A 57,671-nucleotide genomic window follows, 5' to 3' on the forward strand; every position below is an offset into this window, starting at 1 on the left:
GCCGATACCTTGATCGAATCATCCATTTTTCCCGTCAGATCGAGTAAGGCACCCATGCGCGTCATGGCCAGGCTGTTTTCCTCGCTGTGGCGTTCGACGCCATGCGCGGCTTCGTCGATGGCATTGCGCGCAGCCCCCGTTTCTTGCTGGATGCCGGCAACGAGGGCCGTAATGTCGCGTGTCGCGACCGTGGTCTTTTCTGCCAGTTTGCGAACTTCGTCCGCCACGACCGCGAAACCGCGACCGGCTTCGCCCGCACGTGCGGCTTCGATCGCGGCGTTCAGGGCCAGGAGGCTGGTCTGGTCGGCCACCTCGCCGATCAGGCGCACGATGCCATCGACCTTGGCGGCACGCTCGGACAGGCCCGCGATGCGTTCGGCGCAGTGACGGATGTCGGTGACCAGCCGATCCAGGGTCTCGCTCAAGTGAGCGAAGGCACTGCGGTTTTCCTGCGATTGCTCGCCGGCGGCATGTGCCATTTGCTGCTCGTCCGCCAGTCGCGCCACCAACTGCTCGAACGACGCGCGGGTATTGGCCAGCGATGTGCCGAAGTGTGCCAGATTCCGGCAGATGCCAGCCAGTTGCCTGTTTTCCTGGCGCAGGGCGGCGAGCGTGTCGTCGCGCCTGGAGAGTTCTGTTTGCAGCGCTTCCTTGTCAAGCGTCAGTTGCCGCAGCTCTGCGCGTAGCTGTGTCAGTTCACGTTTTGCCGTTTCGAGTGCGCGGCGGGTTTTTCCGAAGAACATGGGAGGACCGATGCGTCCGGCGGGACGGGTTATTAAGATATATACAGTATACATCTTATTGGCGGGCCGGCAACGGCAGCGCAGGGGTGCAGGCTGAAAGAGAGGCATTGCCGTTGCCGCGAGCGGCATGGGGGCAAGGTCCGGACGGGGGCGGCTCGTCAGGGCGCGTGGCCGGGAGGGGGCGGGCATCGCCCGCTGCCCGCTGCGGGTCTCGATGACGATTCCGGGCGGGGCGCAGCAACTCCGGTTTGACAAACCGGGGGTGGGGGTGTGCTGAAAACGGCGAAGACACCCGGCCGCTTCTTTATTCCCGTGCCCGATGCGAAAGGGGGCTTTCCCCGGTCGATCGCGGCTTTGCTCTCGGTGCCCGTGGCGTGACGGGGACTGCAACAGAATTTTCTATCGATGGAATTCAATTCCACAATGTAAGATATATATTGAAATTAGATTCTACAATGTGATATTTTGCAGTCAAGAGGCGATGCAGGTCGTCATTTTCCGAAGAGGAATGGGTCATGCGAGTGAGCTGCGAGCAGTTGAAGACGGAATTCAAACGCGTTCTGCTGGGGCGTGGCCTGAGCGAGGCAAAGGCGGATGAGTGCGCCAGGCTGTTTGCCGAAACGACCTTGACCGGTGTGTACAGTCATGGCGTCAATCGCTTTCCGCGCTTCGTCCAGCAACTGGACCAGGGCGATATCGATCCGGCGGCCGAGCCGGAACGCCTGCTGGCGCTAGGGGCGCTCGAGCAGTGGGATGCCCGGCGCGGCATCGGCAATCTGACCGCGCAGGCCATGATGGCACGCGCGATGGAACTGGCCGATGCGCACGGCATCGGGTTGATTGCGCTGCGCAATGCCAACCACTGGATGCGTGGCGGCGGTTATGGCTACCAGGCGGCCGAGCGTGGCTATATCGGCATCTGCTGGTCCAATTCGATCGCGGTCATGCCGCCGTGGGGAGCGAAAGAATGCCGAATCGGCACGAACCCGCTGATCGTGGCGGTGCCGGGCGATCCTGTCACCATGGTCGACATGTCGATGTCGATGTTTTCCTACGGAATGCTCGAAGTCAATCGCTTGAATGGCCGACAGCTGCCGGTGGATGGAGGCTTCGACGATGACGGATGCCCGACGCGCGAGCCGGCGGTGATCGAAAAGAATCGCCGCATAATGCCAATGGGATACTGGAAAGGATCCGGCCTTTCCATTGTGCTCGATATGATCGCGACCCTGCTGTCGGGGGGGCTGTCGGTGGCTGAAATCACCGAGACGCAGAGCGACGAAACCCGTGTCTCGCAGGTGTTCATCGCGATTTCGGTCGACAAGCTGATCGATGAAGGCACGATGTCGGAAAAACTTCAGACCATCAGGGATTACGTGCTGAGTGCGCAGCGCGCGGACCCCGACGTGGCAATCCGGATTCCCGGTCATGAGTTTCCGCAGCTCAAGGCGCAGAACATCGCGCAGGGCATCCCTGTCGACGATAGCGTCTGGGCGCGCATTCTCGCCTTGTGATCGAACGGCTACGGCTTTGATCGCGTGCGTTTGGCGCGCTGTCACGACCGGCAACCGGAATCAGGAGATCCCTCATGTCGTACTGGCTTGGGCTTGACTGCGGCGGCACTCTGATCAAGGCCGGCATCTATGATGCAGACGGGCGGGAATATGCCATCGCACGCGAACCATTGACCGTCGAAAGTCCGAGGCCCGGTTGGCAGGAACGCGATATGGAACGCCTGTGGCAAGCGGCCGTCCGTGTGATTCGCTCGGCGCTGGCGGCAAGCCGTCTTCCGGCCTCTTCCATCGCCGGTGTCGGCATCTCGGCCCAGGGCAAGGGGCTGTACTTGCTGGATAGGCAAGGCCAACCCCTGGGGCGCGGCATCCTGTCGTCCGACCAGCGCGCACTGGATCAGGTGCGTGCATGGCAGCAGGCAGGGCTGCCCGAACGTGTCTATCCCGCGACCTTGCAGACACTGTGGACCGGGCATCCGGTCAGCCTGCTCGCCTGGATCAAGGCGAACGACGCCGAGCGCTACGCGGCCATCGGTTCGGTGCTGATGGCGCATGATTTTCTGCGGTTCCGCTTGTGCGGCGAGCTCGCTTGCGAGATCAGCAATATTTCCGAGTCGAATCTGTTCGATATGCACGAGTCGCGCTACGACCCGGCCCTGGCGGAGTGCTTCGGGATCGCCGATATCGTCGAGCGCCTGCCGCCTGTCGTCGGTTCGGCCGAGGTCGCCGGCGCCATCACGGCCGAGGCCGCGGCCACCACCGGGCTGCTCGCCTCGACCCCGGTGGTCGGCGGGCTGTTCGATGTCGTTGCCACCGCCTTGTGCTCGGGTGTCGTCGACGACACCCGACTCAACGCGGTCATGGGAACCTGGTCGGTGACTTCGGGCGTGAGCTCTTTCATTCGACGTCACCCCACCGCGAATTTTGTGCACGGCCGCCATGCCCAGGCGGGCGAGTACATCATCCATGAGGCGAGCCCGACGTCGGCCATCAATCTGGAGTGGGTGTTGCGCACCGCCGGCGGTGGCGCGGCTGTCGATTACGATGCGATGAACCACGCCATTGCCCAGCTGCCGCCCGCCTCAAGCTCCCTGTTGTTCCTCCCGTTTCTGTACGGCAGCAATGCCGGACTCGGCATGCACGGCTGCCTGTTCGACATGCAGGCCGCACACGGACGCGCTCATGTGCTGCAGGCTGTTTACGAAGGGGTGGTTTTTAGCCATCTCACGCATCTGCGCCGCATGCAGCAGTGCTTCGATCGCGTCGAGGCGCTGCGTGTGACCGGGGGACCTTCGCACTCCGATGTCTGGATGCAGATGCTGGCCGATGCCAGTGGCTTGCCAGTCGAAGTGCCGGAGGTGGAAGAGACGGGGTGTCTCGGTGCGGCATTGGCGGCGGCCGTCGGCGGCGGCGTTTTCTCCTGCTTCACCGAGGCGGTTGCCGCCCTGCGCATGCCCCTGCGCGTCCTGGTTCCGCAGGCTCGTGACCAGTGCGCCTATGAGCGCAAGTATCAGCGATATCAGCATCTTATAGATTGCCTGCGCCATTTTCATGACACCGAGCCGCTCGCCCTTTCTTCAGGAGTTCCCCATGACCAGACCTCTGCTTCAACTCGCCCTCGACCAACTTGATCCGGACGCGGCACTTCAGTCGCTGGCGGGGTTGGCGCCGCATGTGGATATCATCGAAGCCGGAACCCTGTTGTGCTGCTCGGCCGGCATGGGGGCGGTGCGCCGGATCCGCGAACGCTATCCCGAGCACATCATGGTCGTCGATCTCAAGACGGCCGATGCCGGAACCGAGATGGCGCGCATGGCTTTCGGTGCCGGCGCCGACTGGATGACGGTCATCTGCGCCGCGCCGCTGGCGACGCTGGAGGCCGCCCAGCGCGTGGCGCATGAGCATGGCGGCGAGATTCAGGTCGAACTGTTCGGCCATTGGACGCTGGAGCAGGCCCGCGAGTGGCGCGCGCTGGGGGTGCGGCAGGCGATTTACCATCGTGGGCGGGACGCGGCGGCGAAGGGGCTGGGATGGGGCGCGCAGGATTTGAAGCTGCTGCGTGCCCTGGCCGATGCGGGGATCGAACCCTCCGTGACCGGCGGGCTGACTCCGGCCGATCTGCCCTTGTTTGTCGGCATTCCGGTGCGTGCCTTCATCGCCGGCCGGGCATTGTACGGTGCGCCCGACCCCGTTGCCGCGGCCCAGGCTTTCCACGATGCGATCGACCGCGGATGGGAGGGCTGAACATGCGTCGCCATCCTCTTGGAATTTATGAAAAGGCGCTGCCGGCGAATCTGGGGTGGGGCGAGCGGCTGGCCGTAGCGCGTGCCTGCGGCTTCGATTTTGTCGAGATGTCGATCGATGAAAGCGATTCCCGGCTGGCGCGGCTCGACTGGAGCGTGGGCGAACGGCGCGAGCTCGCCCAGGAGATTCGCGACAGTGGCGTGCGGATTCCTTCGCTGTGCCTGTCCGCTCATCGCCGGTTTCCCTTCGGAAGCCGCGACCCCGCCATCCGCGAAGAGGCGCGCCGCATCTTGCGCGAGGCGATACGCCTCGCGCAAGATCTCGGCATTCGCACCATCCAGCTGGCCGGTTACGATGTCTACTACGAGCCGCACGATGCCGCCACCGTGGCGCTGTTTGCCGAAGGGCTGGAATGGGCGGTCGATCTCGCGGCAGGCGCCCAGGTCATGCTGGCCGTTGAAATCATGGATACCGATTTTCTTAATTCAATCCGCAAATGGAAGGCCTGGGAGGCTCGCATCCGCTCCCCGTGGTTTACCGTCTACCCCGACGTCGGCAATCTGACCGCCTGGGGCAATGATGTGGCCGGCGAACTTGCGCTCGGGCTCGACCGCATTGCCGCCATCCATCTGAAAGATGCCTTGCCAGTGACCGCCGGGCAGCCAGGGCAGTTCCGCGATGTGCCTTTCGGCAGCGGGTGCGTCGACTTTGTCGGTGTGTTTTCCACCCTGGCGCGTATCGGCTATCGCGGCGCCTTCCTGATCGAGATGTGGACCGAGAAGGCGGAGGAGCCCCTGCTTGAAATCATAAACGCAAGACGCTGGATTGAAGCGCGAATGGCGGAAGGAGGTTTCGATGCTTGAATCTCTGAAAGAGGCCGTGCTGGCGGCCAATCTGGATTTGCCGCGCCACGGACTCGTGACTTTTACCTGGGGCAATGTCAGCGCCATCGACCGCGAGCAGGGACGGGTGGTTATCAAACCATCGGGCATCAAGTATGAAGAGATGAAGGTCGCGGACATGGTGGTGCTGGATATGGATGGACGGGTGGTCGAAGGCGACAAGCGCCCGTCGTCGGACACCCCGACACATCTGGCCCTGTACCGCTGGACGCCATCGATCGGCGGTATCGTTCATACCCACTCGCGACACGCTACGATTTGGGCGCAGGCCCGGCGCGATATGCCGGCCCTGGGCACGACGCACGCCGATTACTTTCACGGCGCGATTCCTTGCACGCGTGCTTTGCGCCGAGCCGAAATCGCCGGCGAGTATGAGCGGGAGACTGGGCAGGTGATCATCGAGACCTTCACCGAGCGCGGTCTTGCCCCGATGGCGGTGCCGGCCGTACTCGTGCATTCGCACGGGCCTTTCACCTGGGGACGGGACGCGCACGAGGCGGTACACAATGCGGTGGTTCTGGAGGAGGTCGGCTATATGGCGCTGTTTGGCGGTCAACTGGGACCCCTGAGCGACATGGCCCAGGAGCTGCTGGACAAGCACTATCTGCGCAAGCACGGGGCAGGCGCCTATTACGGTCAGCCGGGCGCCTGAGCGACGCCGCTGCCGCCGGCCGGTCTCGGGGGAGGGCGACGGGAGCGGAGCGGTTTACTGCGGCAACGGAGTGCTGCCACCTAGTTCTTTGGAAATGCAGTCGGCGGCATGCAGCAGCGGCGGGATCAGCGAGCTCTCTCCCACGGAGTGCAGGCGCGGCGTCGGCAATGACGATGAGATCGCGTACTGGACGCGCTGGTGGATGTCGAAGACCGGTGCCGCGATGCAGGAGACGCCGAGTTCGTTTTCTTCACGGTCGAAAGCCAGGCCGCGCGCGCGGATGTCGGCAAGCTCGCGGCGCATCGACGCGATGTCGATGATGGTCGTATCGGTCAGCCGCTCGATGCGTGCGCTGGCCCAGTAGCGTTCAAGGTAGGTGTCGGGGCTGAAGGCGAGAAACAGCTTGCCCATGGCTGTGCAGTGCAGCGGGCGCTGCTGCCCGATATAAGCGTGCGTGCGCATGATGTCGCGCGTGGGCTCGAGCTTGTAGACCAGAATGACGTGGTCGTTTTCCAGGTTGCCCATATTGACCGTTTCCCCCGTCTCCCAGTTCAGGGTTTCGAGAAAGGGGGCTGCCATCTGCACGATATTCAGGGACGACAGCGCCTTTTGCCCGATGGCCACCAGTTTTGCCGTCAGCCGGTAGCTGCCGGGAGTCACGGCATGGGTGACGTAACCGAGTGCCGACAGCCCCTGCAGTATGCGGTGGGTGGTGCTTTTGTTCAGCTCCACGAGTTCGCTGAGCCGGGCGAGGGAGCAGCCGTTGGGGTAATCGCTGAGAATCTCGAGCAACAGAAAACCGCGGGCAAGGCTCTGGTTTCCGTAGGGAATGGATTTTTCGGTCATCGCAGTATACGTTGCACATTGTGAATCGGTGGCGCCAAGTAGAAACGATACCACAAGGCGGTATTTTCGGTCTGGCGAAATGGCGCGCCGTCGCTGTGGCGAGGCTGCTTACAAAGCCGTCAAGCGTGATATACTGCCGGTTTTCGTATCCGCCGGAGCGCTGCGTTCGTCCCGGCGGAATTGAGCGGATGATCGCCATCGGGCGTATCCGGCCGCGCATCACATGTGGGTGTCGCCGCGTCGGCAACCGGCCCCGTCTGCGTCGTCCCGCACAGCTTACTAAACTCGCACATGTTTTAAGGATTTGACATGCAAGTACAGGTGGAAACGTTGAGCACCCTCGAGCGCCGCATGGATATCGCGCTGCCCATGGCTGTTATTGATGCCCAAGTGGCCGAGCGTCTCAAGCGCGCCGCCCGCAGTGCCAAGATCCAGGGCTTCCGCCCGGGCAAGGCTCCGCTCAAGATTGTCGAAATGAGCTATGGCCCGCAGATTCGCGAAGAAGTCCTTGGCGAGCAGGTTCAGCAGGGCTTCCATCAGGCCGTTGTCGAACAGAAACTGCGCGTGGCGGGTTTCCCGCGTTTCGAACCGTCGACCGATGAAGCCGACAAGGAAAACTTCAAATTTGCCGCGATCTTTGAAGTGTACCCCGAAGTCAAGGTCGGCGATCTGACTGGCAAGGACATCGAAAAGCCGGTGGCTGAAGTCACCGAAGCCGAAATCGACAAGACCGTCGACATCCTGCGCCAACAACGCACCCGCTATACCCGCGTCGAGCGCGCCGCCGCCACGGGCGATCGCGTGATCATCGATTTCAAGGGCAGCATCGACGGCGTGCCGTTCGAAGGCGGCTCTTCGGAAAACTTCCCGTTCGTACTGGGCCAGGGGCAGATGTTGCCCGACTTCGAGACCGGTGTGACCGGTCTGGCCGAAGGCGAGACCAAGAATATCGAAGTGAGCTTCCCTGCCGACTACCACGGCAAGGACGTAGCCGGCAAAACCGCCGTCTTCGAAATCACGGTCAAGAATGTGGCCGAAGCCGAACTGCCGGCCGTCGATGCCGAATTCGCCAAGCAACTGGGCGTGGCTGACGGCGATGTCGACGCGATGCGCGCCGAGATCAAAAAGAATGTCGAACGCGAAGTGAAGCGTCGTCTGCAGGCCCGCGTGAAGGAAAACGTGATGCAAGCCCTGCTCGACGCGACCGAGATCGAACTGCCGAAGGCACTGGTGCAGCAGGAAATCGGGCGCCTGATGGATCAGGCCCGTCGCGATCTGGAAGGCCGTGGCATGAAAAACGTCAAGGACATGCCGTTCCCGCCGGAACTGTTCCAGCAACAGGCTGAACGCCGAGTTTCGCTGGGGCTGATCCTGGCCGAAGTGGTCGATGCCAACAAGCTGGAAGCCAAGCCGGAACAGGTGCGCGCGCTGGTCGACGAGTTTGCCGACAGCTACGAGGACGCGGAAGAAGTGGTGAGCTGGTATTATGCGAGCCCGGACCGCCTCGAAGGCCCGACTTCCATGGTTCTTGAAAACAATGTGGTTGAATTTGTGCTGACTCGTGCCAATGTACTGGAAGCGGCGGTGCCTTTCGAACAACTGATGGGCAAGAACGCCTGATAACCCATAACCGGAGTGGCCGATGAAATCGATGATGGAACCTCAAGCACTGGGCCTCGTGCCCATGGTCGTAGAGCAGAGCGGCCGTGGCGAGCGCGCGTATGATATCTACTCGCGTCTTCTCAAGGAACGCATCGTGTTCTTGGTGGGGCCCGTGACGGATGAGTCGGCCAATCTGGTTGTGGCGCAGTTGCTGTTTCTCGAATCGGAGAACCCGGACAAGGACATCTTCTTCTACATCAACTCGCCCGGCGGCTCGATTACCGCGGGCATGTCGATCTACGATACGATGAACTTCATCAAGCCGGATGTTTCGACCTTGTGCATAGGCCAGGCCGCCAGCATGGGCGCCTTCCTGCTTTCCGCCGGCCAGCAGGGCAAGCGTTTTGCCTTGCCCCACAGCCGGGTGATGATTCACCAGCCTTTGATCGGCGGCTTGTCCGGCCAGGCGACCGATATCGAAATCCACGCCCGCGAATTGCTGAAGATCAAGGACCTGATGAACGAACTGATGGCCAAGCATACCGGCAAGAGCACGGAACAATTGCGGCAGGATACCGAGCGCGACAATTTCATGTCGTCGCAGCAGGCCATGGAGTACGGCCTGATTGACAAGGTTCTGTCGTCGCGCAACGATACTCAGGCTTAATCCGTACGGACCTTCATTGATGGCTGATAAAAATAGCAACGAGAAACTTCTGTACTGCTCCTTCTGCGGCAAAAGCCAGCATGAGGTGCAGCGCCTGATCGCAGGTCCGCAGGTCTTTATCTGCAACGAATGCGTCGAGCTGTGCAACGATATCATTCGCGAAGAGCTCGATGCGCCCAAGCCGGTGGACGCCGCCGCGGGCGGCGATGCCGCGCTGCCTTCGCCGCAGGCGATCCGGGGCGATCTCGATCAGTACATCATCGGGCAGGATCTGGCCAAGAAGACGCTCTCTGTTGCCGTCTACAACCATTACAAACGGTTGTATTCGCCGCAGGACAAGGATGGCGTGGAACTGGCCAAGAGCAACATCCTGCTGATCGGACCGACCGGTTCGGGCAAGACCCTGCTCGCACAGTCGCTCGCGCGGCTGCTGGACGTGCCCTTCGTCATTGCCGATGCGACTACGCTAACCGAAGCGGGGTATGTGGGCGAAGATGTCGAGCACATCATCCAGAAACTGCTGCAGAAATGCGACTACGACGTCGAGAAGGCGCAGCGCGGCATCGTGTACATCGACGAAATCGACAAGATCTCGCGCAAGTCGGAGAATCCTTCGATCACCCGCGACGTGTCGGGCGAAGGCGTGCAGCAGGCGCTGCTCAAGCTGATCGAAGGGACGGTGGCTTCGATTCCGCCGCAGGGCGGGCGCAAGCATCCGAACCAGGAGTTCATCCAGGTCGATACGACCAATATCCTGTTCATTTGCGGCGGCGCTTTCGACGGTCTCGGCCGCATCATACGCCAGCGCTCCGAAAAGGGCGGCATCGGCTTTGGGGCGGAAGTCGCATCCAAGGACGATTCGCGCAGTATTTCCGCCCTCTTCAAGGAAGTCGAGCCGGAGGACCTGATCAAGTTCGGCCTGATTCCGGAACTGATCGGACGTCTGCCCGTCGTCGCGACGCTGGAAGAGCTGGACGAGGAGGCGCTGGTCACGATTCTGACCCAGCCGCGCAACGCCCTGGTCAAGCAATACCAGAAACTGTTCCAGATGGAACAGGTCGAGCTCGAAGTCCGGCCGTCCGCCCTGCGTGTCATCGCCAAGCAGGCGCTGGCGCGCAAGACCGGTGCCCGCGGTCTGCGTTCTATCCTGGAGCGCGCATTGCTGGATACGATGTACGAACTGCCGTCCATGAACGATGTCGAGAAGGTGGTGGTCGACGAGAAAGTGATAGAGAAGGGCGATAAGCCGCTGTTTCTGTATCGTGAATCGGACGACGAGGCGCAGTCAGCCTGACGGCGTCGCGCCGCATACGCGCTGCGGCACTCTCCGAAACCGCCCGCAAGGGCGGTTTTTGTTTTCGCTCCCGGCAAACTGTTTTAGTATGGGGTTGTTGAATTTTCCGGCGTCCGCCCCATCTCAGTTGCATGTAATTTTGTAAGCAAGGCTAGGTGATATGCCGCAATCAGCTGAACTCAAAGAAGACACCGTATTGCCGTTACTGCCGCTGCGCGACGTGGTGGTGTTTCCGCATATGGTCATTCCCCTGTTTGTCGGGCGTAGCAAGTCCATTCGCGCGCTGGAAGCGGCCATGGACGAAGGCAAACAGATCCTCCTGGTGGCGCAACGCTCCGCATCGAAGGATGAACCGGAGGCCGACGATCTCTACGGCGTGGGCACCATCGCCGCCGTTCTTCAAATGCTCAAACTACCCGACGGGACCGTCAAGGTTCTGGTCGAGGGGCGCCAACGCGCCGTGATCGAATCGGTCACCGAGGAGAACGAGTGTTTCCTCGGGCGCATCAAGCCGGTCGAATCCGATGCCGAGGACTCGACCGAGACCGAGGCCATGCGTCGCGCCCTGCTTGCCCAGTTTGAGCAGTACGTCAAACTGAACAAAAAGATCCCGCCCGAGATTCTGACCTCGCTGGCCGGTATCGAGAAGGCCGGCCGTATGGCCGACACCATCGTCGCCCATCTGCCGCTCAAGCTCGAGCAGAAGCAGGAGATGCTGGAGCGGTTCGATATCAAGGCCCGTCTCGATCATTTGCTGGGCCAGCTGGAAAGCGAAATCGACATCCTGCAGGTGGAAAAGCGCATCCGCGGCCGCGTCAAACGGCAGATGGAGAAGAGTCAGCGCGAGTACTACCTGAACGAACAGGTCAAGGCGATCCAGAAAGAGCTGGGCGAGATGGACGAGGCCAGCGATCTGGACGAGCTGGAGAAAAAAATCCGCGCGGCGGGCATGAGCAAGGAAGGGCGCGAAAAAGCGCTGTCCGAGCTGAAGAAACTGTCGATGATGTCGCCGATGTCGGCCGAGGCGACCGTCGTGCGCAACTATATCGATACGTTGCTGGAACTGCCCTGGAAGAAGAAGACCAAGATCAACAAGGATGTGGCCGATGCCGAGGCCGTGCTCGAAGAAGATCATTACGGTCTGGAGAAGGTCAAGGAACGCATTCTCGAGTATCTCTCGGTGCAACAGCGCGTCGAAAAGCTCAAGGCGCCCATCCTGTGCCTGGTCGGGCCGCCGGGGGTGGGCAAGACCTCGCTCGGACAGTCGCTGGCGCGCGCGACCAACCGCAAGTTCGTACGCATGGCGCTTGGCGGCGTGCGGGACGAATCCGAGATTCGCGGCCATCGCCGCACCTATATCGGCTCGATGCCGGGCAAGGTGCTGCAAAACATGAGCAAGGTCGGCGTCAAGAACCCGCTGTTCCTGCTCGACGAGGTCGACAAGATGGGGGCCGATTTCCGTGGCGACCCTTCGTCGGCCCTGCTCGAGGTGCTCGACCCCGAGCAGAACCACGCTTTCGTCGATCACTACGCCGAGGTCGAGTTCGACTTGTCCGACGTCATGTTCGTTGCGACGGCCAATTCGCTGAATATCCCGCCGGCCCTGCTCGACCGGATGGAGATTATCCGCTTGTCGGGGTATACCGAGGACGAGAAAGTCAATATCGCCCTGAAGTATCTGGTGCCCAAACAAGTCAAGGCCAATGGAGTGCGCGATGGCGAACTGGCGATCCAGGAGTCGGCGCTGCGCGATATTGTCCGCTACTACACCCGCGAGGCGGGCGTTCGCAGTCTTGACCGCGAAGTTGCGCGCATCTGCCGCAAGGTGGTGACGGCGCAGTCGCTGAAGTCGGCCAAAGCCGGCAAGGTGACGGTCAGCGCCCGTAACCTCGAGAAATACCTCGGGGTGCGCCGCTTCGACTATGGGGTGGCGGAAGAAGAAAACCGAGTGGGGCAGGTGACCGGTTTGGCCTGGACCGAAGTGGGCGGCGAGTTGCTGACCATCGAGGCGGTGGCGCTGCCGGGCAAGGGCACGATCGTGCGTACCGGCCAGCTGGGCGAGGTGATGCAGGAATCGATCACGGCGGCCATGAGCGTGGTGCGCAGCCGCGCCAGGCAGCTGGGCATTCGCCAGGACTTCTACGAGAAGCACGACATGCACGTGCATGTTCCCGAAGGGGCGACGCCTAAGGACGGGCCGAGCGCCGGGACCGGGATGACGACGGCCATCGTGTCGGCCTTTACCGGCATTCCGGTGCGCGCGGACGTGGCGATGACGGGCGAGATCACCCTGCGTGGGGAGGTGCTGCCGATCGGCGGTCTGAAGGAGAAGCTGCTGGCGGCGCAGCGCGGCGGGATCCGCCATGTGCTGATCCCGAAGGGCAACGAAAAAGACCTGGCCGAGATCCCGGCCAACGTCCGCAACAAGCTCGAAATCCACCCGGTCAAGTGGATAGACGAGGTATTGGCCCTGGCGCTCGAATCGCAGCCTCTGCCGCTCGATGATGACGGCAAGCCCGACGACACGCTTCCTGCGGCAGAAACGGGCTCCGGTGTGTCCGTAATGACGCATTAAAAACAGATATTTAGCAAAACGGGTGAAAACCTTTGCACAAAAGGCTTCCTGTGGCGCGTCCGAAATGGCAGAATGGCCCGGAAAGCCGCTTGACACAAGGATTTGCGCCTTGCTATAAAGCAAACGGTTTTTATCTAAACTAAGCTGACCGAAGAACGACGAAAGGGGACTTTACGTGAACAAGTCGGAATTGATTGATGCTATCGCCGCGGAAGCCGATATCTCCAAGGCAACCGCCGCCAAGGCGCTCGATGGCCTGATTTCCGCTGTAACCACCTCGCTGCAAAACGGTGACCCCGTGACGCTGGTGGGTTTTGGTACCTTCTATGTGGGTGAGCGCGCCGAGCGTAGCGGCCGCAACCCGAAAACCGGCGAAACCATCAAAATCGCTGCGGCCCGTTCCCCGAAGTTCCGTGCTGGCAAGGCACTGAAAGAAGCGCTATAATCTGCAGTCTCGCTGTTAGGTAGAAGCGAGGCGCAGGGGCGTTTAGCTCAGTTGGTAGAGCGTCTGCCTTACAAGCAGAATGTCGGCGGTTCGACTCCGTCAACGCCCACCAAAGTCTGGAGTGGTAGTTCAGTTGGTTAGAATACCGGCCTGTCACGCCGGGGGTCGCGGGTTCGAGTCCCGTCCGCTCCGCCAGAACACACAAAAAGGTGAACCCGCGTTCACCTTTTTTTTTAGCCGGGGTGGCATTCGCCATTACGCCATGTACGAGTTTGTCGAGAAAAATAACGTAGCCATCAAGATCATTCTGGGCGCGGTGGCTCTCACCTTCGTCGGTTTCGGCGTGGGCAGCTACAGCAGTGCGGTTGACGATCCCTTCCTGGTCAAGGTTGGCAGTGTCAAGATCACCCGCCAGGATCTGGATCGCGCGATGGAAGGCCAGCCCAACGACGCCGCTTCGCGGCAACTTGCGCTGGATGGTCTGGTCCGCAACGAGCTGCTGCTCGCCGATGCGCGCGACAACGGCTTTGGCGTGACGACGACCCAGCTGCAGCGCGCGATCATGGCGGTTCCCGAATTCCAGGATAACGGCAAGTTCAGCCAGGACCTGTATCTCCAGTTTCTCAAGGACCGCGAGATGAGCGCGTCCCGCTTCGAGACCCGGCTGTCGCGCGATCTGCTGCTGCAAGCGCAGGTCAGTCCTTTCACGGCCAGCCAGATCGTGTCGCATACCGTCGTTGCGCGTATGGCGGCCTTGCTCGGCGAAGGGCGCGAGGTGCGGGCGCTGGTGCTGACCCCGCAGTCGCAGGCGTCTCGCGTCAAGACGGATGATGCCACGCTGACCGCCTACTACAATGCAAACCGCGCGCGCTACAAGACCCCGGATTCGGTACGGCTGGACTATGTGCAGCTGTCGCAGGACGGTCTGGCGCAGTCGCTGCAGGTCAGCGATGCCGAGGTGGAAAAATTCTATCAGCAGCATCAGGCGTCGTTCTCGCCCGAGAAGCGTACGATTTCGCATATCCTGCTGACCGTAGCCAAGGGCGCTTCGGCGCAGGACAAGGCGCGGGTCAAGGCACAGGCGGAGGCGTTGTCCAAGGAAGCACGCCAGCATCCCGAGCGCTTCGCCGAACTCGCGCGCAGCCGCTCGCAGGATCCGGGCAGTGCGGGGCAGGGGGGGAGTCTGGGCGAGTTTGATCACGACACGCTGAGCACCAATCTGGTCAAGCCCTTCGCCGACGCGGCGTGGGCACTCAAGGCCGGCCAGATCAGCGGCCCGGTCGAGACCCAGTTCGGCTACCATATCATCCGCGTCGACTCGGTCACGGTGCCCGATTTTGCTACGGTCAAGGACAAGGTCGTGCAGGCGCTGAAGCAGCAGAAAGCCGCCGCGACCTTCCGTGCCGCATCTGACAAGTTGTCCGAGGTGTCCTATCAGCAGGGCGACTCGCTCAAAGCGGCGCAGGACGCGCTCAAGCTCGATGTTCAACATACGGGGTGGGTCAGCCGCGGCAAGCCGGGCAGCGATCCGGTATCCTCCAACCCGAAGGTGATCGCAGCGGCGTTCAGCGATGACGTGCTGAAGAAGAAGCACAATAGCGACGTGATCGACCTCGGCCACAATACCCTGGTGGTTGTGCGCGTTGCAGAGCATCAAGCCGAGCGGCAGCAAACGTTCGCCGACGTTCGCGATGCGATTCGCGCCGAACTGGTGGCACGCGATGGCTCGCGTCTATCCGAGCAGAGTGGACTGGCGCTGCTGGCCAAGTTCAAAGCCGGGAACGACATCGAGTCGCAAGCGTGGAGTCAGCCGCACGTCGTGTCACGCACGCAGCAAAGCGGTTTGCCTGTCGCCGATATGCGGGCGATTTTCTCCGTGCCGGGTAGCGACAAACTGCCGCGCTTTGCCGGGGTCAAACACGACAACGGCGACTATGTGATCTATCGCGTCGACAAGCTGCTGCCGGCTCCGGCGATTTCGGCCGAACAGCAGACCCAGCTGGCAAGCATGATCTCGCAGGTGTATTCCAATGCTCAGGCCGGCAGCTATCTGTCGGGCTTGCGCAAGCGTTATACCTTGTCGGTCGGCAAGCAGATGGCCGAGCAGCAGTAACCCGTCTCGCTTCCCCGCAGGCCCGCCGCGACTTTGCTCGCTGCGGGCTTTTCTGTACCTCCCGGTTTTGAGTATTTATCAATAATTGGCTATTCTTAAGTCATAAGTTATTCTATCTATTCCGCTCGGGTCGTATCGCGTCAGATCGGATCGTGCGCTTCCCGGGTGGATTTGTACGTGCCATAAGACGGGGCAGATCTGCATGAACAGCATGGCGCATCGATTCAATGCCCACGTGCTCGGCGAAGGCGTCCGGACGGTGGTGTTCGGTCACGGTTTCGGCACGGATCAGACGAGCTGGGACGCGCAGGTGCGCTCGCTGGTCGAACAGGGCTACCGTGTCGTGCTCTTCGATTTTGCCGGCGCCACGCCGGGCACCCTGGCAGCCTATCAGCCTGCGCGCCACGCAAGCCTATACGGCTTCGCCGAAGATCTGGTGCTCCTGCTGCGCGAGCTGGGTGTCAGCAAGGCGAGCTACGTCGGTCACTCGCTTGGCGCGGCCATCGGTATTCTGGCCTGCCATGGAGAACCGGGTCTGTTCGACTCGCTGCAGCTGCTCGCCGCATCGGCACGCTATATCGATGACCCCGCACAGCACTATGTCGGCGGTTTTTCACCGCAGGAGGTCGACAGTCTGCTCGATACCATGCACGGCGATTATGTCGCTTGGGCCAATGGATTCGGGCCGCTCGCCGCAGGCCGGCACGAGAAGCCGACGCTGGCGATCGACTTCACCCGTCGCTTGCTTTCCTTGCGTCCCGATGTGGCATGTGCCGTCTTCGCGGCGGCAATGCGTTCCGATCTCCGTGCCGAGGTGGAGGCGATCCGGGTACCGCTGCAGGTGTTGCAGACCGAGTCGGATGTGGCTGTGCCGCTCGCGGCGGCGAACTGGCTGGCAGAGCACGGGCGGGCCCGCGACTTTCGCGTGATCGCGACCCGGGGGCATTTTCCGCAATTGGCGGCACCGCGGGCCATCAATGCCGCTTTGCTGGACTTTCTCCATGTCCATACCCATTGCTGATCAGGACCATGAAGCCGAACTGCTGCGCGCTCTGCTGCAGGCTGATGGGGTCTGTTATTGGCGCGACGCCGATGATGGCGTCAGAATTCCCGTCGCGTGTGCGCCGATATCGTTGATCGATTGCGGTTTTCTGCTAGCTTTGCCGGAAGAACCCATCCTGCTCGAATATGGCGCGCCGGCCTTGCAGCGCCTGCCGTTCATGCTGCGCGCAGGGCTCGAAGCCGCGTCGCTCGCATTGCTGACGCTGACCTGCGAGCCGGGAGGAGGTTGCTTTGCCTTCTGGCGCGATGCGGCGGCGGTGCCCGGCCAGGTCGGGGGGCTGGCCGAGTTCGCACGTCAGGCCTTCAACCATCGCCTCGCCTATCTGAGCGCGGCCGATTCGGCGCTGGAATCGCATCTGCAGATGCGGGGCCTGCTCGGTGCCTTGCCGTTGGGGGTGGTGATTGTACCCAATAACGGTACGCGCGGCTTTGCCAACAAAGCGGCGGCGGCCTGGCTCGGTGTCGATGTCGGCGATGTCGGGGCCGCGGCCTTGTCCGCCGCACTCACGCGCTTTGCCGGTCTGGCGCTCAACCCCGAAGCGCTTGGCGCGACCCTGGCCTCCCTGCAATCCTCTGCCCCTTCGCACACCGCATGCGGCGGGATCTGGCGCTTTGCTTCTGCACCGCATGCGCTGCGTGTCACCGCCGCACCGATTGTTGGCGATTCGCTGCTCGGCTGGGTGTGGCTGCTCGACGACGTCAGTGCCGAAGAGTCGGCCCGCGACCGTTTGCGCGAGAGTGCCGAGAAGTTTCGCCTGTTCTATCGCAGTTTGCAGGATGCGGTCGTTTTTTTCGATATGGAAGGAGGGCTGGTCGAATGGAACGATGCCTACCGGCATTTGCTGGGCTTTGACGATGCGGCACTGGCGACGATGCGGGTTGATCAGATCACGCCAGCGGCCTGGAGCGAAAAACTGGCGCCGGTTCTTGCCGTGCAACTGGCGGCTGACGGACATTCCGCGCGTTACGAGAAAGAGGTTCTGGCCGCGGATGGACGATGCATCCCCGTCGAGGCGAGAACTTTTTTGCGCAAAGATGCCACCGGACTTGCGATAGGCATGTGGGAGGTCGTGCGCGACATTACGGAGCAGAAACAAGCTGAGGCGCAGTTGATTCTGGCGGCGCAGGTGTTTGACCGCAGCGGAGACGGCGTCGTGCTGGCAAGCCCTGGCTTGACGATACAGACGGTGAATGAAGCCTTTGTGGCGATGACGGGTTATGCGCGCGTGGAGTTGATCGGGCAGGGCTTGAGTCTGTTGCGCTCGGAGAGGCATGACGAAGCGTTCTATGGCGGCTTGAGGACGCAGCTGCACGCTCATGGCGCGTGGCAGGGCGAAATATGGAGCCGCAAGAAAAATGGCGATCTGCTATTCAAATGGCTGTCGCTGGCGGCGGTCAAGGGCGACGACGGTGCCGTCAGTCATTACATTGCCATGTACCGCGATGCGGCTATTGTCAGTCAGTCGCACCAGCGGATCGAGTATCTGGCGACGCACGACGAATTGACGGCCTTGCCGAACCGAACCGTATTCAACGACCGCTTCGGCCTGGCGCTGGAGGGGGCTGCGCGCGATGGGCAGCGCCTCGCGCTGTTGCTGCTTGATCTGGACGATTTCAAAACCGTCAACGATACCATGGGGCACGCTGTCGGCGATGCCTTGCTGGTCGAGGCGGCATCGCGGCTGCAGCGTGCCTTGCCGCCGGGGGGCACGGTTGCGCGCAGCGGCGGCGACGAGTTCCTGGTGCTGCTGACCGATACTTCGATCGGGGCGGCCGATGCGGTGTGCGAGCGCATAGGGCAGGCCTTGGCCGAACCGTATCTGATCGCGACTATCGAAGCTTTTGTGCCGGCCAGTATCGGCGCCTGCCTGTTTCCTGATGACGGCCGCGACGCTGCGACCTTGCTGCGCAAAGTCGATATCGCCTTGCACCATGCCAAACGGCAGGGAAAAAACAGCCACCGATTCTTCGCGGCGGCGATGGCCGAACACATGAGCCGACAGTTGCGGATAGAGAGCGGTTTGCGCCAGGCCTTGCCGCGCGGCGAGTTGTTTTTGCATTATCAGCCGCAGATAGACCTGGATGACGGGCGGCTTGCCGGATGCGAAGCCTTGTTGCGCTGGCAGGATGGTGCTGACGTCGTGTCGCCCTTGCTATTCATCCCCATCGCCGAGCAGAGCGGCCAGATCGTCGAAATCACCGAGTGGGTGCTCGCGGCGGTGTGCCGCCAGATCGCGGAATGGGATGCGACAGGAGTGATGTTGCCCTATGTCAGTGTCAATATGTCGGCGCGTCATTTTCGTCATCCCGAGCGGATATCGTGCTTGCGCAGCATCGTGGCCGCCGCGGGTTTGACGCCGGCGCGAATTTGTCTGGAAATTACCGAAGGCGTGCTGATGGATGCCGCCCATTGCGAGCCTTTGCTGCTGGCCCTGAAAGCGGATGGGTTTCAACTCAGTGTCGACGATTTTGGGACCGGTTTCTCTTCGTTGTCTTATCTCAAACGTTTTCCCATCGACGAACTGAAAGTGGATCGCAGTTTCGTCACCGGCATCACCGAGAATGCCGGCGACCGTACCATTGTCTTGGCGATCTTGTCAATGGCGCACAGTATGGGGATGCGGGTGGTCGCGGAAGGCGTGGAGACGCGAGAACAATTGCGTTTCTTGCGGGAGTCGGGGTGCGACTGCGTGCAGGGCTATCTGTTCGAGCGTCCGCTGGCGGCCGACGAATTTCGCGCCCGGGTCCGGGGCGGACGGGGCGCGTATGACGTGCAATCGTGATCGCTAGCGCGCCCGGGGGCGCGACGACCTGGGATCAGGCAGCGAAATTGCCGGCCACGAAGTCCCAGTTGACGAGCTTCCAGAACGCTTCCATATAGTTGGGGCGACTGTTGCGGAAGTCGATATAGTAAGCGTGCTCCCATACATCACAGGTCAGCAGCGGCTTTTTGTCGGTGCTCAGCGGGGTGGCGGCGTTGCTGGTCGAAACCAGCTCGAGCGAGCCGTCGGCGGCTTTTACCAGCCATGCCCAGCCGGAACCGAAGGTGCCGACGGCGGTCTGGGTGAAGGCCTTCTTGAATTCCTCGAACGAGCCCCATTTAGCGTCGATGGCCGCAGCCAGCGCGCCGGTCGGTGCATTGCCGCCGTTCGGGGACAGGCCGAACCAGTAGAAGGTGTGGTTCCAGATCTGGGCGGCGTTATTGAAAATACCGCCGGAAGCCTTGCGTACGATCTCTTCCAGGCTTGCGTTTTCGAATTCGGTGCCCTTGATCAGGTTGTTCAGGTTGGTGACGTAGGTCTGGTGATGTTTGCCGTAATGGTACTCGAGGGTTTCCTTGGAAATGTGCGGGGCAAGTGCGTCCAGGGCATACGGCAGTTGCGGCAGTTTGTGTTCCATCAGGCTCTCCTAGGTAAAAAATAAACCAAACGGTTGGTATTCATGACAAGTGTACTGCAAACCCTGCACCGAGGCCAGACCCGGATCGAGGCCGCCGACCGGCGACAGGGGCAAACTCTGCTAGAATGTGTGCTTGTTGCTGACAGCACACCCCCCACTACTTTAGTTGCCACATGACTGATTCCATCGATACTTTTGATCAACAGACGCAGTCCATACGCACCCCTCCGCAATCGGTCGAGGCTGAGCAGTCGGTGCTCGGCGGCCTGTTGCTGGACAACCAGGCCTGGGACAAGATCGCCGATGTCGTCAGCGAAAGCGACTTCTACCGGCACGATCACCGGCTGATATATCGCCACGTTTCCAAACTGGTCGAACTCGCGCGACCGGCCGATGTGGTGACGGTGGCGGAGAGCCTGGACAAGAGCGCCGAGCTGGCTGACGTCGGCGGCCTTGCCTATCTGGCCACGCTCGCCCAGAACACTCCCTCGGCCGCCAATATCCGCCGCTACGCCGAAATCGTGCGCGAGCGCTCGATCATGCGTCAGCTGGCCCAGGTCGGCGCCGAAATCACCGAGTCCGCCTACAGTCCCCAGGGGCGGGACGCCGCCCAGCTGCTGGACGAGGCCGAGGGCAAGGTGTTCCAGATTGCCGAGAGCACGGCCAAGTCCAAGCAGGGCTTTCTGGAAATGCCCAATCTGCTCAAGGAAGTCGTCGAACGCATCGACATGCTCTATAGCCGCGACAACCCCGATGAAGTCACCGGTATCGCCACCGGCTTCGTCGATCTCGATTCGCGAACCTCGGGCTTGCAGCCTGGCGATCTGGTGATCGTGGCCGGCCGCCCCTCCATGGGCAAAACCGCCTTCTCGATGAATATCGCCGAACATGTCGCGGTTGAAATCAATAAACCGGTCGCGGTGTTCTCCATGGAAATGGGCGGGACGCAACTGGTCATGCGTATGCTGGGTTCAGTCGGCCGCCTCGATCAGCATATATTGCGTACCGGCCGCCTCGGCGACGACGACTGGCAGAAGCTGACCTTCGCTATCGGAAAGCTGTCCGAGGCTCCTATGTATATCGACGAGACGCCTGCGCTGACCTCGCTCGAAGTGCGCGCGCGCGCGCGCCGGCTTGCGCGTCAGCATGGCGGCCAGCTAGGCCTGATCGTCATCGACTACTTGCAGCTGATGTCCGGCTCCGGTCGCAGCAGCGATAACCGCGCGGCCGAACTCGGCGAAATATCGCGGTCGCTGAAGGGCTTGGCCAAAGAGCTGCAAGTGCCGGTCATCGCGTTGTCCCAGTTGTCGCGTAGCGTCGAACAGCGGCCGAACAAACGTCCCATGATGTCGGACTTGCGTGAATCCGGTGCCATCGAGCAGGATGCCGACATCATTATTTTCATGTATCGCGACGACTATTACAACCCGGATTCGCCGGAAAAAGGCCTGGCCGAAGCGATTATCGGCAAGCATCGCAACGGGCCGACCGGCACCGTGCGCCTGGCCTTTGTCGGGCACTATGCGAAATTCGAAAACGCCGCCCTGCACGGCGCCACCGGCTGGGCCGACAGCGACGGCTGATTCCACGGAGAACGACACGCCATGAGTTTCTATCGCCATCATGTGTTTATCTGCACCAATCAGCGCGCCGCCGGCGACAGCTGTTGCAATAATCACGGCGCCAGCGATCTGCTGGCCTATATGAAAGACAAGGTCAAGGCGCTCGGACTGGCCGGCGAGGGCCAGGTCCGGGTGAACAAGGCCGGCTGCCTTGGCCGTTGCGACGACGGTCCGCTGCTGGTGATCTATCCGCAGGAGACCTGGTATACGTTTATCGATGAGCAGGATATCGACGAAATCGTCGAGAAGCACCTGCTTGCCGGCGAGATCGTGGAAAGGCTCAAGTTATGATGCCAAAAGGCGCCACGCTCGAACGCATCGCAGGGCCGGCCGGTGCACTGGAGGCTATCGTTATCGAGGCGCAGGTACCGCTGCGCGGCGTGGCGGTGGTCTGCCATCCGAATCCCACGCAGGGCGGCAGCAATACCAACAAGGTCGTGCAGACCATTGCCAAGGCCCTGTCACGGCAGGGCTATGTCTGTTACTGCCCGAATCTGCGTGGAGTCGGCGCCAGCGAGGGAGAACATGACTACGGCCGTGGCGAAGTGGACGATGTGCGTGCGGTCGCCGCGCATGCCGCCGATCGGCACGGGGCGTTGCCCCTGTTGCTGGCGGGATTTTCGTTCGGCGGCTTTGTCGCGGCGCGCGCTCGCGAGAGCCTGGGCTGCGAGCGTGTGCTGCTCGTCGGTGTCGCCGTCGGTAAATATGAACTGCCTACGCCAGCCGTGCCCGAAGACAGCGTGGTGATCCACGGCGAAGACGACGAAGTCATCCCGCTGGCAGCCGTGATGGACTGGGCGCGACCGCAGAACCTGCCGGTGCTGGTTTTTCCCGCGACCGGCCATTTTTTCCACGGCAAGCTGCTGCGCCTGGGCCTGGTGATCGCGCGCGCGTTCAAATGAAACGGCGCGTATGCCGCCGTCAAGCGAGCAGGGTGAGCGCGTCGTGCGGGGTGACGTTGGCCTGGGCGCGCATGGCCAGGGCCGACTGATTGGCGATCTGGCTCCGGGCGAGCGCGGCGCTCTGGCGCGCGTAATCGACGTCGCTGATGCGGCTGTTCGCGGCCTGGGTGTTGATCGACGCCGACTGCAGGCCGGATAGTGTCGAATGGAAAGCATCGATGGCGGCGCCGAGCGAACTGTTGACCGTGTTCAGTGTCGACAGATCTTCGCCGATCTGGCTTTGCGCCTGAAAGGCGGCGGCCTGGCTGCTCACGTCGATGACCCCCCGGGCGGCAAGGCTGTCATCGTAGCCATTGAGCGAGTTGCCCAGATCGGGGCCGTTGACGCTGATCTGGCTCGCAGGCTTGCCGTCGGGGCCGGCCTGGATCAGGGTGGCCTTGCCTCCGAGCAGAGGGATGCCGTTGTAGTTGCTGCCCTGTACGATGGCCGAATTGGCCTGGGTGAGCGCATCGACCTGGTGCTGTAGCGCTTGCCTGTCGCTGGCGGACAAGGCGCCATCGCCGGCCTTGACGGCGAGATTCTGGATCTGTTGCGTGTTGTACTGAATCTGGGTGACCGCGTCGGCGGCGGTTTGCGTCATTGCGATGCCATCGTTGACGTTTTCCAGCGCCTGCTCGTCGCCGCGGCTTTGGGCGCTCAGCGATTGCGAAATCGCCTGGCTGGCGCTGTCGGTTGCCGTCGTATTGCCACTGGCCAACTCGGCCAGTAGCCGCTCCCGCGTTTTCTGGCTCGCATCGAGTTGGGAGGTCGAGGGGTAGGATGGGGTGTTGCTGCCGATGTTGAGCGCCATGACGTGTCTCCGTGCCGACGATTTCTGCGTTGACTTCAGTATAACAAATTCACGGGCGCAGACGGTTTCGTCCGCGCCCGTTCTTGCTCAGCCCTTGAAAGGGGGCGGCGCACCCGGGGAGAGCGTCAGGACTTCGTATCCGGTGTCGGTAACGACAAGCATGTGTTCCCATTGAGCCGACAGGCTACGGTCTTTGGTGACTACGGTCCAGCCGTCTGACTGGACGCGCAGATGGCGCTTGCCTTGATTGAGCATGGGCTCGATGGTGAAGATCATGCCGGCTTCAAGCTTGAGACCGGTGCCGGGGCGGCCGTAATGCAGCACCTGCGGCTCTTCGTGAAAATTCTTGCCGATGCCGTGGCCGCAAAACTCCTGAACCACGCTATAGCCGCTGCTTTCAGCATGTCGTTGAATCGCGTAGCCGATATCGCCGAGATGGGCGCCGGCTTTCACTTTGGCGATGCCGAGCCACATGCACTCGTGGGTGATCTTGCACAGGCGCCGCGCGTGGGCGCTGACCTCACCGACGCAGAACATGCGGCTCGAATCGCCGTGATAGCCATCTTTGATGACGGTGACGTCGATGTTCATGATGTCGCCGTTCTTGAGCGGTTTGTCGTTCGGAATGCCGTGGCAGATCACATTGTTCAGCGACGTGCAGATGGACTTGGGGTAGGGCGTCATGCCGTCCGGCGCATAGTTCAGCGGTGCCGGAATCGTGTGCTGGACGTCGACCATATAACGGTGGCAGAGACGGTCGATTTCTTCGGTTGTGACGCCGGGCTGGACGAAAGGCGTGATGTAATCGAGCAGCTCGCCGGCGAGGCGGCCGGCGATGCGCATCTTTTCGATATCGTCGGCGGTCTTGATCAGAGTGGTCATACGGAAAATCTTTGCGGGTGGTCAATGCAACAGTTTAGCATCAAAAAAAAGCGGGCACCCGAAGGTGCCCGAAATCCTGACTCGATTGACTGCTTACTACGGGGTGCTGCGCTAAATCAGAAAGCGACCTTCAGGCCGGCGCCGAAGGCGGTCAGCGTGGTGTGCGTGGCCAGCGAGGCTGCCGTCGAGGTCGAACTGTTGTAGGCGGTGGTGTACAGGGCGTCCTGGCCGAAGTCGGCGTTTTGCAGATTGCCGTTGGTCAGCTTGGTGTAGTAGGCCAGCAGTTGGGTGCGCTTGGACAGGTTGTAGGTGCCGCCGAGAACCCATTGCTTGGCGCTGTAGTCGCTCGGGCTGCCGTAGGTCGGGTTGTTCAGGTTGCCGAGCTTGTTGTACGACAGCTTGACGCTGCCGGCGCCGATGTCCTGGGCGACGGCGACGGTCCAGTCGTTCTGGGTCATGCTGGTGGCCGAGGCCTGGCCATAGCTGGCGTGTTCGAACTGGGCGCCGAGATAGGTGCCGAAGGCGAACTTGTAAGCGGCCGCCAACTTGGTGTAGTTGGTCTTGGCGCCGGCGACGTTCTGGGCAATCTTCTCGCCGCTGGTGGCGGAGGTGATCGTGTTGGTGGTGTCGCCTTGATGGTCGTAGCCGAGAGCGACGATCAGGCCGCCGTTGGTGTAGCTGCCGGCAACGGAAACGCGCTGCGCGTTGGTGCCGCTGGTGCGGGCTTCATCGGCGCCCCAGGACACGCCGCCTTGCAGGCCGTTCCAGGTCGGGGAGGTATAGTGCACCGAGTTCTTCAGGCGCGCATCGCCACGGGTCACGACGCCGTTGGAAACATTGGTATCGGCGGTGGTGTCGGCCATTACGTTGGTGCCGACGGCGGTGGTCGTCAGGCGCTTGTAGACCGAGTCGTACAGACCCATCTGCACGGTACCGAAGCTGTTGCTGGTCAGGCCGACGAAGGTGTTGCGGGTCGCGAAGGTCGCGCTCTCGCCCTTGTCGTTGGTTCCACCCTGTTCGAAGTTCTTCAGGCTGCTTTCAACCTGCCAGATCGATTGCAGGCCGTTGCCGAGGTCTTCGCTGCCCTTGAAGCCGATGCGCGAGTTGTAGTCGGAAACGCGGGTGCGCGAAGAAAGGCTGGTGCTGGCGCTGGCGCCATCGGCCTTGACCGATTCGAGGCCGGCGCTGAGGAAACCGTAGAGGGTGACGTCTGCCATGGCGAGCGGGGCGGCGAAGCTGGTGGCCAGCGCAACCGCGATAATTTTCTTATTCATCAAAAACTCCAGATTTCGTGTCGTTATCATGATGCTTCCGCTTCCCGGAGCAAGCGGCGCATTGCCGACTTTCCCGATGGCGGGCGACTTTTGCCCGCACATGTTAAGAAAGTGTGACAGACGCACGTTACCGAGTGCAGGCCGCGCGGCGCATGACAAAAATCAAACGGATTCTGGCGTTTTTATGAATTAAAAGGGCGAAACGCTTTTATTTCGAACCGGGGGCGATCGCCCCCGGGCTTCATGCCAAACAGCTCATGCGCTTAGAACAGCACCTTCATGCCGAGGCCGAAGGCGGACAGGCGATTGCCGGCGGCCAGCGTCGGACTGCTGGTGCCGCTGCCGGTGGTGTACAAGGGGGTGTTGGCGAAGTCGACGTTGGCCAGCGCCTTGTTGTTGATGCGTGCGTAGTAGCTGAATACCGAAGTCCGCTTCGACAGGTTGTAGCTGGCGCCGAGGACCCATTCTGTCGACTTGTAATCGTCCGGACTGGCGGTATTGCTCAGGCTGCCGAGGCGGCTGTACGACGCCTTGAGGGTGGCGGCGCCGATGTCCTGGGTCGCGGCCAGGGTCCAGCCGGTTTGCGACATGGCACTGCTGCCTGCGACATCGTAGCTGCCGCGTTCGACCCCGGCGCCCAGGTAGGTGCCGCTCGCGAATTTGTATGAGGCGACCAGCTTGCTGAAGTTTACGCTGCCACCTGCATCGCCGACCACGGCGTTGGCGCCGTTGTAGTAGCCGAGGTAGCCGCCGGTGTTGGCGCTATGGTCCCAGCCGGCCGCAATCTGAAAGCCTTGCCAGTTGTACTGGCCGGCCAGCGACAGACGGTTGCGCTTGGGAGTGTTGGTTTCGTCCACGCCATACGAGATGCCGCCCTGGAAGCCGGCCAGCAGCGGCGAGGTGTAGTGCACCGAATTGGACAGTCGCGCTTCGCCGCGGCTGAAGATGGCGGCGACATTCTTGCTGCTGCCATCGATGTCGGCTGCGGTATCGCCCATCACGTTGACGCCGCCGTTGGTCAGGCGCTTGTAGGCGGAGTCGTACAGGCCGATCTGCACGGTGCCGAGCTTGGCGCTGTCCAGGCCGACGAAGGTATTGCGGGTGGCAAAGGTCGCCGACTGGTTGGCATCGTTGACGCCGCCCTGTTCGAAGTATTTCAGGCTGCTTTCGATCTGCCAGATCGACTTCAGGCCGTTGCCGAGGTCCTCGCTGCCCTTGAATCCGATGCGCGAGTTGTTGTCGGCGACGCGGGTGCGCGAAGGCAGGGTGGCCGTGCCGCCGGTGGCTTGCACGGACTCGAGCGATGCGCTCATCACGCCGTAGATCGTGACATCGGCCAGCGCGAGTGGGGCCGCGCAGGAAGAGGCGAGAGCGAGAGCGATGATCTTCTTTTTCATTGTAATCTCCAAAGATGCGATATTCCGGTCTACTGGTAGACTGGCCTGACCACTCTACCACTAAAACGTTATCGCATGACTGGCCGGCTGTGAGCCAGATCAAGTTTCGCGCCCGCGTCTGCCGAAAAGTGTGCGAATGCTGGCAAAACCGGCGGATGCCGCTGTGTAAATGACAGTGAAGGATGAAGGGGTGTGGCCTTCTGGCAACAGGGATGCGCCGTGGGCATGGGCGCCGGAAATAAAAAAAGCACCCCGGAGGGTGCTTCTGGATACTGCCGGAACGGGGTTCCGAATCAGAACGAGACCTTCAGGCCTGCGCCGAAAGCGGTCAGGGTGTTGTGCACGCCTACCGAAGCGGAGCTCGAACCGGTGGTGCTGTACACGCCTTCCGTACCAAAGTTGGCATTTTGCAGGTTGCCGTTGGTCAGCTTGGTGTAGTAAGCCAGCAATTGGGTGCGCTTGGACAGGTTGTAGGTGCCGCCGAGAACCCATTGCTTGGCATCGAAGTCGCTCGGGCTGGTGCCTGCCGCGGAGTTGCTCAGATTGCCGAGTTTGTTGTACGACAGCTTGATGGTGGCTGCGCCGATATCCTGGGTGACAGCGACAGTCCAGTCGTTCTGGGTCATGTCGGAACCCGAAGCTTGGCCATAGGTCGCGCGTTCGAACTGGGCGCCGAGATAGGTGCCGAATGCGAACTTGTAGCCTGCAGCCAGCTTGGTGTAGGCGGTGTGGACGCCGCTGACGCCGGAGCCAATCGCTTCGCCGGTGGTCGACGATACGTTGGTGGTGTCGCCTTGACGGTCGTAGCCGAGGCCGACGATCAGGCCGCCGTTGGTGTAGTTACCAGCCAAGGAATAGCGTTGTGCATTGCGGCCATTGGTGCGGGTTTCATCGGCGCCCCAGGATGCACCGGCTTGGAAGCCGTTCCAGGTCGGGGTGGTGTAGTGTACCGAGTTCTTCAGGCGCGCATCGCCGCGGGTCACGACGGCAGCCTTGTCGTTGGTGTCGGCCGTGGTGTCGTTCATGACGTTGGTGCCGACATTGGTCAGGCGTTTGTAGGCGGAGTCGTAGTAGCCGAGCTGAACGGTACCGAAGCTGTCGCTGGTCAGGCCGACGAAGGTGTTACGGGTTGCGAAGGTAGCGGTCTCGCCCTTGTCGTTGCTGCCGCCGTTTTCGAAGTTCTTCAGGCTGCTTTCGATCTGCCAGATCGACTTCAGGCCGTTGCCGAGGTCTTCGTTGCCCTTGAAGCCGATGCGCGAGTTGTAATCGGAAATGCGGGTGCGGCTCGATACTTCGTTGGCTGCGGTGCCGTTGCCGGTCGCCTTGACCGATTCGATACCGGAGCTGAGGAAACCGTAAATGGTGACATCGGCCATGGCCACGGTGGATGCGAATGCGGAGGCCAGTGCGGCGGCCAGGATCGTCTTGTTCATCTAGAGCTCCAAAGTCTTCGTGATTTGTGTGTAGTCAAGTGCTTCCCCAAGCCGAAGTCTGGGTGCCCGACAATTATTAACAACTAACATTGCTGTATTGTTACAACGTCACTGTAGTTAATATTTCGGGGTTTTAACAACACAAAAACACGATTTTCTCAGGCCTTGCTGTCATAAATGACACAGTTTACTAAAAAAAATGTCTCTTTTTTACCAAAATGTGACACGCGAAAACGGTGCAAAGCAGGAGTGGAGCGGGGCGCCAGGCGCTGGCAGGCGCATGCGGCCGCCGGGCGTCGTCCCGGAGGGCGCATGTCTTGTCGACGTTTCCGGCGTCAGGCCAGAAACTGGTTCGGGTAGACTTCGTCGATCAGCGTGCGGCAGTCGACGACGCGCAGGTCGTTGTCCTGAGCGAAGTCGAGCAGGAACTGGAAGGCGCGCGGGTCGATTTTTTCAAGCTTCTTGTCGATGGCGACGCAGCGGATGCCGTCCAGCATCATCGGCCGCACATAAGCGTGGTAGGCCAGTTTCTGCGCGGTAAAGGAGGCGAGTACGCCTGACAGCCGTTCCGCCCAGTCGCTGGGTCGGAAAGTCCGCCCCTCGGAGGTGAGGCCCTGAATTACGATTTCATATGGATTGCAGATCATGGTGGCTGAACCGGCTGTTTGCTCTTTTATGTATAGGTAGTACATCTTGCCGGAGGAAGTCCGGCGGCCGGCTTGCGCGGCCAGCAGCCGTACAAGCCAGCGGATTTTAACTCATTATCAGATGCGCTTGAATGGTGGCAGCGAAGCCAGCAACTTTTTTCCATAACTTTGCCGTGTCAGACGGTTGTCCAGAATGGTGACCCGGCCATAGTCGCGTTCGGTCCGAATCAGTCTGCCGACCGCTTGCACGAGTTTGATCGACGCTTCCGGTACCGTGATCTCGACGAAGGGGTTGCCGCCGCGTTTTTCTATCCAGCGCGACAGGGTGCGGCCGACCGGATCGTCTGGCATGGCGAACGGCAGCTTGGCGATGATCACATGCACGCAGCTTTCTCCCGGCAGGTCGAGCCCTTCCGAAAACGAGTCGAGCCCGAAAATGACACTGGCCTTGCCGTCGCGCAGCCGTGCGTGATGGTTGTCGAGCAATGCGCTTTTCGGCGATTCGCCCTGTACGTTCAGGCATTCCCTGAGCTCGGCCGGCAGCCCTGCTGCGACGTCCTGCATCTGTTTGCGCGACGAGAACAGCACCAGCGTGCCGACCGCTTCGCTTGCGTCTATCAGGCGCGGCAGCCAGTCTACGATCTCGCGGGTGTGCGCGGCCGGGTCTTTGGGGCTCGCCAGCAGCGGTGGCAGGTAGAGTTCGCCCTGGCTTTGAAAATCGAACGGCGAGTCGAGCGCAACGCAGTTCACATGCGGCAACCATACCAGGCCGGTTTGCGACAGCAGCAGATCGAAGGCGCCGAGCGAGCGCAGGGTCGCCGATGTCAGCACGGCCCCGGCGGCACGATGCCAGAGCGTGGCGGCCAGGCTCGCAGCGGCGCTGACCGGGGAGGCGCAAAATAGATAATCGCCCTTGCCTTCGGTTTTGCGCTGCACCCATTTGGCGATGGGGGGTGCTTTTTCTTCCGCGACTTTTTCGAACAGATCCCAGACCGCCATCAACTGTTCGCTGCGGCCGATCAGCAAGCCGAGATCGCCGGCCACTTTGTCGAACAGCAGCGCCTCGCTGCCCTTTTCCTTGCGCGCTTCTCCGACTGCGTCGGATAGTGCGGACAGGTGCTTGAATACCATGCGCGCAGCCAGCGCCATGTTGGCTGCCGGCGTGGCCAGCCGCTCCGGCAGCAGCCCGTCATCGAGCAACCAGACCGGCTCCAGCGTGTCGCTGCTCGCCGCCAGGGCTTCTTCGCCTTGCAGCAGCCATAACCATTCGCTGAGGGTTTCCATCGCCGCGGCGGCCGCGTCGCAGGCGTCGACAACGATGCTGCTTTTGCCGGTCAGCGTGTCGACGCGCTGTGCCGTCGCTGCGACCTTGTCCAGCCACGACATGGCCTGCGCGAGCGAGTGCTCGGCGGCAAACTGATTGATGGCTTTCTTGGCAAGGTGATGCGCTTCGTCGATACAGTAGAAACTGTTCTCCGGCGCAGGCAGGATCACGCCGCCGCCCATCGAGATGTCGGCCAGCATCAGATCGTGGTTGGCGACGACGACGTCGACGGTTTCCAGTGTTTCGCGCGCGAGGAAGAACGGACATTCAGGACGGTTGGGGCAGCCGGCTTTCAGGCAGCCGTGCCGGTCGTTGGTCACCCGCGACCACACGCCGTCATCGATGTTTTCTTTCCAGGTGTCGCGATCGCCGTTCCAGCCGCGCTGGTGGAAGGCGTCGGCGAGCTCGCGCAGGGCCTCGACTTCACCCGGTTGCGGCTTGCGGTCCCATAGCGCGAGCGAGGGGTCGGCGCCGAGCAGGTCGCCCTGGGCCACGTCGGCGGTCAACTGGTAGAGGCGGTACGGGCACAGGTAGCGACCGCGGCCCTTGGCCAGGGCGAAAGTCAGCGGCAGGCCGCTGTTCTCGACCATGAAGGGCAGGTCGCGGTTGACCAACTGTTCTTGCAACGCGATCGTGGCGCTGCTGACAACCAGCTTCATATTGCGCGATTGCGCCATGACGCCGCCTGCCAGCAAATAGGCGAGGCTCTTGCCGACTCCGGTCGGCCCCTCGATCACGGCGATGCTTTCGCCCTCGCGGCCTTCGGCCGCGGCGAGTTCGGGTGTCTTCATGCGCGAAAACGCCTGGGCGACCTCGGCCAGCATGCGCCGTTGTGCGGCACGCGGGCGGAACCCGGGAAGATTGTCCGCCAGGGTGCGGTAGTGGTCGCGGATCGCGTCTTTTTCAAAATCGGTCAACATTCCGCGATTTTAACAGATACCGGCGGCGTGACGGCATTCAAGCTGTACCCGCCGCACTGGTCGCGGTCGCAGGGGGCTGTTAGCATGGCATTGGCATTGTTAATTTAGAGAGGATAGGCCCATCATGCTGCGATGTCGTGCGCTGCTGGTCAGCGAGGATGAGCCCGGGCGGATCGCCTGGCTGTCCGGTCTCAATGGCGCCGCCGCGCAGCTCGACAACCCGTGGAATCTCGGCTTCGATGCCGCCGAGGATGCGCCCGCCGCCATCGAGGCCTTGCAGGGGGATGGCGATATTCAGCTGGTGCTGATCGACAGCCGCCTCGACCGGGCCGGCAGGGATGGCGGCGGGCTGGCCTCGGCGCTGCGGGCCTTGCGCCCTGAGTTGTCGCTATACAGTCTGCTCGCGCATGGCGATCTGCCGTCGAGCGAACCGCTCGCGCAGGAGGCCCTGGACGGTTACTTCGAAGTCGACGATGCCGATTATCGCGGCTGGTTCCGCATTCTCTCGGCCGAACTGGCGGAAAAAGCGGCGACCCCTTTCTACGATAGGCTCAAGCAGTACGTCGCCATGGCCAAGGATTCCTGGCACACGCCAGGCCACTCCGGCGGCGACTCGCTCAAGGGGAGCCCCTGGGTCGGCGATTTTTATGATTTTGTCGGCGAGAATCTGCTGCGCGCCGATCTGTCGGTTTCGGTGGCCATGCTCGACTCGCTGCTGCATCCGACCGGCGTGATCGCGGAAGCGCAAAAGCTCGCCGCCAAGGCCTTCGGCGCCCGGCGCACCTATTTCGCCACCAATGGCACCTCGACCTCGAACAAGGTCATTTTCCAGACACTGCTGGCGCCGGGGGATACGGTCCTGCTGGATCGCAACTGCCATAAGTCCGTCCACCACGGGGTGATTCTGAGCGGCGCACGCCCGGTCTACCTCGATGCCTCGGTCAATTCGCGCTACGGCATTTTCGGTCCGGTGCCCAAGGCCACTCTCTTTGCCGCCATCGAGGCGCATGCCGGCGCACGCGCGCTGATTCTGACGTCCTGCACTTACGACGGGCTGCGCTACGACCTCGCTCCTATTGTCTCTGCCGCGCATGCTGCGGGCATCAAGGTCATCGTCGACGAAGCCTGGTACGGCTTCGCCCGTTTTCACCCGGCATTCCGTCCGACTGCGCTGGAAGCCGGAGCCGATTACGTGACCCAGAGTACGCACAAGGTTCTGTCCGCGTTTTCCCAGGCCAGCATGATTCATGTCAACGATCCCGCTTTCGACGAACACCTGTTTCGGGAAAACTTCAATATGCACGCCTCGACCAGTCCGCAGTACGCGCTTATCGCGAGTCTGGATGTGGCGCGCAAGCAGGCGGTGATGGAAGGGTTTCGTCTGCTCGCGCGTACGCTGCGGCTCGCGGACGAGATGCGTGCGCGCATCAATTCCACCGGGGTGTTTCGCGTGCTCGAGCTAGACGATCTGATTCCGGACGAGGTGCGCGGCGATGGCATCCTTTTGGATTCGACCAAGCTGACAGTCGATATCGCGGCTTCGGGCTTTAGTGCCGACGAGTTGCAGCACCAGTTGTTCGACCGGTTCAATATCCAGATAGAGAAAACCACCTTCAGTACCTTGACCCTGCTGTTCACGATAGGCAGCACGCCCGGCAAGATGCTGCGACTGTACGATGCGATGGCGCGACTCGCGCGCGAAGCCCGTCCTGCGCGTGCGGGTCTGCGCCTTCCGGAGCTGCCGCGCTTCACCCGGCTGGCCTGCCTGCCGCGCGACGCCTTCTACGAGGGCGGCGAGCTGCTGCCCTTGCTCGATGATGAAGGACGGCCGAATGCCGCGCTGCTGGAGCGGGTGTGCTGCGATCAGATCGTGCCTTATCCGCCCGGTATTCCGGTGCTGGTTCCCGGTCAGCAGATCGATATGAGCATCGTGCTCTATCTCGCGCGCTTGCTGCGCACGCAGAAGTCGATGGAAATACATGGATTGGCCGAAGTCGACGGTGAATTTCACGTGCGCGTGCTGCGCGCAGATGAGATGGAGAGGCTGCCTGGGGTCGAATAAGTCGCGTAAATCGGCCTGTTTTTGCGGAATGCCTTGTCAGCGAGTCGGATTTCCGATAAATATAAGTCTTGTCGCATTTATGTAAATCATGGCGGGTATCCGACATGTGGCGACATGAGACTTGAGACCAGCGTGTAGTAGCGCCATCGCGCATGCACTGTGCGCGGTGGCCCTTTTTTTTCGGACGGACGACCATGACGGATGTGAAGCATTACCTGAAATTCAGCGACCTCACTCACGATGACTACCAACATCTGTTCGAACGTGCCCGGGTTCTGAAGCGACGACATATCCGCCGCGAGTTATACCGCCCCCTGGTCGGACGGGTCATGTCGATGATTTTCGAGAAAAACTCCACGCGGACCAGGGTGTCGTTTGAAGCCGGCATGTCGCAACTCGGTGGGCATGCCATGTTCCTCGACAGCAAGTCGTCCCAACTCGGGCGCGGCGAGCCGATCGAGGATACGGCGCGGGTGCTGTCGCGCATGAGCGATATCATCATGATCCGCACCTTTGAACAGAGCCTGGTCGAACGACTGGCGGCCTACTCGCGCGTGCCCGTGATCAATGGTCTGACCAACGAATACCACCCCTGTCAGATCCTGGCGGATATTTTCACCTTCATCGAGCAACGCGGCCCCATTCAGGGCAAGACGGTTGCCTGGATAGGCGACGGTAACAATATGAGCCGGACCTGGCTGGAAGCGGCGCGTGTGCTCGGCTTCTCGCTCAAGGTCGCCTCGCCGGCCGGTTTCGAATTGCCGGAGGCAGAGCGCTGCGATGCGCCCATGCTGACGGCGGGCAATGATCCACGCGCAGCGGTCGCCGGTGCGCATCTGGTGACCACCGATGTGTTCACCAGCATGGGCTACGAGGCCGAGGCGGCCGAGCGGCTGAAGGCGTTTGCCGGCTACCAGGTCGATGAGGCGCTGATGTCGCATGCGGCAGCGGATGCCTTGTTCATGCACTGCCTGCCCGCCCATCGCGGCGAGGAAGTCAGTGCCGGCGTGATCGACGGGCCGCAGAGCGTGGTATGGGACGAGGCGGAAAACCGCATGCATGTCCAGAAGGCCCTGATCGAGTTCTTGCTGCTCGGCCGGGTCAACGATTAAGGGCGTCGCGCGGGGCGCGGCGTCGATAACTCATTATTTGTAGGGAAAAAACGATGTCTGATATCAAGAAAGTGGTTCTGGCTTACTCCGGCGGTCTCGATACCTCGGTCATTCTCAAGTGGCTGCAGGATACGTATCAATGCGAAGTCGTGACCTTCACCGCCGATATCGGCCAGGGCGAAGAAGTCGAGCCCGCACGCAAGAAAGCGATCGCATTGGGCATCAAGCCGGAAAACATTTTTATCGATGATCTGCGCGAAGAATTTGTCCGCGATTTCGTATTTCCGATGTTCCGTGCCAATGCCATCTACGAAGGCGAATACTTGCTGGGCACCTCCATCGCCCGCCCGCTGATCTCCAAGCGTCAGATCGAGATCGCCAACCTGGTCGGCGCCGATACCGTCTCGCATGGCGCGACCGGCAAGGGCAACGATCAGGTTCGCTTCGAACTCGGCTACTATGCGCTCAAGCCCGATATCAAAGTCATCGCTCCGTGGCGCGAATGGGATCTGCTGTCGCGCGAGAAATTGCTCGCTTATGCGGAAAAGCACGGCATCGATATCTCGAAAAAGAAAAACGGCGGCAGCCCATACTCGATGGACGCCAATCTGCTGCATATCTCCTATGAAGGCACCGTGCTGGAAAACCCGGCCAACGAGCCGGAAGACGATATGTGGCTATGGACCACCAGCCCGGAAAATGCGCCGGATGCGCCTGAATACGTGGAAGTGGAATACGAGAAGGGCGATATCGTCGCCATCAACGGTGCGCGACTGTCTCCGGCGCAGGTGCTGACCGAGCTCAACCGCCTCGGCGGCAAGCATGGCATCGGCCGTCTCGACATCGTCGAAAACCGCTATGTGGGCATGAAGTCGCGCGGCTGCTACGAAACGCCGGGGGGCACCATCATGCTCAAGGCGCACCGCGCGATCGAGTCGATCACGCTTGACCGCGAAGTCGCCCATCTGAAGGACGAGCTGATGGCGAAATACGCGACCATGATTTACACCGGCTACTGGTGGGCGCCTGAACGCCGCATGATGCAACAGATGATCGATGCCTCCCAAGCCACGGTCAACGGCTGGGTCCGCCTGAAGTTGTACAAGGGCGGTGTCTATGTCGTGGGTCGCGATTCGAAATCGGACTCGCTGTTCGATCCGAATATCGCCACCTTCGACGAGGACGGCGGCGCATACAATCATGCCGACGCCGCCGGCTTCATCCGTCTGAACGCCTTGCGCTTGCGCATTGCTTCGCGGCTGAAAGGCTGAACGCGCCGCCTCCGGTTTCGGTCGCGCCGCATCGTGCGGGCGGGGCAGCCATGCAGGCTGTCCCGCCCGTTTTCGTCAGCGGGCGTCGAGCTTTTCGGCCGCCTCCGCGATGACGGCGTGCCAATCGCCCGGGCACGGCTGGCGCAACAGGGTGGCGTGCGGGTACCACGGGCTGTCGGGACGTTCGCCTAGCCAGCGCCATTCGGCGGCCCACGGCAGCAGAATCAAGGCCGGGCGGTCCAGAGCGCCTGCCAGGTGGGCGAGCGACGTGTCTACGCTCAGGATCATATCCATATTCATTACAATGGCTGCCGAGTCGAGAAAATCGCCGATATCGGCGCCAGGGAAGGAAATTTGCGGGCTGCATTCGAGAAACGCCAGGTCGTCCGGGTGCATGTCTTTCTGTATCACGACCAGATCCGCGAATTCCAGCAGCGGAGCGAACTGCGCGAGAGCCATCGAGCGATTGCGATCATTCTCGTGCCTGGAGCTGCCGCGACAGGCGATCCCCAGCTTCAAGCGGCCCGTCGGGCGGGGGAGGCGGGCTTCCCACTTGCGCGTCTTGTCGGACGGGATGCGGAGGATGCAAGGTGTCGGAATCGTCTCCAGGCGGGTGCCAAACAGCATGGGGAGGCTCATCAGCGGGATCTGGAAGTCCGCTTCGACATTTGCGCTGCCCCGCGCGACGATGCGGCAGTCGAATTGCCCGTCAAATAAAGAGAAGAGCTCCGGCTGGACCTCGAATTCAACCTGTGCGCCGCGTGCCACGAGCATGGGAATATAGCGGGCAAACTGCAGTGTGTCGCCAAAACCCTGCTCGGACCAGACCCGTATCGTCTTGTCCCGGGCGTCGGCCAGTCGTTCCAGTCGCGCAAGCCCGGTGTGGCGCAGCGTGTCTGCATTTTGCCTTTTCCAGCGGTATTCGTAATACGGCCAGCCACTTTCGTAATCGCCGAGGGCCATCATCGCCAGTGCGCTATTCCAGTAGCTGGAATAGTCGTCGCGTCTCAAGTCTATCGCCTTGGCATAGGCCTCCAGTGCATCGCGAGGCCGATTCAGCGCGCACAGGGCATTGCCCTTGTTCGACCATGCTTCGGCATACGCGGGGTCCAACTGCAAGGTTTGCTCGTAATCGGCAAGCGCGTCTTCGCCATGACCGAGTTCGTAATGCGCGACTCCGCGGTTCATCCAGCATTCCGGGCTGTGCGGGTTGACCGCGATGGCGCGGCTTTGCTGCGTCAGCGATTCTTCGAAGCGGCCGGCTTTTCGCAGTGAATTGCCCAGGTTGGTCAAGGCTTCGAACGAGTCGGGCCGCAACGATAGCGCCCGCGTCAGGTACTCGATCGATTCGCTGGCCTGTCCGGCAAGGGCGCACGCAAGGCCCAGATCGTGCAGGGCTTCGAAAAAGTGCGCGTTTTTGTCGACGGCCCGGCGCAGCGTGACGATCGCCTCGGGGAATTTGCCGAGGCCCAGGTGGGCGGTGCCGAGGAAATACAGTGCGCCGGGCGAGCAGTCGGGCTGACGGCAGGCCTGCGTCAAATGGTGAAGCGCCGATTCCTTATCGCCGGCCTGGCCTGCGATGTGGGCCATCAATTCATTGGCCCGGGTGTTTCTGGGGTTGGCGGACAGTACTTTCTTTAGCACGATTTCGGCAAACTGCGGCTGCTGGCTGCCCAGGTATTGCGCGGCAATGTCCAGTGACAGCTTCTCTTCCTGTTTCCCCACGATGTTTTTCCATGTCGCTGCGTTCATGTCCTGTCTCTCCTCCCGTTTCGTCGCATCCAGTGCGACGGCAGCCCGCCCTGGCCGGCGTCAGCCAGGACGGATGCGGGAGCGAAACCTGCCCGGTAATGCGTCTGTTGATTTTCCTGCGCATGTTACCGCAAGTGCTGCCCGTTGGCAGCGGCCTTGTCTGGCCCGGTTCTTGCTGTTCCGGCTTCGGGCCATCGGCGGCGGGACGGCCTATTTTTTATCGTTAGCCGGGAGATGGCACTGTCGACGGGTCGATAGATGCTATTATCAATCACTAGTCTCATTGGTAACGTCGCATGCGCTCGTATCGGTTTGTCCTTGCTCTCGTCGGCATGATGCTGGCCCCTTCCTTTGCTCTTGCCGAGTCGGCCGATACGCTGCTTGATTCGCGACAGACGCTCGAGGTCAGAGCCGATGGCGGGTACAGCAAAGACGTTCGCGAAAGCTATCGTGTCAACGATGCGGGCGGCATCAAGGTTTTCAGCCAGTATCCGCTGAGTTTCAGCCCGCAGCACGAAACGCTGACGATCGTGGAGGCCTATACCCGCACGCCGGATGGGCGCCGTATCGATGTGACGCCGGACAAGATTCTGTTGCAGCAGTCGGCCGAAAGCGCCGATGCGCCCCTGTTCGACGATCGCATGGTCAAGAATGTGGTGTTCCCCGCGCTCGAAGCCGGCGCCACGGTCACGATTCATTACCGGCGCGATGTGCGCCAGGCCATCCTGCCGGGGGTGTTCTGGTTGTACGACTCCTTCCCGCGCAACGAGGAAGTCCGCTCCGCCGATATCACGATACGCGCGCCGGCCAGCTTGCCGCTGTACGCCGAAGCGATCGAGCTTGAAGGCGGCGAAGAAGCGTCGGGCACGCCCGGCGTTCGGCAGTGGCACTGGCACCTCGGGCGGCAGAAGGCCGAAGTGATCGAGCGCGGCGCGGTCGATGCAGACGACGTCAGCCCGCGCCTGGCGGTGACGTCGCTGCCTTCATACGACGAGCTCGGACGCCGCTACAGCCAGCGCGCGACTCCGCAAGCGCGCGTGACCCCGTATATCGCGTCGCTCGCGCAGGAAATTACGGCGGGCAGCCGCAATCGGCGCGAAGCCGCCGCCAGGCTGTATCGCTGGGTGCAGCTGCATGTGCGTTATGTCGCGATCTATCTGGGGGATGGCGGCGTGGTGCCGCACGAGGCAGAAACGATTGCGCGCGTCCGTTATGGCGACTGCAAGGATCATGTCACCTTGTATCAGGCGCTGCTCGCGGCGGTCGGAATCGACAGTCGGCCGGTGCTGGTCAATGCCGAGTATGCATGGTGGGTGCCGCAGGTCGCGCTACCGCTCGGAATATTCAATCACGCGATCAATTATCTGCCCGAGTTCGACATCTATGCCGACTCCACGGCGCTGAACCTGCCGTTTGGCGTCCTGACCGATGCCGAGCAGGGCAAGTCGGCGCTGGTGATCGCCAATGATGGCGGTCTGTCCAGCTTGCAGCGTCTGCCGGTGGCTACGCCGCAGAGCGATCAGGTCCGGGTGCTGACCCATCTGCAGCTGCAGGCAGACGGTAGCCTGACGGGCAGGAGCGAGGTCGAAGAGAGCGGCGTATACGAATATTTTGCCCGGCAGGTTTTTGCCAGCCTCTCCGATGGCGAAGAGCCGCAAGCCGCGGCGACCGGTTTGCGTGGCAAGGGGCTGATCGGCAACGGAGACTTGCGCGAGGATCTGCGGTCGGGGCATCCCTATCGTTTCCTCACCCGCTTCGAACTTCCCGATTTCATCGATCCGACGGCCCCATCCGCATTGATCGCGACGTCCGGGCTGGAGAGCGGGTCCGGTCTTTCCAGCTTTGCCCGCGATGCCACTTTGCTGAACGTGCGCAAATTTCCCATGCCCTTGCTCAACGGCACGCGCGAGGAGGTCGTCTTTCTGCATCTGCGCCCATCCACCCGCATCGGCAACCTGCCGCGTGATGTCGACGTGACCTCGCGCATTGGACGCTATCATGCCCATTACCGGCTGGATGGCGATACCGTGGTCGCCGAGCGCAAGCTGACCATTGCCCGAAATACCGTGATCGTGCCGGCGTCCGATTATGGCGAACTGCGCTTGCTCGGACGCGCTGTCGCGCGCGATTTGCGCACTCAGATCCTGCTGCCGTAACGGGGAGCCGGGAGTGCCGTTTCTTTTTCGTTGATGGAGCCGCCATGAAGTTCGCCATGTCCGAGGAGCAGTTCACGTCGATCTCGATGGGGGTGTGTCTGACCATCCTGATCGTATTCATGGGCTTCATCATCTGGGATCTCGGGCGTAAATCGAAGGCGGGCCGTTTTGGCACCGCCATCCTGTTCCTGGTGCTGGGTTTCGGCGTGAGCGGTTTCGTGTTCAAGAACGTTCTGGTCGAAATCATGGAGCACGGCCGCTAGGCAACGCGTCTTCAACGTTCCAGCCACGACAAGCGCGCACGCACGGATCGGTGCTCGCGCGCCGTCAATCCGGCGCGTCCGGCCAGTTCGTCTTCCAGCTGTGCGAGCCGTCGTCCGAGCACGGCATGGCGGCGCGCCTGCGCCGGAAAATCAAACGCCATTCCGAGCGAGCTGCAAATCATCATGGCGAGACACAAGGCGGCCAGCGTGTCGAGCGACACCCTGTGCGCGCCGACGATGGCCGCGATGCCGAACAGCGCCGGACAGATCAGCAGCCAGCGCATCATTGCGTCCGCCCCGTGTGCGCAACGGGTCGCGTGGCCTCTGCGTTCGGCGATCTCCTGAATGAGTGCGAGGTGGTCTGGCATGGTATGGACCCGGGTGGACTGTCTGGAATCTGACTGCTCATTCCCCGGACGGTTCCTTGCCGGCCGCGGCGCGTCCTGCTTTCGGAAAACTCCAGCATGGCCGCCCGATTATTCGTGGCCTGGTGCTCAAGGATTCCGATCGCGCCTCGTTGCGCGAAAGGGCGCGGGAGGTCGGGTTCGTGCCCGAAGCGCAACGGCTGCCGTCGGGTGCGGTGCAGCCCCGGGTTCGAACCGTCTCGCGCGATTGTTCTATCTGCCGAGGCATCCGCGCCCGGTGGAGAGGCGGGGCTGTTTCTCGGGTGGGTCGAGGGTGGGCACGGACGATGCCGTCACGACGCAGAGGATCTTTCAAGGGTCTCGCGCTGGCGTAGTGCGGGGAACAGGCGTGCCCACAGGGCCAGGATCAGCAGGGTTCCCAGTCCGCCGAGAACGATGGCCGGCACCGTTCCGAACCAGGCGGCGGTGACGCCGGATTCGAATTCGCCGAGCTGGTTCGATGTTCCGATGAATATCGAGTTTACGGCACTGACCCGTCCGCGCATCGCGTCCGGCGTTTCCAGTTGCACTAGCGAGGAGCGAACCACGACGCTGATCATATCGGTGGCCCCCAGCATTGCCAGGCACAGCAATGACGTCGGCATCCAATGCGACAGCCCGAATCCTATCGTGGCCAGCCCGAAGCCTGCCACCGCGATGAACAGCGTCCGTCCCACGCGTCGTCGCAGAGGGCGGCGCGCGAGATAGACGGACATGGCGAGGGCACCGGCGGCGGGCGCCGAGCGCAGCAGCCCCAGCCCCCAAGGGCCGGTGAGGAGGATGTCGCGCGCGACGATGGGGAGCAGGGCGGTGGCGCCGCCGAGCAGAACAGAAAACAGATCGAGCGAGATGGCGCCGAGGATGACGGGTTGCCGCCTGACAAAGGCGACGCCGCCGAACAGGGTGGCCAGGGACGCGGGCTCGCGCTTTGCCGCGGCGGCCGTGACCACCACCCCGGCGATCAAGCGACTGGCAGTGAAAAACAGCACGGCGCTGCTGCCGTAGGCTGCGGCCGGTCCCAGCAGATAGACCAGTCCTCCGAGCGCGGGTCCGACAATGGTTGCGGTCTGACGGGCGCTCGCGTTTGTGGCCAGCGCGGCAGGCAAGGATGCGGTGCCGACCAGCGCGGGGAGCAGGGACTGCATGGCGGGCGGCTCGAAGGCCCGTGCGGCGCCCAGCAGCGCGGCGCAGGCGAAGATGGAGGCCACATGAAGGTTGTAGCGACTGCCCAACGCGAGGGCGGCGACCAGAAGCGCGCAACTAGCCTGCGCGTAGAATGCGATGCGGCGGCGATCATGGCGGTCGACGATGTAGCCGACCGGAAGCGTCAGCGACAGCTGCGGCAGGAATTGCGCGAGCCCGACCAGACCGAGGCTCATGGCGCTGTGTGTCAGATCGTAGACATGCCAGCCGAGGGCGACGACCAAAATCTGATAGGCCGTGCTGGACGCGACCTGGGCCATCCAGAACCGGCGGAACGATGTGTTGTGGCGAAGAGACGAAGACAAGGGGCGTTCCGGGGCTCAGATGGGAGCGGTGCGCTGCTGGAGAAAGCGGCTCAGTGCGTCGTCATCCAGGGCGTCGGCAAAATCGGAACGGCGGCGTTCGCCATCCTGTACAAAATCGATGCCGAAGCGGTCGAGCCCGCATATGCCGCTGTCGGCGGCAAGCGCGGCCAGTCGTTCGGCCTCGGCATCCGCCTCCAGCACCGGCAGGGACTCCAGGACATCATGCTCGATCCAGCCCATGCGGCCGAAACCGGCGACCAGGCGGATACGCCGGGGCTCGAGGCGGTAGAAGGCGAAGTCCCCGAGTTCCAGATAGAGGGCAGCATGCGGCAGGTAGCGCAGGTAGCGGTCCCGGGTGGCGCTGTCGATATCTATACGGGTAACATCACCAATCATGGTCAGGCGTGCCGCATTTTCGGCATGCAGCGCATCCGGATCGGCCAGGGCGAGACTGGCGCGCGGATCGCTGTCGAGATTGCGGGTATGCTCGGCTAGCTGGCTGATCAAAAAAAGCGGGCGGTGCCGTGAGTCGGTCGCGAAGGGCAGGGTGCTCGCAAAAGGGTAGCCGGGAAGCGCGACGGAGTGCGTCGCCAGTGTTCCTGCACTGCAGCGGTGCAGCAGATTGAGTGCGAGGCCGGTGGGTATTTTCATCGTGGCTGCCGGGTCGGTGCGAATGGACTTTATTGTACTTGAATGGAGAACCGATGCGGGAAAAGCTGTGCCACGGAGCGTGGCAGGACCTCGACATTCCGCGCCGCGAGGCGCTGAAGCGTTTGTTGACACGAGTCTGGCCCGGCGACGAGGCACCGGATCTCCCCTGGTTCGATGCGTGCCTGGAACCGTACTCGGTCTGGATTGCGCAGAATGGCATCGCGCTTGCGCACGCCGCCATTCTGCACAAGACCGTGCGGGTCGGCGGCGAGTCCTTTCTGGCCTGCGGCCTGAGCTGCGTTGCCACCGACCCCGATTTCCGCGGTAGGGGACTCGGGCGCCGCGTGCTGGCCGATGCGACCTGGACGCTGCTGGAAGGGCGGGCGGATTTCGCGGTATTCACCTGCGACCGCGAGCTGTTGCCGTTTTACGCCGAGAGCGGCTGGCGCGAGGCCGACGCTCTGGTTCTGCGCGCGGGAGAAGGCGCCGCCGCACTGAGCAGCGAACACATGCCGGACAAGGCTGTCCTGCTGCGGCTGATGTCGCCGCGCGCGCGCGCGGCGGCGGCGCATTTCTCCCATGGCGTGCTGACCCTGGGCCTGCCCGACGGTCAGTTCTGGTAGGGACGGAGCCGCCACACCAGCGCCTCGTAAGGCCCGAGCCGCAGCAGGGGGGGCGGCGCGGTGCCGCCAAACAGCGTTTCATGCCGCCAGCCGCGCGGGATGGCATCGTCCGTCAATCGGTAGTCGACGCTGCTGCCGTAAAAATTGCAGACCACGAGCAAGCGCTCGTCAGCGAGTTCACGCGTATAGGCCCAGATCCGGGCGTGGTCCGGGCTCAGGCAGCGGTAACGGCCGTCGCGCACCACCGCCAGCGATTTGCGCAAGGCAATCAGTTCGCGGTAGCGGTGGACGACCGAGTCCGGGTCGCGACGCGCGGCCTCGACATTGACTTCGTGCCAGTCCGGCGCCAGCGAGATCCAGGGCTCGCCCGTCGAGAAGCCGCCGTTGAGGCTGTCGTTCCACGGCATGGGGGTGCGTCCGTTGTCGCGTGATTTTTGGCGGATCGCCGCCATGATGTCATCGCGGGCGACGCCCGCCGCGACTTTTTCGCGATAGATATTCAGGGTTTCCACGTCGCGATAGCTGTCTATGTCGGCAAAGCCCGGATTGCGCATGCCTATCTCTTCGCCCTGATAAATGTAGGGCGTGCCCTGCAGCAAGTGCAAGGCCGTCGCCAGCATCTTGGCCGCTGCCACCCGTTGAGCGCCGTCGTCGCCGAAGCGCGAAACCACGCGCGGCTGATCGTGGTTGCACCAGAACAGGGCGTTCCAGCCCCCTCCGTCATGCATGCCGGTTTGCCATTCGGACAGAATGCGTTTGAGCTCGATAAAGTCGAAGGGCGCGGCCTGCCATTTGTCGCCGCCGGGGTAGTCGACCTTGAGATGATGAAAGCTGAAGGTCATCGTCAATTCACGGCGCTCTGGGTTCGAGTAGCGTACGCACTCGTCGATCCGGGTCGAGGACATCTCTCCCACGGTCAATAACTCCCGGCCGGCGAACACCTCGCGGTGCATGGCCTGCAGATAGTCGTGCACGGCCGGACCATCGGTGTAGCGGCTGCGTCCGTCCCCGTCGTCGTCGGCGAAGGTGGGGTCCTTCGAAATCAGGTTGATGACGTCGAGCCGGAAACCGGCGATGCCTTTGTCGGCCCAGAAGCGCATCATTTCAAAGATGGCGGCGCGCAGGCGCGGATTCCTCCAATTCAGGTCGGCCTGCGTTTTATCGAACAAGTGCAGATAGTATTGTCCGGTCGCTTCGTGGAAATGCCAGGCCGACCCGCCGAATTTGGATTGCCAGCCATTGGGCTGGTCGCGCCACAGGTAATAATCGCGGTAAGGATTGTCGCGAGATTCGCAGGCGGCCTTGAACCACGCATGGTCGGTCGATGTGTGATTGACCACGATGTCCATCACGATCCCGATGCCGCGATCGCGTGCGGCGGCGATCAGCCGTTCGAGATCGCCCATGCTGCCGTAGGCCGGGTCGATCGCATAATAGTCGCTGATGTCGTAGCCGTTGTCGCGCTGGGGCGAAGCGTAGACCGGCGTCAGCCACAGGTAGTCGACCCCGAGCCAGCTCAGGTAATCGAGCTTGGTCAGTATGCCGGCGATATCGCCTGTCGCGTGACCTGCATGGCTGCAAAAGCTTTTCGGATAGATCTGGTATACAACGGCGTGTTTGTAGTCGATTGCGTTCATGGTGGTGCCGGATTCCGGGAAAGAGACCTTCCGCCGCCGAGGGCGGAAGGCCGGGTTTGCGTCGCGCTTGACGGTTCAGACCGCCACGAGCTTTTTGCTGGCGCTCCGGCGCGAGAGCACGAAGGTCAGGACAAAGGGCAGCACGATTGCGATGATCATGCCCAGCATGAAGCGGGGAATGAATTGCGGAATGATCGAGATGAAGCCCGGCAAGCCGCCGACACCGATGGCCGACGCTTCGACGTGGCCGAGCGAGATGAACGCTGCCGCGCAGGCCGAGCCGGCCAGTGCGGCATAGAACGGGAACTTGAGCCGCAGGTTGACCCCGAACATGGCGGGTTCCGTGATGCCGAAGTAGGCCGAGATGGCGGAAGTCGAGGCCATGCTTTTTTCGGTGGCATTGCGCGAGACCCAGAACATGGCCAGAGCGGCGCTGCCTTGCGCGATATTGGACAAGGCGATCATCGGCCAGATGAACGTTCCGCCGTGCGAGGCGATCAACTGCAGATCGACGGCGATGAACATATGATGCATGCCGGTGATCACCATGGGGGCGTACAGTGCGCCGAACAGGACGGCGCCCAGTGCGGGTGCCAGATTGAAGACATGAACCAGGCCGTCGGTGATGAAGATGCCGATATGGCGCGTGACCGGACCTATGACGGCCAGCGCCAGCGTGCCGCTGACGACGATGGTCACGATGGGGACGATCAGGAGCTGGATGGAGTTGGGAACCACCGCTTTGAGGCGCTGCTCGATCTGGCTCATGACCCAGGCCGCAGCCAGGATGGGCAGGATCTGGCCCTGGTAGCCGACTTTTTCGATGTGCAGGAAACCGATGTCGAAGTAGGGCAGCTGCGCGCCGCCGAGACCGGCCTTGGCCGCGCCATAGTTCCATGCATTGAGCAGATCCGGGTGAACGAGCAGCAGGCCCAGCACGATGCCCAGAATTTCGCTGCCGCCGAACCGTTTGGCGGCCGACCATCCGACGAGCGCGGGCAGAAACACGAAGGATGTGTTCGACATCATATTGATCAGACCCCACAGGCCATCCAGCCCCGGGTAGGCCGCCAGCAGGCTTTTGCCCGGGATGAACATGCCCGGTGCGCCGAGCAGATTGTTCACCCCCATCAGCAGGCCGGCGACGATGATCGCAGGCAGGATGGGCATGAAGACGTCGGAAAACACTTTGACGAGGCGTTGCAGCGGGTTGAGCGTGTCGGCCCCCGCCGACTTGACCTCCGCAATGGTGGCTTGTTGCAAGCCGGTCTGCTCCAGCAGCGCATCGTAGACATGGTCGACTTCGCCGGCGCCGATGACGACCTGGAACACTCCCCCGGTACTGAAGGCGCCTTTGACGAGATCGACGGCGCGCAGCGCGTCGAGAGAGACGCGGGCTTCGTCGCGCAGCGCGAGGCGCAGACGCGTTACGCAGTGGGCGGCCTGGGCAATGTTCTGCCGTCCGCCCAAGGCCTCAATGATCTGTTTTGCCAGATCAGCATAGTCATGATTCATTGTTGACTCCTCGCACGTGTGGTGTTGTGTGCGAGTAGCTTAACTTGTGTACACAAGTCGGGTCAATGACTTGTGTACACAAGTTCAAGCTCGGACGGAGTGGACAGAGCGCTCGCCTATTTCTCCTTCAGCAAGGGGAGCAGCAGGGTAAATTCGGCTTCAAGGTCGCCGATTTTTCCTTCTGCGTTACTCATCTGCCCGGAGCGGGCCTGGGCGGCGATGACCATGCTCAGGCGGGCCGCCGGGATCGCACCGAGCCCGAGAAACAGATCCTTGAGCACGAGCGCGGTACGCTGGGCTTCGTCCCTGTCGGCGGCAAGGACGGCCTGGTGCAATGCCGGCAACAGCTCCACGCGTTCCAGCAGGGTCCGTGCGGCAGCTTCTGCCGTTTGCGGCTCTGCCTCCATGAGCGCATGGCGATAGTCGAAGCCCGCGTCGCACAGGGAGAACACCGCTTCGTCCCGCGGGGGGTCGCATCGCGTCAAGGGCACCCGAACCGTGAAGGTGCTGCCGTTTCCCGGCTCGCTATGCACCACGATTTCGCCATCCATGACCGCCACCAACTGTTTGGCCAGCGACAAGCCCAGACCGGTGCCGCCGAAGCGTCGCGTACTCGACGAGTCGGCCTGGGTGAAGGGTTCGAAGATGCGGGACAGGTTTCTGCTCTCGATGCCGATGCCGCTATCGCGCACCGTGAGCACGCCGTATGGACCTTCCGCGCCGGAAGCCGCTTCGAGGCGAACGTCTATCGTTCCCCGTGCGGTGAATTTGATTGCATTGTCGAGGAGAACGGTCATGATCTGGCGCCAGCGTCCCGGATCGCCGAGTATCCAGGCGGGGAAGTCGGGGTCGACTTCCAGCCGCAGCGCGAGGTTCTTGTCCTGGGCGCTTGCCTGGTGGATGCGCGCGGTTTCTGCCAGCAGGCGGGGCAGGTCGATGGCAACCGGCACGAATACCAGTTTTCCCGATTCGACCGCCGCGTAGTCGAGCATGGTGTCTATGATGTGGAGCAAGGCGTCGGCCGAGGACTTGACGACTTCCAGGCAGGACCGCTGCTGGCTGTCGAGGCGGGTTCCCAGAGCCAGGTCGGTCATGCCGACGACCCCGTTGATCGGCGTGCGCAGCTCGTGGCTCATTGTCGCGAGAAATTCGGTTTTGGCGCGGCTGGCGGCTTCGGCATTTTCGATCGCGCGGACCAGATCGTGCGTCTGCTCGGTCACGAGCTCGGACAAGTGCGCCTGATGGCGCAATAGTTCGGTCTGCGATTGCTTCAGTTCGTCGGTCAGGCGCTGCAGGTCCCTGTTGGCCTGCTCGTTCTTGAGCAAGGCCGCGTGCAGATCATGAGTACGGGCCTTGACCTGGTCTTCAAGCATCAGTGTGGCCTGGAACAGATTGAGTTCCGAGTCCTCGCCACCCCCCTCCACCTTGTCCATCAGTACTTCGATCACCCTGTTCTGGCGCTCTATCTCGGCCAGCAGGCGTGTGCGCTCGTCCGCGACTTCAAGCTTGGCGCTCATCGTCGTCCTCCTGCTTGCGCCCAAAAGCAATGCCGGACAGGGTCTGGTTGATATGCACGCCGCGGTATTGTTCGCCGTAGGTGGCAAACCCGACTACATGATTGTCGCGTCCGAGCGCGTCAACTTCCGCCGCCAGCCCCGTATTCTGTATTTCCAGGCGACGCAGTATGCAGTCGCAGGCGATGATCAATTGCGGCGGCTCGCCGAGAGCCTGCGCGATATCGGCGAATTGCGCGCGCAGGTCTTGCGTCAGGTTCTCGCCTCTGGCGAGGCGCAGCACCATGCCCTGCTCGATCGCACAGTAGAAACGCAGCGCGCCATCCGGCATGACTTGCTGGATCGAACGCACGTAGTGTTTGCCGCCAAGCTTGACCATGACCGGGATGTGCGAGAACAGGGCCGGGTCCAGGCTGTCGACGCCGGCATTGCGCGCATATTCGGCCGCCGCCGGTCGGCCGTTGAGTTCGTAGACGAGCCGTTGTGCGGCATCGGCGCGGGTGACGACCATTCTCTCTTCGCGCGGCGAGAAATGCTGGGTCATGAACAAATGAAACGGCAGCCGGGTCGCGAGCAGAATCAGCACGGCGCGGCCGGAGTGGAATTCGCCGTCGCAAAAGACGTGAGTGCGCTGAAAGCGCATGCCGTCGCCTGCCGATCCGCCGACCATGAAGACGGCACCGAGCGCATTCTGCACGGTGCGGGTGACGATTTCCTCCTTGACCGACAGCCCGTCTATCAATTGCAGAGCCAGTGTATTGACCGACTGGACCCAGGGCGCACGCGTCTCCAGTTCTTGACGCAGCGCCTGTATCTTGTCTCTGGCGGCAGCAGGGTCGAACGCGGGGAGTATCTGCAGTTGAGCGGCGACAGCCAGGTAATCCGGCCCTGCAAAGCCGACGCCGGTCAGTGTGTGTTCGCGATAGCCCTGCGGGCCGTAGCCTCCTGCCGTGGTGCAGCCGACGAGGAGAACCCCGGCGAACAGGTGCTTGAATTCTTGTGTGAGCAGGTCGAGATCGTAGTCGCAGGAGCAGAAGAAAATCACCAGGGAGAGGCCGGGGCCTGCCAGGCCGCGATGAAATTCGGTAGCGGCGGTGCGGGCATCGGTGGCGCAGGATTGCGCCGTCCGTATCTGACTCAAAATCGTCTCCTGCGCAGTGGGCCGGGCTGACTTGCGCTATCATGTGCGGGCACACGAGGACGCTACGCCATAGGGTCCGAAGGACGTTTACGATCGGACAAAAGTATTGCTTACCCGAAGCATAGTCAAGTCGGGCGTTGATGCACTATACCCGTTCGGCGCCGCGGCATGTTGGGCGGGTGCGGATGAAGGCGGGGGGCGGTGCTGCAACTAGCGGCGTGCGATGTCCGAAAAAAGGAATTTATCCAGTCGATGGCGGGATTCGGTGTATTCGAACTGCTGGCCGTCGTACAGGAATGTGCGGTTCTTGACCACGATGACGTGGTCCGTGCCCTTGAGGTCGAGATAGCGCCGGTCCAGTTCGTTGCAAGGCTGGGCCTCGATCACGCGCTGGGCGTAACTGATCTTCAGACCCAGCTCGTGTTCGATATAATGATATATCGATGCCGAGGCGATGTCGCGGTCGAGTCCCGGAATGAGCGCTGCAACGAAATAGTTGAGGTCGAGGATGACTTTTTCGCCGTCGATAGTCCGAACCCGCTTGATGTGGTCGACGCGCTCGCCCGTGCCGACTTGCAGCAGCGCGGCGAGACGGGGATCGGCATCCAGGGGCAGGAACTCGGCAACCTCGGTTTGGACTGTCCTTCCCAGCTTGAGATTGACCTCCTGGAAGCTGACGATGCCTCCGAGGTTAAACTCGATATTATCCGGGCTGAGCACGAACATGCCTTTGCCCTGGATTTTTTGGACGTAGCCCCGCTCCTGCAGCAGATCGAGCGCCTTGCGGACTGTGCTGCGGCTGGCCTGGTGATGTTCGCTCAGCGTGTTTTCCGAGTCGAGCTTATCCCCATGCTGCAGCTTGCCGTTGCTGATCTCGTTGAGGATGCTCTGGTAGATCTGGTTGCACTTGCTCGTTTTCATTTCGCTAGCAAAGGGATAAGGATGGGCGTCGGCGATTTTAGCACTGCGGCAGGAAACGGGGCGCGTTTTGACTTTTATGATTCACGAATGTATTATTAATATATGAACAAACAGCATGTTTCACACCCCTCGCTGGACAAGATTCAGGACCGGATCGACGCCATCGTCAACTTCATTCCGGGCTGCGACTCGCAATTGCTCATGTTGCGCGTGTTGATGAAGTTGATCACGGCTGATTTGAACGAGCGCATGCGTGAGGTGCTGAGGGAGCATGATTTCCATCCGGTGAGCTTTACGGCTTTGATCATGCTGATCAATTCCAACGGCGCGCCGCTCAACCCTTCCGAGTTGTCGGACATGACCGGCGAGTCGCGTGCGAATACCACACGCATCTGCGACGAGCTGGTTGCCAGCGGGTATCTGGAACGGCATGCCAATCCCGAAGATCGGCGTCGCGTCGATCTGTTTCTTGCGCCAGCCGGCGAAGAGGCCGCCCGGACCCTGCTGCCGGCCGTTCACTCGCGGGTCCTGGCGCCGTTGAAGTCCCTGACCGCCACCGACCGCGACGGGCTCGAGGCAACGCTCAAACACCTGCTCGCCACACTGGAGGTCGACAAGGATGGCGCATGTCCGGCGGCATCGAGGTAAGACCGCGAGTACTCAACAGACCTGCCAGGAGACCTGTCGTTGACTCTTGAATCAAACGGCGCGCCGCGCCGCCCGGCGCCGCTGGTCGGCGGCCAACTGGCTCTGTTGACCCTCGCCGTCGCCTTCGCGACATTCATGGAAGTCCTCGACACGACGATCGTCAACGTGTCGGTGCCGCATATTGCAGGCGATCTCGGAGTCAGCTCGACCCAGGGAACCTGGGCCATCAGCTCTTACGGTCTGGCCGCCGCCATCGCCGTGCCCTTGACCGGCTGGCTTGCGCAGCGTTTCGGCCAGGTGCGCCTGTTCGTCTTGTCGGTCATCCTTTTTACTCTGATGTCGATGCTGTGCGGGGTTGCCGACAGCCTGCAATCGCTGGTGGCATTCCGTTTTCTGCAGGGTCTGGTGTCGGGCCCCATGGTCCCCTTGTCGCAGACCTTGCTGCTGGCCAATTATCCCGATCACAAGAAAGGCCTGGCGCTCGCACTGTGGTCGATGACGGTGGTCGTCGCGCCGATTTTCGGTCCCATGCTCGGCGGCTGGCTGACGGACAGCTATAGCTGGCCGTGGATCTTTTATATCAATGTGCCGGTCGGCGTGCTGGCGGCGCTGCTGTCGTGGCGGCTGCTGCGCGATCGCGAGACGATGATCGTGAAAAAGCCGATCGACCTGATCGGGCTCGGACTGCTGGTGCTTGGCGTCGGCTCGCTGCAGGTCATGCTCGATAACGGCAACGATCTGGATTGGTTCAATTCGCATCTGATCATCGGACTGGCCGTGGTGGCGGTTCTGTCGCTCACCTATCTGGTGATATGGGAGCTGACCGATGCGCACCCCGTGGTCGATCTGTCCCTGTTCAAGGCGCGCAACTTCCGCTATGGCGTGTTGACCCTGTCGATGGGCATGTTCTGCTTTTTCGGGAGCACGGTGATTTTCCCGCTCTGGTTGCAGACGGTAAAAGGCTACGATGCGACCTGGTCGGGTCTGGCGACGGCCCCGGTGGGGGTGCTTGCCTTTTTCCTGTCGCCACTGGTCGGCCGCAATATCCATCGCATCAATCTGCGCTTGATGACATCCTTTGCGTTCATGATTTTCGCGCTGACCATGTTCTGGTACGCGAGCTTTACCCTGGATACCGCTTTCGATCAGCTGATCTGGCCGCGGGTCGTGCAGGGTATCGGGGTCGCCTGTTTCTTCGTGCCGCTCAACCAGATCATTTTATCCGGCATCGGCCCCGACAGGATGGCTGCGGCATCCGGGCTTTCCAATTTTTTCCGGACGCTGTCGGGCAGTTTTGCGACGGCCATCGTGACCTTTGTCTGGACCCATCGCGAGGAGATGCACCACGCGCAAATGACCGAGTCGGTGACTGGGTCGGCGGTGGCGACCCAGGATTATCTGGCGCGGCTGGCCGAGCAGGGCATCAATGGCGGCGCCGGCTTTTCCAGCATCGACCTTACCATCACGCAGCAAGCCTATATGCTTTCCACCAGCGAGGTATTCTGGGCCATGGGGCTCATCTTCACGTTGATGATCGGCGTGGTCTGGCTCGCGCGTCCTCCTTTCGGCGCGAGCGGCGGGCAGGGCGGCGGCCACTAGGCGCCTGCCGTAGACTGGCGCCGGTCGATCAGCAGGCACGCGGCCGCCAGGGCCAGCGCGCATAACAGCGCATAGATCCAGCCGATATCCAGACTGTTCCCGATCCGGTGCAGCATGGCATAAATCACAAGCACGCCGCTGCCCGCCACGCTCAGGCTGCCGGCTTGCAAGCGCCCCAGAAACGCATCGTCTGTCAGATCCTGCGCCAGGGTCAGGCTGACGGCCCAGGCCGCCATGCCCAGCCCGACCAGCGTGTAGAGGGCGCAGGCCTGCGCCAGCGTTCGCGATAGGGAGAACAAGGCCAGCGCGAGCGCCAGCAGCATGATCAGCCCGAATAGCGTCCGCCTTGTCGACAGGGTCCGGCACAGCACTGGCGACAGCAAACCTCCCGCACATACCCCCAGGGAATAGAGCGCTTCCAGCCAGGAAAATTCGCGCGCGCCAACCCCGAGCGTCCTGCTGGCAAACGGAACCAGCACGATCGGGACCGTCATCAACAGCATCATGACCAGGGCCTGCACCAGATAGGCTGCGCACAGTCCCTTCGTCTGCCTCAGATAGCCGAGGGCGGCGCGGCACGCCCACCATGGATTCGCCTCCGCCGTCCTTGAACGCGATGTCGGCGGCAGGGCCGCGCACAGGAGTGCCGCCACGACAAAGCAGCCTCCGCCCAGCGCAAATGCCGCCGCCCCGCTCGTACGCGCCAGCAGGAAGCCGCTTGCCGTCATGCCGGCAATGGTGCCGAATTCATAAAGGATGTCCACGGTTGCGTTTGCCTCGAGCCGCCGCGTCGGCTCGAACATATCCTTGACCATGGGCAAGGCCGCCGGGAAGTAAAAAGCCTGAAAAATCCCCAGTGTGAGCGCCAGTGCGGCAATGGGCAGGCCATGGCCGCCCAGTTCCGCCAGCGCGAACACGATCAGCGCGACGCCCCGTACGGCGTTGGACAGGGCAAGAAGCGCGCGTCGGTCGTAGCGATCGGCACAGACGCCGAAAACGGGGCCGAACACGACGGACGGCAGCCACAGACACGCCATCAACCATGCCAGCGTGCCCAGCGAAGCGCTGCGCTGCCATCCGTCCCAGGCCAGCGCGATATAGATCAGGCCATTGCCGAAGGTAGCGATCAGTCCGCTGGCGGCGAAGAAGCGATAGGGACGGTGCCGGAACAGGGATGCCCGTGTGCGCAACTCGGCAATCAGCATGGCGTACTCTCGTCTTCCAGCGCGCGCAGCAGACGCCGGCCCGCCGTGGTGAAGCCGTCATGGCAGGACAGGGACGACAGTGCCTGCCCGAGCTGGCGACGGCGAAGCGCGAGCCGTACGGCGGCGCCGGCGCCGAGGGCGCGGGCGATGGCGGGCTCGCATAGCACCATGGTGACACGACGCAGAACAAAGGCCGCGTGCAATACTCCAAGAGGCGAACGCAGACTCGAGCGCAGGGGGCTGGGCAGCGGTGGTCCGGGGTAAATCAGGGGGTCGACGCTCTGACGCAGGAAAAGATCGAGATGGGACGCTTCATGCACCATCGCTTCGACAAAGTCCAGGCAGCGCCAGTCGCGTTTGGGCGCAAGCAGGATGCAGCCGGGGAAGGCGCGGGTGCTGGCGGCGATCAGTGCGCGGTGCTCGACCAGCAGTATTCTGCCCACCAGGCGCGCGAGCACGGCCCCGGCGGCCGGGGCCTGGCTCGTGATCAGCTTCCAGGCCTGGCCGACTCGGCGTTCCAGCACCGGATCGCGGCGCAAGGTGCCGGGCGGCGGCTCGGGCTCGAGCGCCAGCTCGCGCCCGATGGCATGCACCAGCGCATGGTCGGTGGCTGGCGAGTCGGTGTGGTAGTAGGCCAGGCGCGCCTTGAGCGGCAGTGCAGGGCTGTGCCCGACCCTGGCGCAGACAGGCAGGCGCTGAAGCAGGTAGCCGACCAGTTCTGCGTCAAAAATCGAGGCGCTGATCCGTGCCATTTTCATAGCAGTATTCCCCCAGTGTGCTCAGATTGAAAGGGTCCAGCGTCAGTTCGCGGTTCAGGCACAGGTTGCGACGCAGGTGGTAAAAGTAATTGATGACTTCGTTGCTCATGATCGCGCACAGAAGGCTGTTGGTTGAGGGGAGTGAACCGGACAGGGGTTTGCTGCGCACCCCGCGCAAGGGAGCGAAGCGCACGAGATAGCGGCATGCGGCGTCTCTTCCGACCAGGAGTGGCCCCGCCTTGATGCTGTCGTGGGCGGTCGATCCGAACAGGACCGGTGTGCCACTTTCGAGTGCGTAAGTGGCGACAATGCATGCGGCCCGGGCGGGCGGGGTGTCGATGCCCGAGATCACCATGTCGCTGCGCGGCAGGATGGCATGCAAGGCCGCAGCGGAACGGACGCGGTGTTCGATGCAGCGGATATGCGAGCGCGGGTTGAGCTGCCGCATTCTTTCGGCCAGGCAGCGGGTTTTGGGCTGACCGATGTCGGCGGGGAGGTAGCCATACTGCCGGTTGAGATTGGATGCGCCGACGCGGTCGAAATCGACCAGGGTGAAACGGGTGAATCCGGACAGTAACAGATTCAGTGCGACATTGGCGCCGACGCCTCCCAGGCCGAGGATGGTGAGGTGGGTATCGGGGTCGAAGTCCGGGCAGTGGCGTGCGTCGGCCAGGTAGTGGCAGAAGAAATCATAGGATTTTTCCAGCGGACTATCCTGATAGCGGGTGCGATAGCGCACCAGCAGCCCTGTACGGATGAGTTTTCCGATCAGGGCGCCGAGCACGCTGACGGAGGCATGGCTGTGTAGTCTGGCGGCAGACAGGCCCTGATCGCATTCTTCGATGAAGCTGGCGATGCGCCGCCGCTCGGTGCCCGGTGTGATGACGTAGCTGGTTTTTCCGTAGAGGATGATACGGCCGGCAGCGAATACCGGTGTGGCATTCAGTTTCCAGTGCATGGGGACTCCTGTCGCGCGTCAGACCGCAGAAACAAAACTGCCGACCCGGAACACCGAGTCGGGATCGATGCCCTCGCGCACGAAGAACCCTTGCGGCAGCTCCAGCAAGGGAATGGCGATGCCGTGCGCTTGCAGCAGGGTGTCGAGGCCGGCGTACAGGACATCGTCGGCGCCAGCGCCGGCCGTCAAGCGTGTGTACAACTCCCGTGCGCGCAGGTCGGCCGCCTGCGGTAGCAGGCCGCGCGCCAGATCGGCTCGATACAGCAGCAATGGGGTGCTTTTGAGCGAGACACGGATTTCGAGTCGCAGATGCGTGTTGGCGATGCGTTGCCCATATCCTTCCTGCACCGCCTCCAGAGACCAGCCGTGTCGCGCCCATTGTCGCCGCAGCTCTTCGACGATCTGACGGTTGGGGTAGAAATCCTCGTAGGCGATGCGGATGCGCTGGCTGGCGGGCGCCAGCGCCGCACGTCCATCCGGCGCGCCCCCGGTGCCGAGGGGGCGGTGGTAGGATGTGGCCACCGCCGGTACGTCGTGCAAGTGGTGGCGCAGCGTTTCACGGTCGCAGGCGTAGGTCAGTTGCCGGCGCAAGGGTTCCGCCAGCTCCGTGAAGCGTCCGCCGGCGGCAAGCAGCAACATCATCCCATCGTGACAGCGATAGAAATCGCGGCTCAGACTGGCGGCGGCATAGAGTGGGTAGACGAGCGCCGTGTCGGCACTGACGTCGACGTGTTTGCGCGAGTAGGCGCTGGCCGTTCCGTCGTGGGCGATTCGCCGAAAGTGCAGCGTGCCGAAGGCATTCGCCGCGGGTTCGAGGCAGAAATGCGGGTTGATGCCCAGATGGCAGCCTTCGTCGTCGCGCTGCAGCAGGCGATAGGGGCCGGCCGACCGTTGCGGGTCGACGGGGTGCATGGGGGACAAGGCGATTGCGCACAGCAGGTGTGCAAAGAAGCGGTTGGCCTGCCCCAGGTCGCAGGCCAGGCGATCCGGTGCAGGGCAGTGCACGCCCAGATACTCGGATTGGCCACGGGTGTAGGCCGCGAAGCCGGCCAGATCCGACAGTAGCGTCCGGAAGCGGTTGCCCGGGTCGCGGCAGATCACCCTGATGGTGCGTCGATAGTCTTCTGCCGTGAGCCGCCTGGCATCGTCCCAGCGCAAGTCGTCACGCAGCTTGAATTGCCAATGGCGGTAGCGGGCGTCGTGCCGGACCGCGGCGGCGGCCAGCGGGGCGGGGCCGCCGACACCATCGCGTAGCAGCGGTAACGCTGTCTTGGAATGGATGCGCTGCCCGCACCAGTCCGAGACCCTCCACCACTCGGTCTCATAGGGCATGGCTTCCAACGCCAGGGTAAGGGGAGATGTTGCGCAGGCAGGCATGGCTTGTCACCTCGATCGGGATGGGCCCCGTCTTGCGGACGGGGCCGCGGGCTTAGCAACGGTGGATGGCGTGCATCAACTCATCGCTGATCTCGATGACGGCCAGTGGAATGTCATCCTGGTCGGGTTCGATCTCTGCATCGAAGAGGGGGGCAAGTGCGACCTCAGCGTCGGCTTCGGCGTTTTGGAGGGTGTCCATTGTTGACTCCTTGTGAAAAATACCGGCGCATTTGCCGGGTGATTCATCTTAATTTTTCACTTGTTCAGGAGTAAATTGCTAAAGCAGCGATATGGCCTGCTAAAAAGACCAGTTTTTCGTATTTTTATTTAAATAGACTATAGATTTAAATAAATTGCAAACAGTATGAATTTCGCGATTTATTAAGTGTAATGGCTTTGTTTACCGAAACAGGGCCCGGCATGGAAAGCCTCTTTGCCCGGATGGATTCATAGCGCACGCCGGCTATTGGCGTACCCGGGGTGCGACGCGATCGAGGGGCGCCGCGACTCTCTTTTTCGGCGGAATCCGGTTCGACCGTCCCGGCAGCATGCGGGCATCGCCCACCGCGTTGTTCCGGGCTCCCGTCGCCCGGATTTCCAGCGCTTGCGTACCAATGCCCTTCGGCGACGGCAGGCGGCATGGCATTCCCACGCGCGGTCGTCTCTGGCGGCGGCATGCCATGCTGTCGTCCGGCGTTGGCCAATCCTGCCCAGCCGGGCCGGGCCGACTGTGCGTCATGCCCACGGCTCGGCGCCGCGCGAACTCAGCCGGCGGCCGGGTAGATGTAGCGGCGCGACCAGGGTAGCGTCTGCGCGCTCGCTTCGGCCGCGCTGCACACAATCTGGTAGATGGATACTTGATCGATGTCGAATGCGTGAGCGCAGCCGGCCAGATAGACGCGCCAGATGCGGAAGGTCTTTTCGTCGACCAGCGCGGCGATATCCTCGCTTTGGGCTTCGTAGCGGTCGGACCAGTGGGTGAGCGTGCGCGCATAATGGCGCCGCAGGTTTTCGATGTCGAAGGTTTCCAGCCCGGCCTGCTGCATGGAGTAGACGACTTGCGACAGATGCGGGAGCTCACCTTGCGGGAAGACGTATTTGTCGATGAAGTCCCCCCCGCCATGCCGTGTCTCGCCCCCCTCCGGGTCGGTCGATGTGATGCCGTGGTTCAGGGCGATACCGCCCGCCGACAACCGGTTGCGTACGATTTTGAAGTAGTCGGTCAAATGCTTGCGGCCAACGTGCTCGAACATGCCGACGCTGGTGATGCGATCGAAATGACCATCGACA

General features: G+C 62.1%; 48 protein-coding genes, 2 tRNA genes and 2 pseudogenes (2 of these 52 running past the window's edge). 26 read left to right on the forward strand and 26 right to left on the reverse strand.

Annotated elements, in window-relative coordinates; all coding sequences use genetic code 11:
• Both G520_RS25850 and G520_RS25855 read right to left on the reverse strand, forming a co-directional pair.
• Window positions 1–65: the beginning of a CZB domain-containing protein gene (locus tag G520_RS25850; protein WP_428829240.1), read on the reverse strand. It extends 382 nt beyond the left edge of the window; only the first 65 of its 447 coding nucleotides appear in the window; its start codon is at window positions 63–65; its stop codon lies beyond the left edge, outside the window.
• A gap of 3 nt (window positions 66–68) precedes the next feature.
• Window positions 69–341, reverse strand: a pseudogene (locus tag G520_RS25855) (methyl-accepting chemotaxis protein); the annotation flags it as partial.
• A gap of 917 nt (window positions 342–1,258) precedes the next feature.
• Here G520_RS25855 and yiaK point away from each other — a divergent pair.
• The 5 genes from yiaK to araD all read left to right on the forward strand — a co-directional run bounded on the left by yiaK (window position 1,259) and on the right by araD (window position 6,052).
• A complete protein-coding gene (gene yiaK / locus G520_RS0116410; RefSeq protein ID WP_028536592.1) occupies window positions 1,259–2,257 on the forward strand; it encodes a 3-dehydro-L-gulonate 2-dehydrogenase in 999 nt (332 codons plus the stop codon).
• Window positions 2,258–2,331: 74 nt separating this feature from the next.
• Entirely contained in the window at window positions 2,332–3,885 is a 1,554-nt protein-coding gene (locus G520_RS23245; RefSeq protein ID WP_084637681.1) for an FGGY-family carbohydrate kinase, read from the forward strand.
• The gene (gene ulaD, locus G520_RS0116420) at window positions 3,845–4,498 is read left to right on the forward strand and encodes a 3-keto-L-gulonate-6-phosphate decarboxylase UlaD (protein ID WP_028536593.1); all 654 of its coding nucleotides are present in this window, start codon (window positions 3,845–3,847) and stop codon (window positions 4,496–4,498) included. Before G520_RS23245 ends, ulaD begins: the two co-directional genes overlap by 41 nt.
• A gap of 2 nt (window positions 4,499–4,500) precedes the next feature.
• Complete coding sequence (locus tag G520_RS0116425; RefSeq protein WP_028536594.1) at window positions 4,501–5,361, forward strand: L-ribulose-5-phosphate 3-epimerase; 861 nt, start codon at window positions 4,501–4,503, stop codon at window positions 5,359–5,361.
• Window positions 5,354–6,052 carry an L-ribulose-5-phosphate 4-epimerase gene (gene araD, locus G520_RS0116430; RefSeq protein ID WP_028536595.1) on the forward strand — a complete coding sequence of 233 codons (699 nt, stop codon included), beginning with the start codon at window positions 5,354–5,356 and terminating at the stop codon, window positions 6,050–6,052. Before G520_RS0116425 ends, araD begins: the two co-directional genes overlap by 8 nt.
• A gap of 54 nt (window positions 6,053–6,106) precedes the next feature.
• Here the strand turns inward: araD and G520_RS0116435 are convergent, their stop codons facing one another.
• Window positions 6,107–6,898, reverse strand: a complete 792-nt coding sequence (locus G520_RS0116435) for an IclR family transcriptional regulator (RefSeq protein WP_028536596.1) — start codon at window positions 6,896–6,898, stop codon at window positions 6,107–6,109.
• 309 nt (window positions 6,899–7,207) lie between these two features.
• On the opposite strand from G520_RS0116435, the gene tig reads away from it, so the two are divergent.
• The 10 genes from tig to G520_RS23255 all read left to right on the forward strand — a co-directional run bounded on the left by tig (window position 7,208) and on the right by G520_RS23255 (window position 19,439).
• Complete coding sequence (gene tig, locus G520_RS0116440) at window positions 7,208–8,518, forward strand: trigger factor (protein WP_028536597.1); 1,311 nt, start codon at window positions 7,208–7,210, stop codon at window positions 8,516–8,518.
• A gap of 22 nt (window positions 8,519–8,540) precedes the next feature.
• Complete coding sequence (clpP, locus tag G520_RS0116445; RefSeq protein WP_028536598.1) at window positions 8,541–9,167, forward strand: ATP-dependent Clp endopeptidase proteolytic subunit ClpP; 627 nt, start codon at window positions 8,541–8,543, stop codon at window positions 9,165–9,167.
• 19 nt (window positions 9,168–9,186) lie between these two features.
• Complete coding sequence (gene clpX, locus G520_RS0116450) at window positions 9,187–10,461, forward strand: ATP-dependent Clp protease ATP-binding subunit ClpX (RefSeq protein ID WP_028536599.1); 1,275 nt, start codon at window positions 9,187–9,189, stop codon at window positions 10,459–10,461.
• Between the two features lie 160 nt (window positions 10,462–10,621).
• On the forward strand, window positions 10,622–13,036 hold the full coding sequence (gene lon / locus G520_RS0116455) for an endopeptidase La (RefSeq protein WP_028536600.1): 2,415 nt from the start codon (window positions 10,622–10,624) through the stop codon (window positions 13,034–13,036).
• A gap of 175 nt (window positions 13,037–13,211) precedes the next feature.
• The gene (locus tag G520_RS0116460; protein ID WP_028536601.1) at window positions 13,212–13,481 is read left to right on the forward strand and encodes an HU family DNA-binding protein; all 270 of its coding nucleotides are present in this window, start codon (window positions 13,212–13,214) and stop codon (window positions 13,479–13,481) included.
• 36 nt (window positions 13,482–13,517) lie between these two features.
• A tRNA-Val gene (locus tag G520_RS0116465) sits at window positions 13,518–13,593 on the forward strand.
• A 6-nt stretch (window positions 13,594–13,599) separates the two neighbouring features.
• Window positions 13,600–13,676: transfer RNA gene (locus G520_RS0116470), tRNA-Asp, on the forward strand.
• Between the two features lie 67 nt (window positions 13,677–13,743).
• Complete coding sequence (locus G520_RS0116475) at window positions 13,744–15,594, forward strand: SurA N-terminal domain-containing protein (protein ID WP_028536602.1); 1,851 nt, start codon at window positions 13,744–13,746, stop codon at window positions 15,592–15,594.
• A 211-nt stretch (window positions 15,595–15,805) separates the two neighbouring features.
• The gene (locus G520_RS23250; protein ID WP_051229474.1) at window positions 15,806–16,615 is read left to right on the forward strand and encodes an alpha/beta fold hydrolase; all 810 of its coding nucleotides are present in this window, start codon (window positions 15,806–15,808) and stop codon (window positions 16,613–16,615) included.
• On the forward strand, window positions 16,596–19,439 hold the full coding sequence (locus G520_RS23255; protein ID WP_051229475.1) for a sensor domain-containing protein: 2,844 nt from the start codon (window positions 16,596–16,598) through the stop codon (window positions 19,437–19,439). Before G520_RS23250 ends, G520_RS23255 begins: the two co-directional genes overlap by 20 nt.
• A gap of 34 nt (window positions 19,440–19,473) precedes the next feature.
• Here G520_RS23255 and G520_RS0116490 read toward each other — a convergent pair whose 3' ends face one another.
• The gene (locus G520_RS0116490) at window positions 19,474–20,055 is read right to left on the reverse strand and encodes a superoxide dismutase (protein WP_028536603.1); all 582 of its coding nucleotides are present in this window, start codon (window positions 20,053–20,055) and stop codon (window positions 19,474–19,476) included.
• Between the two features lie 173 nt (window positions 20,056–20,228).
• On the opposite strand from G520_RS0116490, the gene dnaB reads away from it, so the two are divergent.
• Genes dnaB through G520_RS0116505 form a run of 3 tightly spaced genes read left to right on the forward strand, consistent with a single transcriptional unit; the run spans window position 20,229 to window position 22,579 of the window.
• A complete protein-coding gene (gene dnaB, locus G520_RS0116495) occupies window positions 20,229–21,638 on the forward strand; it encodes a replicative DNA helicase (protein ID WP_028536604.1) in 1,410 nt (469 codons plus the stop codon).
• Window positions 21,639–21,659: 21 nt separating this feature from the next.
• The gene (locus G520_RS0116500) at window positions 21,660–21,968 is read left to right on the forward strand and encodes a (2Fe-2S) ferredoxin domain-containing protein (RefSeq protein WP_028536605.1); all 309 of its coding nucleotides are present in this window, start codon (window positions 21,660–21,662) and stop codon (window positions 21,966–21,968) included.
• Window positions 21,968–22,579, forward strand: a complete 612-nt coding sequence (locus G520_RS0116505) for an alpha/beta hydrolase (RefSeq protein WP_028536606.1) — start codon at window positions 21,968–21,970, stop codon at window positions 22,577–22,579. The genes G520_RS0116500 and G520_RS0116505 overlap by 1 nt, the downstream gene beginning before the upstream one ends.
• Window positions 22,580–22,598: 19 nt before the next feature.
• Here the strand turns inward: G520_RS0116505 and G520_RS0116510 are convergent, their stop codons facing one another.
• The 7 genes and pseudogenes from G520_RS0116510 to dinG all read right to left on the reverse strand — a co-directional run bounded on the left by G520_RS0116510 (window position 22,599) and on the right by dinG (window position 31,306).
• Window positions 22,599–23,429, reverse strand: a complete 831-nt coding sequence (locus G520_RS0116510) for a flagellin N-terminal helical domain-containing protein (RefSeq protein ID WP_028536607.1) — start codon at window positions 23,427–23,429, stop codon at window positions 22,599–22,601.
• Between the two features lie 87 nt (window positions 23,430–23,516).
• Window positions 23,517–24,311 (reverse strand): type I methionyl aminopeptidase, encoded by a 795-nt coding sequence (map, locus tag G520_RS0116515; protein WP_028536608.1) that lies wholly within the window; start codon window positions 24,309–24,311, stop codon window positions 23,517–23,519.
• A gap of 116 nt (window positions 24,312–24,427) precedes the next feature.
• A complete protein-coding gene (locus G520_RS0116520) occupies window positions 24,428–25,585 on the reverse strand; it encodes a porin (protein WP_028536609.1) in 1,158 nt (385 codons plus the stop codon).
• 263 nt (window positions 25,586–25,848) lie between these two features.
• Window positions 25,849–26,982, reverse strand: a complete 1,134-nt coding sequence (locus G520_RS0116525; RefSeq protein ID WP_028536610.1) for a porin — start codon at window positions 26,980–26,982, stop codon at window positions 25,849–25,851.
• Window positions 26,983–27,275: 293 nt separating this feature from the next.
• Window positions 27,276–28,415, reverse strand: a complete 1,140-nt coding sequence (locus G520_RS0116530; RefSeq protein WP_028536611.1) for a porin — start codon at window positions 28,413–28,415, stop codon at window positions 27,276–27,278.
• Between the two features lie 362 nt (window positions 28,416–28,777).
• Window positions 28,778–29,062: pseudogene (locus tag G520_RS0116535) on the reverse strand (DUF3579 domain-containing protein); the annotation flags it as partial.
• Between the two features lie 117 nt (window positions 29,063–29,179).
• Window positions 29,180–31,306, reverse strand: coding sequence for an ATP-dependent DNA helicase DinG (gene dinG / locus G520_RS0116540; RefSeq protein ID WP_028536613.1), 2,127 nt, complete (start codon window positions 31,304–31,306; stop codon window positions 29,180–29,182).
• Between the two features lie 124 nt (window positions 31,307–31,430).
• On the opposite strand from dinG, the gene G520_RS0116545 reads away from it, so the two are divergent.
• The 3 genes from G520_RS0116545 to G520_RS0116555 all read left to right on the forward strand — a co-directional run bounded on the left by G520_RS0116545 (window position 31,431) and on the right by G520_RS0116555 (window position 35,751).
• A complete protein-coding gene (locus G520_RS0116545; protein WP_036666410.1) occupies window positions 31,431–33,368 on the forward strand; it encodes an aminotransferase class I/II-fold pyridoxal phosphate-dependent enzyme in 1,938 nt (645 codons plus the stop codon).
• A gap of 194 nt (window positions 33,369–33,562) precedes the next feature.
• Window positions 33,563–34,480, forward strand: a complete 918-nt coding sequence (gene argF / locus G520_RS0116550) for an ornithine carbamoyltransferase (RefSeq protein ID WP_028536615.1) — start codon at window positions 33,563–33,565, stop codon at window positions 34,478–34,480.
• Between the two features lie 53 nt (window positions 34,481–34,533).
• Window positions 34,534–35,751, forward strand: a complete 1,218-nt coding sequence (locus G520_RS0116555; RefSeq protein ID WP_028536616.1) for an argininosuccinate synthase — start codon at window positions 34,534–34,536, stop codon at window positions 35,749–35,751.
• Between the two features lie 75 nt (window positions 35,752–35,826).
• On the opposite strand, the gene G520_RS0116560 is transcribed toward G520_RS0116555, so the two are convergent.
• Entirely contained in the window at window positions 35,827–37,503 is a 1,677-nt protein-coding gene (locus G520_RS0116560; protein ID WP_028536617.1) for a tetratricopeptide repeat protein, read from the reverse strand.
• A gap of 296 nt (window positions 37,504–37,799) precedes the next feature.
• On the opposite strand from G520_RS0116560, the gene G520_RS0116565 reads away from it, so the two are divergent.
• Together G520_RS0116565 and G520_RS0116570 are read left to right on the forward strand one after the other, a co-directional pair.
• The gene (locus G520_RS0116565; RefSeq protein ID WP_028536618.1) at window positions 37,800–39,659 is read left to right on the forward strand and encodes a DUF3857 domain-containing transglutaminase family protein; all 1,860 of its coding nucleotides are present in this window, start codon (window positions 37,800–37,802) and stop codon (window positions 39,657–39,659) included.
• A gap of 56 nt (window positions 39,660–39,715) precedes the next feature.
• Window positions 39,716–39,922, forward strand: coding sequence for a DUF2788 domain-containing protein (locus G520_RS0116570; RefSeq protein WP_028536619.1), 207 nt, complete (start codon window positions 39,716–39,718; stop codon window positions 39,920–39,922).
• Between the two features lie 11 nt (window positions 39,923–39,933).
• Here the strand turns inward: G520_RS0116570 and G520_RS0116575 are convergent, their stop codons facing one another.
• The 3 genes from G520_RS0116575 to G520_RS0116585 form a co-directional block, all read right to left on the reverse strand.
• Window positions 39,934–40,290 carry a hypothetical protein gene (locus G520_RS0116575; RefSeq protein WP_156876999.1) on the reverse strand — a complete coding sequence of 119 codons (357 nt, stop codon included), beginning with the start codon at window positions 40,288–40,290 and terminating at the stop codon, window positions 39,934–39,936.
• A 329-nt stretch (window positions 40,291–40,619) separates the two neighbouring features.
• The gene (locus G520_RS0116580; RefSeq protein ID WP_028536621.1) at window positions 40,620–41,834 is read right to left on the reverse strand and encodes an MFS transporter; all 1,215 of its coding nucleotides are present in this window, start codon (window positions 41,832–41,834) and stop codon (window positions 40,620–40,622) included.
• Between the two features lie 15 nt (window positions 41,835–41,849).
• A complete protein-coding gene (locus tag G520_RS0116585) occupies window positions 41,850–42,485 on the reverse strand; it encodes a HugZ family pyridoxamine 5'-phosphate oxidase (protein WP_028536622.1) in 636 nt (211 codons plus the stop codon).
• Window positions 42,486–42,538: 53 nt separating this feature from the next.
• Between G520_RS0116585 and G520_RS23260 the strand changes: the two genes are divergently transcribed.
• Window positions 42,539–43,108 carry a GNAT family N-acetyltransferase gene (locus G520_RS23260; RefSeq protein WP_051229478.1) on the forward strand — a complete coding sequence of 190 codons (570 nt, stop codon included), beginning with the start codon at window positions 42,539–42,541 and terminating at the stop codon, window positions 43,106–43,108.
• Here the strand turns inward: G520_RS23260 and treC are convergent.
• The 5 genes from treC to treR all read right to left on the reverse strand — a co-directional run bounded on the left by treC (window position 43,096) and on the right by treR (window position 49,836).
• Entirely contained in the window at window positions 43,096–44,745 is a 1,650-nt protein-coding gene (gene treC, locus G520_RS0116595) for an alpha,alpha-phosphotrehalase (protein WP_028536623.1), read from the reverse strand. The genes G520_RS23260 and treC overlap by 13 nt on opposite strands.
• Window positions 44,746–44,820: 75 nt before the next feature.
• Window positions 44,821–46,260, reverse strand: a complete 1,440-nt coding sequence (gene treP, locus G520_RS0116600) for a PTS system trehalose-specific EIIBC component (protein ID WP_028536624.1) — start codon at window positions 46,258–46,260, stop codon at window positions 44,821–44,823.
• Between the two features lie 116 nt (window positions 46,261–46,376).
• Entirely contained in the window at window positions 46,377–47,777 is a 1,401-nt protein-coding gene (locus G520_RS24110) for a sensor histidine kinase (protein ID WP_028536625.1), read from the reverse strand.
• A complete protein-coding gene (locus G520_RS0116610) occupies window positions 47,761–48,915 on the reverse strand; it encodes an FIST N-terminal domain-containing protein (RefSeq protein ID WP_246542647.1) in 1,155 nt (384 codons plus the stop codon). Before G520_RS0116610 ends, G520_RS24110 begins: the two co-directional genes overlap by 17 nt.
• Before the next feature lie 210 nt (window positions 48,916–49,125).
• Entirely contained in the window at window positions 49,126–49,836 is a 711-nt protein-coding gene (gene treR / locus G520_RS0116615; protein ID WP_028536627.1) for a trehalose operon repressor, read from the reverse strand.
• A gap of 102 nt (window positions 49,837–49,938) precedes the next feature.
• On the opposite strand from treR, the gene G520_RS23270 reads away from it, so the two are divergent.
• On the forward strand, window positions 49,939–50,484 hold the full coding sequence (locus tag G520_RS23270; protein ID WP_051229479.1) for a MarR family winged helix-turn-helix transcriptional regulator: 546 nt from the start codon (window positions 49,939–49,941) through the stop codon (window positions 50,482–50,484).
• Between the two features lie 39 nt (window positions 50,485–50,523).
• On the forward strand, window positions 50,524–52,083 hold the full coding sequence (locus tag G520_RS0116625; RefSeq protein ID WP_028536628.1) for a DHA2 family efflux MFS transporter permease subunit: 1,560 nt from the start codon (window positions 50,524–50,526) through the stop codon (window positions 52,081–52,083).
• Here the strand turns inward: G520_RS0116625 and G520_RS0116630 are convergent.
• The 6 genes from G520_RS0116630 to G520_RS0116660 all read right to left on the reverse strand — a co-directional run.
• Entirely contained in the window at window positions 52,080–53,288 is a 1,209-nt protein-coding gene (locus G520_RS0116630; protein ID WP_028536629.1) for an MFS transporter, read from the reverse strand. The two genes, G520_RS0116625 and G520_RS0116630, sit on opposite strands and share 4 nt — an antisense overlap.
• Window positions 53,282–54,046, reverse strand: coding sequence for an aKG-HExxH-type peptide beta-hydroxylase (locus tag G520_RS23275; protein WP_084637683.1), 765 nt, complete (start codon window positions 54,044–54,046; stop codon window positions 53,282–53,284). The genes G520_RS0116630 and G520_RS23275 overlap by 7 nt, the downstream gene beginning before the upstream one ends.
• Window positions 54,012–55,004, reverse strand: coding sequence for a ThiF family adenylyltransferase (locus tag G520_RS24115; protein ID WP_051229481.1), 993 nt, complete (start codon window positions 55,002–55,004; stop codon window positions 54,012–54,014). Before G520_RS24115 ends, G520_RS23275 begins: the two co-directional genes overlap by 35 nt.
• Window positions 55,005–55,022: 18 nt before the next feature.
• On the reverse strand, window positions 55,023–56,336 hold the full coding sequence (locus G520_RS0116650) for a periplasmic substrate-binding domain-containing protein (protein ID WP_028536631.1): 1,314 nt from the start codon (window positions 56,334–56,336) through the stop codon (window positions 55,023–55,025).
• Between the two features lie 97 nt (window positions 56,337–56,433).
• Window positions 56,434–56,580 carry a hypothetical protein gene (locus G520_RS25090; protein WP_156877001.1) on the reverse strand — a complete coding sequence of 49 codons (147 nt, stop codon included), beginning with the start codon at window positions 56,578–56,580 and terminating at the stop codon, window positions 56,434–56,436.
• 565 nt (window positions 56,581–57,145) lie between these two features.
• On the reverse strand, window positions 57,146–57,671 hold the final stretch of the coding sequence (locus G520_RS0116660) for an SAM-dependent methyltransferase (protein WP_028536632.1). The gene runs 701 nt beyond the window's last position; the window shows 526 of its 1,227 coding nt (coding positions 702–1,227); its start codon lies off the right edge, out of view — the gene reads right to left on this strand; the stop codon is at window positions 57,146–57,148.

The organism is Paludibacterium yongneupense DSM 18731 (genome assembly GCF_000422925.1).
Taxonomy (GTDB): Bacteria; Pseudomonadota; Gammaproteobacteria; order Burkholderiales; family Chromobacteriaceae; genus Paludibacterium; species Paludibacterium yongneupense.

Bases quoted from the DNA above. Each gene is read 5' to 3' on its own strand.
- G520_RS23260 (WP_051229478.1), top strand. From the start codon at position 42,539: ATGCGGGAAAAGCTGTGCCACGGAGCGTGGCAGGACCTCGACATTCCG.
- G520_RS0116555 (WP_028536616.1), top strand. From the start codon at position 34,534: ATGTCTGATATCAAGAAAGTGGTTCTGGCTTACTCCGGCGGTCTCGAT.
- G520_RS23245 (WP_084637681.1), top strand. From the start codon at position 2,332: ATGTCGTACTGGCTTGGGCTTGACTGCGGCGGCACTCTGATCAAGGCC.
- G520_RS0116570 (WP_028536619.1), top strand. From the start codon at position 39,716: ATGTCCGAGGAGCAGTTCACGTCGATCTCGATGGGGGTGTGTCTGACC.
- G520_RS25090 (WP_156877001.1), bottom strand. From the start codon at position 56,580: ATGGACACCCTCCAAAACGCCGAAGCCGACGCTGAGGTCGCACTTGCC.
- G520_RS0116475 (WP_028536602.1), top strand. From the start codon at position 13,744: ATGTACGAGTTTGTCGAGAAAAATAACGTAGCCATCAAGATCATTCTG.
- G520_RS0116425 (WP_028536594.1), top strand. From the start codon at position 4,501: ATGCGTCGCCATCCTCTTGGAATTTATGAAAAGGCGCTGCCGGCGAAT.
- G520_RS0116520 (WP_028536609.1), bottom strand. From the start codon at position 25,585: ATGAATAAGAAAATTATCGCGGTTGCGCTGGCCACCAGCTTCGCCGCC.
- G520_RS0116510 (WP_028536607.1), bottom strand. From the start codon at position 23,429: ATGGCGCTCAACATCGGCAGCAACACCCCATCCTACCCCTCGACCTCC.
- treR (WP_028536627.1), bottom strand. From the start codon at position 49,836: ATGAAAACGAGCAAGTGCAACCAGATCTACCAGAGCATCCTCAACGAG.
- tig (WP_028536597.1), top strand. From the start codon at position 7,208: ATGCAAGTACAGGTGGAAACGTTGAGCACCCTCGAGCGCCGCATGGAT.
- G520_RS0116630 (WP_028536629.1), bottom strand. From the start codon at position 53,288: ATGCTGATTGCCGAGTTGCGCACACGGGCATCCCTGTTCCGGCACCGT.
- G520_RS24110 (WP_028536625.1), bottom strand. From the start codon at position 47,777: ATGAGCGCCAAGCTTGAAGTCGCGGACGAGCGCACACGCCTGCTGGCC.
- G520_RS0116650 (WP_028536631.1), bottom strand. From the start codon at position 56,336: ATGCCCTATGAGACCGAGTGGTGGAGGGTCTCGGACTGGTGCGGGCAG.
- araD (WP_028536595.1), top strand. From the start codon at position 5,354: ATGCTTGAATCTCTGAAAGAGGCCGTGCTGGCGGCCAATCTGGATTTG.
- G520_RS23275 (WP_084637683.1), bottom strand. From the start codon at position 54,046: ATGAAAATGGCACGGATCAGCGCCTCGATTTTTGACGCAGAACTGGTC.
- G520_RS0116435 (WP_028536596.1), bottom strand. From the start codon at position 6,898: ATGACCGAAAAATCCATTCCCTACGGAAACCAGAGCCTTGCCCGCGGT.
- dinG (WP_028536613.1), bottom strand. From the start codon at position 31,306: ATGTTGACCGATTTTGAAAAAGACGCGATCCGCGACCACTACCGCACC.
- G520_RS23250 (WP_051229474.1), top strand. From the start codon at position 15,806: ATGGCGCATCGATTCAATGCCCACGTGCTCGGCGAAGGCGTCCGGACG.
- G520_RS0116525 (WP_028536610.1), bottom strand. From the start codon at position 26,982: ATGAAAAAGAAGATCATCGCTCTCGCTCTCGCCTCTTCCTGCGCGGCC.
- G520_RS0116505 (WP_028536606.1), top strand. From the start codon at position 21,968: ATGCCAAAAGGCGCCACGCTCGAACGCATCGCAGGGCCGGCCGGTGCA.
- G520_RS0116500 (WP_028536605.1), top strand. From the start codon at position 21,660: ATGAGTTTCTATCGCCATCATGTGTTTATCTGCACCAATCAGCGCGCC.
- clpP (WP_028536598.1), top strand. From the start codon at position 8,541: ATGAAATCGATGATGGAACCTCAAGCACTGGGCCTCGTGCCCATGGTC.
- yiaK (WP_028536592.1), top strand. From the start codon at position 1,259: ATGCGAGTGAGCTGCGAGCAGTTGAAGACGGAATTCAAACGCGTTCTG.
- G520_RS24115 (WP_051229481.1), bottom strand. From the start codon at position 55,004: ATGCACTGGAAACTGAATGCCACACCGGTATTCGCTGCCGGCCGTATC.
- ulaD (WP_028536593.1), top strand. From the start codon at position 3,845: ATGACCAGACCTCTGCTTCAACTCGCCCTCGACCAACTTGATCCGGAC.
- lon (WP_028536600.1), top strand. From the start codon at position 10,622: ATGCCGCAATCAGCTGAACTCAAAGAAGACACCGTATTGCCGTTACTG.
- dnaB (WP_028536604.1), top strand. From the start codon at position 20,229: ATGACTGATTCCATCGATACTTTTGATCAACAGACGCAGTCCATACGC.
- G520_RS23255 (WP_051229475.1), top strand. From the start codon at position 16,596: ATGTCCATACCCATTGCTGATCAGGACCATGAAGCCGAACTGCTGCGC.
- G520_RS23270 (WP_051229479.1), top strand. From the start codon at position 49,939: ATGAACAAACAGCATGTTTCACACCCCTCGCTGGACAAGATTCAGGAC.
- argF (WP_028536615.1), top strand. From the start codon at position 33,563: ATGACGGATGTGAAGCATTACCTGAAATTCAGCGACCTCACTCACGAT.
- treC (WP_028536623.1), bottom strand. From the start codon at position 44,745: ATGAACGCAATCGACTACAAACACGCCGTTGTATACCAGATCTATCCG.
- G520_RS0116565 (WP_028536618.1), top strand. From the start codon at position 37,800: ATGCGCTCGTATCGGTTTGTCCTTGCTCTCGTCGGCATGATGCTGGCC.
- treP (WP_028536624.1), bottom strand. From the start codon at position 46,260: ATGAATCATGACTATGCTGATCTGGCAAAACAGATCATTGAGGCCTTG.
- G520_RS0116560 (WP_028536617.1), bottom strand. From the start codon at position 37,503: ATGAACGCAGCGACATGGAAAAACATCGTGGGGAAACAGGAAGAGAAG.
- G520_RS0116530 (WP_028536611.1), bottom strand. From the start codon at position 28,415: ATGAACAAGACGATCCTGGCCGCCGCACTGGCCTCCGCATTCGCATCC.
- map (WP_028536608.1), bottom strand. From the start codon at position 24,311: ATGACCACTCTGATCAAGACCGCCGACGATATCGAAAAGATGCGCATC.
- G520_RS0116490 (WP_028536603.1), bottom strand. From the start codon at position 20,055: ATGGAACACAAACTGCCGCAACTGCCGTATGCCCTGGACGCACTTGCC.
- G520_RS0116545 (WP_036666410.1), top strand. From the start codon at position 31,431: ATGCTGCGATGTCGTGCGCTGCTGGTCAGCGAGGATGAGCCCGGGCGG.
- G520_RS0116585 (WP_028536622.1), bottom strand. From the start codon at position 42,485: ATGAAAATACCCACCGGCCTCGCACTCAATCTGCTGCACCGCTGCAGT.
- G520_RS0116575 (WP_156876999.1), bottom strand. From the start codon at position 40,290: ATGCCAGACCACCTCGCACTCATTCAGGAGATCGCCGAACGCAGAGGC.
- clpX (WP_028536599.1), top strand. From the start codon at position 9,187: ATGGCTGATAAAAATAGCAACGAGAAACTTCTGTACTGCTCCTTCTGC.